This is a genomic window from Curtobacterium sp. PhB191, assembly GCF_004346515.1.
Classification (GTDB): Bacteria; Actinomycetota; Actinomycetes; order Actinomycetales; family Microbacteriaceae; genus Curtobacterium.
The window spans coordinates 57,672-115,342 of the sequence record NZ_SMBV01000005.1; the positions used below are offsets into that span (position 1 = coordinate 57,672).

At 70.7% G+C, this 57,671-nt stretch carries 51 protein-coding genes (1 of these 51 only partly in view); 5 read left to right on the plus strand and 46 right to left on the minus strand.

Going from position 1 to position 57,671, the window contains the following annotated elements; translation table 11 throughout:
• Positions 1–42: 42 nt before the first annotated feature.
• The 5 genes from ruvX to EDF48_RS09665 all read right to left on the minus strand — a co-directional run bounded on the left by ruvX (position 43) and on the right by EDF48_RS09665 (position 5,753).
• Positions 43–486 carry a Holliday junction resolvase RuvX gene (gene ruvX, locus EDF48_RS09645; RefSeq protein WP_173168791.1) on the minus strand — a complete coding sequence of 148 codons (444 nt, stop codon included), beginning with the start codon at positions 484–486 and terminating at the stop codon, positions 43–45.
• Between the two features lie 8 nt (positions 487–494).
• Positions 495–3,152 (minus strand): alanine--tRNA ligase, encoded by a 2,658-nt coding sequence (alaS, locus tag EDF48_RS09650; RefSeq protein ID WP_123294307.1) that lies wholly within the window; start codon positions 3,150–3,152, stop codon positions 495–497.
• Positions 3,153–3,232: 80 nt separating this feature from the next.
• Complete coding sequence (locus tag EDF48_RS09655; protein WP_111083901.1) at positions 3,233–3,415, minus strand: hypothetical protein; 183 nt, start codon at positions 3,413–3,415, stop codon at positions 3,233–3,235.
• A 132-nt stretch (positions 3,416–3,547) separates the two neighbouring features.
• A complete protein-coding gene (gene rpsD, locus EDF48_RS09660; RefSeq protein ID WP_111083900.1) occupies positions 3,548–4,177 on the minus strand; it encodes a 30S ribosomal protein S4 in 630 nt (209 codons plus the stop codon).
• A 223-nt stretch (positions 4,178–4,400) separates the two neighbouring features.
• Entirely contained in the window at positions 4,401–5,753 is a 1,353-nt protein-coding gene (locus EDF48_RS09665; protein ID WP_111084157.1) for a replication-associated recombination protein A, read from the minus strand.
• Between the two features lie 129 nt (positions 5,754–5,882).
• On the opposite strand from EDF48_RS09665, the gene EDF48_RS09670 reads away from it, so the two are divergent.
• Complete coding sequence (locus EDF48_RS09670; RefSeq protein ID WP_131879644.1) at positions 5,883–6,695, plus strand: peptidylprolyl isomerase; 813 nt, start codon at positions 5,883–5,885, stop codon at positions 6,693–6,695.
• 113 nt (positions 6,696–6,808) lie between these two features.
• Positions 6,809–8,041 (plus strand): DUF349 domain-containing protein, encoded by a 1,233-nt coding sequence (locus EDF48_RS09675; RefSeq protein WP_173168634.1) that lies wholly within the window; start codon positions 6,809–6,811, stop codon positions 8,039–8,041.
• 102 nt (positions 8,042–8,143) lie between these two features.
• On the opposite strand, the gene EDF48_RS09680 is transcribed toward EDF48_RS09675, so the two are convergent.
• From EDF48_RS09680 to EDF48_RS09700, 5 genes are read right to left on the minus strand one after another with little or no spacing between them, the layout of a single operon-like run.
• Complete coding sequence (locus tag EDF48_RS09680; RefSeq protein ID WP_123937788.1) at positions 8,144–9,106, minus strand: bifunctional riboflavin kinase/FAD synthetase; 963 nt, start codon at positions 9,104–9,106, stop codon at positions 8,144–8,146.
• Positions 9,107–9,114: 8 nt separating this feature from the next.
• Complete coding sequence (locus tag EDF48_RS09685; protein ID WP_123339724.1) at positions 9,115–9,561, minus strand: hypothetical protein; 447 nt, start codon at positions 9,559–9,561, stop codon at positions 9,115–9,117.
• Between the two features lie 45 nt (positions 9,562–9,606).
• Entirely contained in the window at positions 9,607–9,972 is a 366-nt protein-coding gene (locus tag EDF48_RS09690; protein ID WP_123937787.1) for a hypothetical protein, read from the minus strand.
• On the minus strand, positions 9,969–10,928 hold the full coding sequence (truB, locus tag EDF48_RS09695; protein WP_131879646.1) for a tRNA pseudouridine(55) synthase TruB: 960 nt from the start codon (positions 10,926–10,928) through the stop codon (positions 9,969–9,971). The genes EDF48_RS09690 and truB overlap by 4 nt, the downstream gene beginning before the upstream one ends.
• 22 nt (positions 10,929–10,950) lie before the next feature.
• Positions 10,951–11,397, minus strand: coding sequence for a hypothetical protein (locus tag EDF48_RS09700; RefSeq protein ID WP_131879648.1), 447 nt, complete (start codon positions 11,395–11,397; stop codon positions 10,951–10,953).
• 88 nt (positions 11,398–11,485) lie between these two features.
• Between EDF48_RS09700 and EDF48_RS09705 the strand changes: the two genes are divergently transcribed.
• Positions 11,486–12,340 carry an A/G-specific adenine glycosylase gene (locus EDF48_RS09705; protein ID WP_194672624.1) on the plus strand — a complete coding sequence of 285 codons (855 nt, stop codon included), beginning with the start codon at positions 11,486–11,488 and terminating at the stop codon, positions 12,338–12,340.
• Between the two features lie 72 nt (positions 12,341–12,412).
• Here the strand turns inward: EDF48_RS09705 and rbfA are convergent, their stop codons facing one another.
• The 12 genes from rbfA to EDF48_RS09765 form a co-directional block, all read right to left on the minus strand.
• Positions 12,413–12,877 (minus strand): 30S ribosome-binding factor RbfA, encoded by a 465-nt coding sequence (rbfA, locus tag EDF48_RS09710; RefSeq protein WP_131879650.1) that lies wholly within the window; start codon positions 12,875–12,877, stop codon positions 12,413–12,415.
• 110 nt (positions 12,878–12,987) lie between these two features.
• Positions 12,988–15,840, minus strand: a complete 2,853-nt coding sequence (gene infB, locus EDF48_RS09715) for a translation initiation factor IF-2 (protein WP_123339727.1) — start codon at positions 15,838–15,840, stop codon at positions 12,988–12,990.
• A 73-nt stretch (positions 15,841–15,913) separates the two neighbouring features.
• Positions 15,914–16,225 (minus strand): YlxR family protein, encoded by a 312-nt coding sequence (locus EDF48_RS09720; protein ID WP_111083891.1) that lies wholly within the window; start codon positions 16,223–16,225, stop codon positions 15,914–15,916.
• A 66-nt stretch (positions 16,226–16,291) separates the two neighbouring features.
• Positions 16,292–17,287 (minus strand): transcription termination factor NusA, encoded by a 996-nt coding sequence (gene nusA / locus EDF48_RS09725; protein WP_111083890.1) that lies wholly within the window; start codon positions 17,285–17,287, stop codon positions 16,292–16,294.
• Positions 17,288–17,461: 174 nt separating this feature from the next.
• Positions 17,462–19,213 (minus strand): proline--tRNA ligase, encoded by a 1,752-nt coding sequence (locus tag EDF48_RS09730; protein WP_123937785.1) that lies wholly within the window; start codon positions 19,211–19,213, stop codon positions 17,462–17,464.
• Positions 19,214–19,606: 393 nt separating this feature from the next.
• Complete coding sequence (gene ispG, locus EDF48_RS09735; protein ID WP_111083888.1) at positions 19,607–20,740, minus strand: flavodoxin-dependent (E)-4-hydroxy-3-methylbut-2-enyl-diphosphate synthase; 1,134 nt, start codon at positions 20,738–20,740, stop codon at positions 19,607–19,609.
• Between the two features lie 74 nt (positions 20,741–20,814).
• Positions 20,815–21,387 carry a cysteine hydrolase gene (locus tag EDF48_RS09740; protein ID WP_131879652.1) on the minus strand — a complete coding sequence of 191 codons (573 nt, stop codon included), beginning with the start codon at positions 21,385–21,387 and terminating at the stop codon, positions 20,815–20,817.
• Positions 21,384–22,856, minus strand: a complete 1,473-nt coding sequence (locus EDF48_RS09745; RefSeq protein ID WP_131879654.1) for a cytosine permease — start codon at positions 22,854–22,856, stop codon at positions 21,384–21,386. The genes EDF48_RS09740 and EDF48_RS09745 overlap by 4 nt, the downstream gene beginning before the upstream one ends.
• A gap of 24 nt (positions 22,857–22,880) precedes the next feature.
• Positions 22,881–24,215 carry a site-2 protease family protein gene (locus EDF48_RS09750; RefSeq protein WP_185094179.1) on the minus strand — a complete coding sequence of 445 codons (1,335 nt, stop codon included), beginning with the start codon at positions 24,213–24,215 and terminating at the stop codon, positions 22,881–22,883.
• 174 nt (positions 24,216–24,389) lie between these two features.
• Positions 24,390–25,472 (minus strand): 1-deoxy-D-xylulose-5-phosphate reductoisomerase, encoded by a 1,083-nt coding sequence (gene dxr, locus EDF48_RS09755; protein WP_131879656.1) that lies wholly within the window; start codon positions 25,470–25,472, stop codon positions 24,390–24,392.
• Between the two features lie 2 nt (positions 25,473–25,474).
• A complete protein-coding gene (locus EDF48_RS09760) occupies positions 25,475–26,446 on the minus strand; it encodes an FKBP-type peptidyl-prolyl cis-trans isomerase (protein ID WP_131879658.1) in 972 nt (323 codons plus the stop codon).
• A gap of 6 nt (positions 26,447–26,452) precedes the next feature.
• Complete coding sequence (locus tag EDF48_RS09765) at positions 26,453–26,962, minus strand: OsmC family protein (RefSeq protein ID WP_131879660.1); 510 nt, start codon at positions 26,960–26,962, stop codon at positions 26,453–26,455.
• Between the two features lie 57 nt (positions 26,963–27,019).
• On the opposite strand from EDF48_RS09765, the gene EDF48_RS09770 reads away from it, so the two are divergent.
• Positions 27,020–28,012: an asparaginase gene (locus EDF48_RS09770; protein WP_131879662.1), complete on the plus strand. Its 993-nt coding sequence runs from the start codon at positions 27,020–27,022 to the stop codon at positions 28,010–28,012.
• Between the two features lie 5 nt (positions 28,013–28,017).
• Here the strand turns inward: EDF48_RS09770 and EDF48_RS09775 are convergent, their stop codons facing one another.
• The 22 genes from EDF48_RS09775 to EDF48_RS09875 all read right to left on the minus strand — a co-directional run bounded on the left by EDF48_RS09775 (position 28,018) and on the right by EDF48_RS09875 (position 55,518).
• Positions 28,018–28,686 (minus strand): hypothetical protein, encoded by a 669-nt coding sequence (locus EDF48_RS09775; RefSeq protein WP_131879664.1) that lies wholly within the window; start codon positions 28,684–28,686, stop codon positions 28,018–28,020.
• 70 nt (positions 28,687–28,756) lie between these two features.
• A complete protein-coding gene (locus tag EDF48_RS09780) occupies positions 28,757–30,643 on the minus strand; it encodes an FHA domain-containing protein (RefSeq protein ID WP_131879666.1) in 1,887 nt (628 codons plus the stop codon).
• Positions 30,644–30,666: 23 nt separating this feature from the next.
• Positions 30,667–33,126, minus strand: a complete 2,460-nt coding sequence (locus tag EDF48_RS09785; protein WP_131879667.1) for a transglutaminaseTgpA domain-containing protein — start codon at positions 33,124–33,126, stop codon at positions 30,667–30,669.
• A complete protein-coding gene (locus EDF48_RS09790; protein ID WP_111083878.1) occupies positions 33,123–34,535 on the minus strand; it encodes a DUF58 domain-containing protein in 1,413 nt (470 codons plus the stop codon). Before EDF48_RS09790 ends, EDF48_RS09785 begins: the two co-directional genes overlap by 4 nt.
• Positions 34,532–35,503 (minus strand): MoxR family ATPase, encoded by a 972-nt coding sequence (locus EDF48_RS09795; protein ID WP_123294288.1) that lies wholly within the window; start codon positions 35,501–35,503, stop codon positions 34,532–34,534. The genes EDF48_RS09790 and EDF48_RS09795 overlap by 4 nt, the downstream gene beginning before the upstream one ends.
• A 69-nt stretch (positions 35,504–35,572) precedes the next feature.
• Positions 35,573–41,449, minus strand: a complete 5,877-nt coding sequence (locus EDF48_RS09800) for an Ig-like domain-containing protein (RefSeq protein WP_131879669.1) — start codon at positions 41,447–41,449, stop codon at positions 35,573–35,575.
• Positions 41,446–42,858, minus strand: a complete 1,413-nt coding sequence (locus tag EDF48_RS09805) for a serine/threonine-protein kinase (RefSeq protein WP_131879671.1) — start codon at positions 42,856–42,858, stop codon at positions 41,446–41,448. The genes EDF48_RS09800 and EDF48_RS09805 overlap by 4 nt, the downstream gene beginning before the upstream one ends.
• A 140-nt stretch (positions 42,859–42,998) precedes the next feature.
• The gene (locus EDF48_RS09810; protein ID WP_123294286.1) at positions 42,999–43,820 is read right to left on the minus strand and encodes a protein phosphatase 2C domain-containing protein; all 822 of its coding nucleotides are present in this window, start codon (positions 43,818–43,820) and stop codon (positions 42,999–43,001) included.
• Positions 43,821–43,823: 3 nt separating this feature from the next.
• The gene (locus tag EDF48_RS19420; RefSeq protein ID WP_243698082.1) at positions 43,824–44,597 is read right to left on the minus strand and encodes an FHA domain-containing protein; all 774 of its coding nucleotides are present in this window, start codon (positions 44,595–44,597) and stop codon (positions 43,824–43,826) included.
• A 52-nt stretch (positions 44,598–44,649) separates the two neighbouring features.
• A complete protein-coding gene (locus EDF48_RS19425) occupies positions 44,650–45,228 on the minus strand; it encodes a hypothetical protein (RefSeq protein ID WP_165900971.1) in 579 nt (192 codons plus the stop codon).
• Positions 45,229–45,332: 104 nt separating this feature from the next.
• Positions 45,333–46,103 (minus strand): peroxide stress protein YaaA, encoded by a 771-nt coding sequence (yaaA, locus tag EDF48_RS09820; RefSeq protein ID WP_347812847.1) that lies wholly within the window; start codon positions 46,101–46,103, stop codon positions 45,333–45,335.
• On the minus strand, positions 46,100–46,363 hold the full coding sequence (locus EDF48_RS09825) for a F0F1 ATP synthase subunit epsilon (RefSeq protein WP_017885743.1): 264 nt from the start codon (positions 46,361–46,363) through the stop codon (positions 46,100–46,102). Before EDF48_RS09825 ends, yaaA begins: the two co-directional genes overlap by 4 nt.
• 1 nt (position 46,364) lies before the next feature.
• Entirely contained in the window at positions 46,365–47,819 is a 1,455-nt protein-coding gene (gene atpD / locus EDF48_RS09830; RefSeq protein WP_065959250.1) for a F0F1 ATP synthase subunit beta, read from the minus strand.
• Between the two features lie 47 nt (positions 47,820–47,866).
• Positions 47,867–48,769: a F0F1 ATP synthase subunit gamma gene (locus EDF48_RS09835; RefSeq protein WP_123339744.1), complete on the minus strand. Its 903-nt coding sequence runs from the start codon at positions 48,767–48,769 to the stop codon at positions 47,867–47,869.
• Entirely contained in the window at positions 48,770–50,398 is a 1,629-nt protein-coding gene (gene atpA / locus EDF48_RS09840) for a F0F1 ATP synthase subunit alpha (protein ID WP_123339745.1), read from the minus strand. It lies immediately after the preceding gene.
• A gap of 107 nt (positions 50,399–50,505) precedes the next feature.
• On the minus strand, positions 50,506–51,300 hold the full coding sequence (locus EDF48_RS09845; protein ID WP_123937769.1) for a F0F1 ATP synthase subunit delta: 795 nt from the start codon (positions 51,298–51,300) through the stop codon (positions 50,506–50,508).
• Positions 51,301–51,302: 2 nt separating this feature from the next.
• Entirely contained in the window at positions 51,303–51,857 is a 555-nt protein-coding gene (locus EDF48_RS09850) for a F0F1 ATP synthase subunit B (protein WP_123312395.1), read from the minus strand.
• Between the two features lie 9 nt (positions 51,858–51,866).
• The gene (atpE, locus tag EDF48_RS09855; RefSeq protein WP_027465781.1) at positions 51,867–52,103 is read right to left on the minus strand and encodes an ATP synthase F0 subunit C; all 237 of its coding nucleotides are present in this window, start codon (positions 52,101–52,103) and stop codon (positions 51,867–51,869) included.
• A gap of 61 nt (positions 52,104–52,164) precedes the next feature.
• Positions 52,165–52,977: a F0F1 ATP synthase subunit A gene (gene atpB / locus EDF48_RS09860; protein WP_111084153.1), complete on the minus strand. Its 813-nt coding sequence runs from the start codon at positions 52,975–52,977 to the stop codon at positions 52,165–52,167.
• A 155-nt stretch (positions 52,978–53,132) separates the two neighbouring features.
• The gene (locus EDF48_RS09865; RefSeq protein WP_123294279.1) at positions 53,133–53,624 is read right to left on the minus strand and encodes a hypothetical protein; all 492 of its coding nucleotides are present in this window, start codon (positions 53,622–53,624) and stop codon (positions 53,133–53,135) included.
• Entirely contained in the window at positions 53,621–54,847 is a 1,227-nt protein-coding gene (locus EDF48_RS09870) for an MraY family glycosyltransferase (protein ID WP_111083866.1), read from the minus strand. The genes EDF48_RS09865 and EDF48_RS09870 overlap by 4 nt, the downstream gene beginning before the upstream one ends.
• Positions 54,844–55,518, minus strand: coding sequence for an L-threonylcarbamoyladenylate synthase (locus EDF48_RS09875; protein ID WP_123294277.1), 675 nt, complete (start codon positions 55,516–55,518; stop codon positions 54,844–54,846). Before EDF48_RS09875 ends, EDF48_RS09870 begins: the two co-directional genes overlap by 4 nt.
• Before the next feature lie 37 nt (positions 55,519–55,555).
• Here EDF48_RS09875 and EDF48_RS09880 point away from each other — a divergent pair, with 37 nt between their 5' ends.
• Complete coding sequence (locus EDF48_RS09880; RefSeq protein WP_131879678.1) at positions 55,556–56,206, plus strand: HAD family phosphatase; 651 nt, start codon at positions 55,556–55,558, stop codon at positions 56,204–56,206.
• 126 nt (positions 56,207–56,332) lie between these two features.
• Here EDF48_RS09880 and prmC read toward each other — a convergent pair whose 3' ends face one another.
• Together prmC and prfA are read right to left on the minus strand one after the other, a co-directional pair.
• Entirely contained in the window at positions 56,333–57,169 is an 837-nt protein-coding gene (gene prmC / locus EDF48_RS09885; RefSeq protein ID WP_207913252.1) for a peptide chain release factor N(5)-glutamine methyltransferase, read from the minus strand.
• Between the two features lie 64 nt (positions 57,170–57,233).
• Positions 57,234–57,671: the final stretch of a peptide chain release factor 1 gene (gene prfA / locus EDF48_RS09890; protein WP_123294274.1), read on the minus strand. It continues 645 nt past the right edge of the window; 438 of the gene's 1,083 nt are visible here — the last part of the coding sequence; its start codon lies beyond the right edge, outside the window; the stop codon is at positions 57,234–57,236.

Consider the following 57,671-nt stretch of genomic DNA (forward strand, 5'->3'; position numbering starts at 1 on the left):
TCGGGTGACGGAAGGGCAGCCGGGTCGCGGTGGGTTGCCCTGTCAGGGAAGCGTGGTGCCCGGAGGGGCACCGGCACTGCGTTCGTGGTCGAGCGCGTGTTGCAGAATGATAACAGCGGCCGCTTGGTCGATCACGGACCGCGACTTCTTCGTGTTCTTGCCGGCCTGGTGGAGTCCGCGTTGCGCGGTCACCGTGGACAGTCGTTCGTCGACCAGCCGGACCGGGCGGCGCTCGGCGATCCGGGCAGCGAACGCCCGCGCGTCGTCCGTCGACGGGGTGTCGCCGCCGGACATCGACAGGGGCAGTCCGACGACGAGCTCGAGCACGTCGTACTCGTCCGCGATCTCGAGGATCCGACGCAGGTCGGTCGAGTCGTCGCGACGCACGGTCTCGACCGGCGTCGCCAGCAACCCGTCGCGGTCGCACACGGCGATCCCGATCCGGGCGCGGCCTACGTCCACGCCGAGCCGCCGCCCGGACCGGATCGCCACGATCAGCCCGCGATCCGAGCGGTCACGGCGCGGAGCGCAGCCGGGAGCGCAGCCGGGTCGGTGCCGCCGCCCTGGGCCAGGTCCGGCTTGCCGCCGCCGCCGCCACCGAGCACACCGGCGGCCTCCTTGGCGAGCGGACCCGCCTGGACGCCCGCGGAACGCGCCGCGTCGTTCGTCGCGACGATCACGATCGGCTTCCCGCTCACCACGGCACCGAGCACGACGACGGCAGCGCCGTCACCGAGCTGCGCGCGCACCCCGGTCGCCAGCGAGCGCAGGTCGTCGCCGGACTGCAGGCCGTCGACGGTCTCGGCCACGACGGTGGTCGTGCCGACGGTCGTCGCGGTCCGGGCGATCGACGGGACCCGCTGCTGCAGGTTCGCCGACTCGAACTCGGCGATCCGCTTCTGCGCGGTGCGGAGGTCCTCCATGAGCGACTGCACACGCGTGGGCAGGTCGGCACGCGGGGCCTTCAGCGCGCTGGAGAGCTGCGAGACGATGGTCCGCTCGACCGCGAGGTCACGGAAGCCCTCGAGCCCGACGAGCGCTTCGACACGACGGTTCGTCGACCCGACGCTCGACTCCCCCACCAGGTTGACGAGTCCGATCTGGGCACTCGACGCGACGTGCGTCCCACCGCAGAGCTCGCGCGACCACGGACCACCGATGTCGACCATGCGGACCTCGGCGCCGTACTTCTCACCGAAGAGCGCCTGCGCACCGAGCGCCTTGGCCTCGTCGATGGGCATGATGCGGGTCGAGACCTCGAGGTCGGTGCGGATCGCGGTGTTGACGACCTCCTCGATCTCGGAACGGGTCGCGAGCGAGATCGGCTGCGACCACGAGAAGTCCAGGCGCATGTAGCCGGACTTGTTGTACGAACCCGCCTGCAGCGCCTCGGGGCCGAGGATGTCGCGGAGCGCGGCGTTCACCAGGTGCGTCGCGGAGTGCGCCTGCGTGGCGCCGCGACGGTACTCGGCGTCGACCACGGTGCTCGCCGCGTCGCCCACGCCGACCTCGCCCGAACGGACCTGGACGGTGTGGCTCCAGAGGCCGGCGACGGGACGCTGGACGTCGAGGACCTCGAGGTCGAAGCCGTTGCCGACGATCGATCCCTGGTCGGCGTCCTGGCCACCCGACTCGGCGTACAGCGACGTCTCGCCGAGGACGACCTCGGCGATGTCGCCCGCCACGGCCCGGTCGACGCTGACGCCGCCGACGATGATGCCGAGCACGTTCGTCTCGGCCTCGAGCGCGTCGTAGCCGAGGAAGACCGTCTCGCCCTTCGCCCGGAACGCGCTGTACACGCTCAGGTCGGCGATCGCGGTCTTCTTGCTCTTCGCGTCGGCCTTCGCCCGGGCACGCTGCTCGGACATCAGGGTCTCGAACGCGGTCCGGTCGACGTGGACCCCGGCCTCTTCGGCCATCTCCATCGTCAGGTCGATCGGGAACCCGAAGGTGTCGTGCAGCAGGAACGCGGTGTCCCCGCCGATGGACGGAGCACCGTCCTGCTTCGCGCGCTCGACGGCGACGTCGAGGATCGTCGTGCCCTGCGCGAGCGTGCGGAGGAACGTCTCCTCTTCCGCGTAGGCGATCCGCGCGATGCGGTCGTAGTCGGACGCGACCTCGGGGTAGGCGTCGCGCATCGCGTCGCGGGACGCCGGGAACAGCTCCGGGAACGTCGCGGTCTCGACCCCGAGCAGGCGCATCGCACGGACCGTGCGGCGCAGCAGACGACGCAGGATGTACCCGCGGCCCTCGTTCGACGGGCTCACGCCGTCGGCGATGAGCATGAGCGCGGAGCGCACGTGGTCCGCGATGACCCGCATGCGGACGTCGTCCTCGTGCACGGCGCCGTAGCGGCGGCCGGAGATCTCGGACGCGCGGTCGAGGACCGGGCGGACCTGGTCGATCTCGTACATGTTGTCGACGCCCTGCTTGATGAAGGCGACGCGCTCGAGCCCCATGCCGGTGTCGATGTTCTTGTTCGGCAGCTCGCCGGTGATCTCGAAGTCGTACTTCGAGCGGACGTCCGCGATCTGGTACTGCATGAACACGAGGTTCCAGATCTCGACGTACCGGTCGTCGTCGGTGGCCGGGCCGCCGTCGATGCCGTACTCGGGCCCGCGGTCGAAGAAGATCTCGGAGCAGGGACCGGCGGGTCCGGGCTGGCCGGTGGACCAGTAGTTCGTGTCCTTGCCGAGTCGCTGGATGCGCTCCTCGGGCAGGGAGGAGTGCTGCTTCCAGAACGCGATCGCCTCGTCGTCGTCCTCGTAGACCGTCACCCAGAGGTCGTCGGGCGAGAAGCCGAGCCCGCCGTCGGACTCCGGGTTCGTCAGGAACTCCCAGGCGAACTGGATCGCCTGCTCCTTGAAGTAGTCGCCGAACGAGAAGTTGCCGTTCATCTGGAAGAACGTGCCGTGGCGAGGGGTCTTGCCGACCTCTTCGATGTCGTTCGTGCGGATGCACTTCTGCACGCTCGTGGCACGGGGGTACGGCGCGGGGACGAGCCCGGTCAGGTACGGGATGAACGGCACCATGCCCGCGACCGTGAAGAGGAGCGACGGGTCGTCGGAGACGAGGGACGCGGACGGGACGACGGTGTGGCCGCGGTCACCGAAGTACTGGAGCCAACGGCGGCGGATCTCTGCGGTCTGCATGGTGCTTCCTGGGTTCAGGTCGGGGGTGGGAGGTGGAGGCGGGACGACGGTGCGGCCGGACCGCGGTGGAGCTCGACGACTCAGACGTCGGTGCGGAGCTCGGCCCCGCGGGACCGGTACCCGTCGGCGACCGCGCCCGTGAAGGCCTTCGTGCTCGCGTCGACGACGGCGAAGAGCCGTGCGCCTCCGGGGGTCCTGGCGACCTGGTGCGCCACGGCGAACCCGATGACGACGCCGACCGCGACGAAGAACAGCTGCTTCACGGTGCCTCTCCCTCTGTGCACCCTGGCGGTGCATGCCCGGACAAGCTTAGCCGCCGGGCACTTCGGGGCCGGAACGCCGAACGGCGGGCCGTCCTCGAGAGGACGACCCGCCGTTCGGGTGTGATCAGTGGATCAGCGAGCTGCGTAGTACTCGACGACGAGCTGCACTTCACAGGTCACGGGGACCTCGGCGCGCTTCGGGCGACGCACGAGGCGGGCCTGGAGCTTGTCGATCTCGACCTCGAGGTAACCCGGGACCTTCGGCAGGACTTCCTGGTGGCCACCGGCAGCGGCGACCTGGAAGGGCTCCATCGACTCGGACTTCGGCTTGACGTGGATCAGCTGGCCCTCCTTGACGCGGAAGGAGGGGCGGTCCACGAGCTTGCCGTCGACCAGCAGGTGACGGTGCACGATCAGCTGACGGGCCTGCGCGGTGGTGCGGGCGAAGCCGGCACGGACCACGAGGGCGTCGAGGCGCTGCTCGAGGAGCTCGACCAGGTTCTCACCGGTCAGGCCCTTCGTCTTGCGGGCCTCTTCGAAGACGATGCGGAGCTGCTTCTCGCGGATGCCGTACTGGGCGCGCAGACGCTGCTTCTCACGGAGGCGGACGGCGTAGTCGCTGTCCGCACGACGGCGCGTACGGCCGTGCTCACCGGGGCCGTAGGGGCGCTTCTCGAGGTAACGGGCCGCCTTCGGCGTCAGCGGGATGCCGAGTGCGCGCGACAGGCGGGTCTTGCTGCGGGTACGTGACTTGGTAGACACAGGGTCCTTTTCTCTGTTCGAACTGAATACTCACCGGAGGCCGGGCACGCGAGTGCCCGTGGCCCCGACGACGGGATCCAGAGGGATGAGCCTGTGGGATCGGACGGCTACAGTCCGAACCTCTGCCCCCGTACCACCGGAGTGGCACTCTGTCCTCAACGCAGCCGTGCTCGAGGACCAGGACGTAGGCCCGGCAATGCTAGCAGGAAGTCGACGTGCCGTCCTACTGCCCGCGGGTGATCTTCCGGAGTCGTTCGAGCCGCGGACCGACCTCGCGCTCGTAGCCGTTCGCCGTCGGGGTGTAGTACTCGGTGCCCTCGAGCGCATCGGGCAGGTACTGCTGCTCGGCGACCCCGTGCTCGGCATCGTGCGAGTAGACGTAGCCCTTGCCGTGGCCGAGTCGCTTCGCCCCGGCGTAGTGCGCGTCGCGCAGGTGCATCGGCACGGTGCCCATCCGGCCGGCCTTGACGTCCGCCATCGCCGCGTTCACACCGTTGTAGGCGGCGTTCGACTTCGGCGCGGTCGCCAGGTACACGACGGCCTCGGCCAGGGGGATGCGGCCCTCGGGCATGCCGATGAGCTGCACGGCCTGGGCCGCCGCGACGGCGATGGGCAGCGCCTGCGGGTCCGCCATGCCGATGTCCTCGGACGCCGAGATGATGATCCGGCGCGCGATGAACCGGGAGTCCTCGCCCGCTTCGATCATCCGCGCGAGGTAGTGCAGCGCGGCGTCGACGTCGCTCCCCCGCACCGACTTGATGAACGCGCTGATGACGTCGTAGTGCTCGTCGCCCTGCCGGTCGTACCGCAGGAGTGCACGGTCGACGGCCGCGGCGACGGTGTCCGCGTCGACCACCGGCACGGTGTCGTCGTCGTCGTCCTGGGCCGCGGTGGCCGAGGCCGCAGCGGCCTCGAGCGCCGTGAGGGCGCGTCGGGCGTCACCCGAGGCCAACCGGACGATGGCCCCGCGTGCCTCGTCACCGAGGACGACCGCGCCACCGAGGCCGCGGGGGTCCTCCACCGCACGGTCGACGAGCATGCCGAGGTCGGCGTCGGTGAGCGGCTTGAGCGTCAGGAGCAGGGACCGGGACAGCAGCGGGGAGATGACCGAGAACGACGGGTTCTCGGTGGTGGCCGCGATGAGGATCACCCACCCGTTCTCGACCCCGGGCAGCAGGGCGTCCTGCTGGGCCTTGCTGAACCGGTGGATCTCGTCGAGGAACAGCACGGTCGTGGACCCGTAGAGGTCGCGGTGGGTGAGGGCCTTCTCCATGACCTCGCGCACGTCCTTGACGCCGGCGGTGACCGCGGAGAGCTCGACGAACTCGCGCCCGGACTGCCGCGCGATGGCCTGTGCCAACGTGGTCTTGCCGGTGCCGGGAGGACCCCAGAGGATGACCGACACACCGCCCGGGTTGTCGCGGGTACCGGTGGCGAGCTGCACGAGCGGCGACCCGCGGCCGAGCAGGTGCTGCTGGCCGGCGACCTCGTCGAGGCTGGTCGGGCGCATCCGGACCGCGAGCGGGACGGAACCCTGCGCGAGACCGGCGCGACCGCCCGTCGTGGGCGCACGCATGCTCGAACGGTCCGCTGCCATGCACCAATCGTAGGCCGACCCACTGACAGCCCCGCGCCTCCCAGGCCGTTGATGGTGACGACTCGGATACGCTCGTTCCACACTGCGACGAGAGGGCAGAACAGCACCGTGGCACCGAAGAACCCAGCGCGCGACAACCGCGAGGCGCGCGAGCGTCTCCGTCTCTACCAGGCCCGCCAGGGACTCCACGACCGGCAGCGCCGCCGGCGGGTGCGCGACAACCTGGTCGGCGCCGGTGTCCTCGTGCTGGTCGCCGCCCTGGCCACCGGGTCACAGCTCGCCTTCGCGGGCTCGCAGGGCAACGGGTCGGCGGACGCCAGCGCGAGCGCCACCGCCACACCGACGCCCTCGGCGAGTGCCACGGCGGCGAACACGGGCGACGTGCCGAGCAAGGAGATCGCGAAGGGCGCGACCTGGACGGGCTCGCTGACGCTCAACAAGTCGATCGACCTCGGCATCGAACTGGACGGCGCGAAGGCTCCGCAGGCCGCGAGCGTCGAGATCTCGTTGATCAAGGAGCAGTTCTACAACGGCACCACCTGCCACCGGCTGGCCGACAGCGACGGGTTGAAGTTCCTGCAGTGCGGTTCGGCGAACGGCGACGGCACGGGCGACGCCGGGTTCGAGTACGGCCCGCTCGAGAACGTCCCGAGCGACGGCGTCTACGACGAGGGCACCATCGCGATCGCGCGGTCGACGTCGCCGTACTCGCAGTCGACCCAGTTCTTCATCGTCTACGGCGACACCACGCTCGACGGCTCCACGGGTGGCTACACGGTCGTCGGGAAGGTCACGAGCGGCCTGTCCGAACTCGAGTCGAAGATCGCCGCGAAGGGCATCTCGTCGCCCGGCCAGGACGGCACCGGTGAGCCGAAGGTGGCGACGACGATCACCTCCGCGACCATCGCCCAGGAGAAGTAGTCCACAAGCCGTTGCGTCCGGCGGGCCGCGGAGCCCGTCCGTGCAATAGGCTGACGACCTGACCGTGCCGACGGTGACGTCGGCGATGCACGACCACGATCGAGGCGAGACCTGTGGGATCTGACGAAGCAACGACCTGGGGGCGGGTCGACGAGAACGGGACCGTGTACGTCCGGTACGAAGAGACCGAACGTGCTGTCGGTGAGTACCCGGACGCCACCCCCGAAGAAGCCCTCGCCTACTTCGCGCGGAAGTACGCCGACCTCGAGGGGCAGGTGAAGATCGCCGAGCAGCGCGTCCAGCGTGGTGCGTCGGCGAACGACGTCGCCCGGACGGTCGAGCACCTGACGACCCTGGTGGCCGAAGCCCGCGTGGTCGGTGACATCAAGTCGCTCGAGACCCGCGTGGGTGCGCTCACCGAGCAGCTCGGCTCGCTCACCAAGGAGCAGGCGGAGCAGGCGCAGCAGGCCCTGAACGACGCCCTGGCGCACCGTGCGGCCCTGGTCGAAGAGGCCGAGGCACTCGCGGCGGTCGACCCGGCACGCGCGCAGTGGAAGCAGATCACCGCGCAGCTCGACGACGTGTTCGCCCGCTGGCAGCAGCACCAGCACGACGGCCCGCGCATCCCCAAGAACGAGGCCAACGAACTCTGGAAGCGGTTCCGCGCAGCGCGGTCCACCGTCGACCAGCACCGTCGCGCGTTCTACTCCGAGCTCGACGCGCAGCACCGCGACGCCCGCACCCGCAAGCAGGAACTCGTCACCCAGGCCGAGGCACTCGCCTCGCGCGGGTCCGACGCGATCCCGGACTACCGCCAGCTGCTCGACGACTGGAAGAACGCCGGGCGCGCCGGCAAGCGCCACGACGATGCCCTCTGGGCACGGTTCAAGGCCGCCGGTGACGTGCTGTTCGAGCAGCGCCACGCCGAGAGTGCAGCAGAGGACGAGGAGTTCTCGGGCAATCTCGAGGCCAAGCAAGCACTCCTGACCGAGGCCGAGCCGCTGCTCAAAGCGACCGATCGGGTGGCGGCGCGCAAGACCCTGACCGGCATCCAGCGCCGCTGGGACGAGGTCGGCAAGGTCCCCCGCGCGGACGTCCGCCGCATCGAGGACCGCCTGCGTGCGATCGAGGACCACGTGCGCGGGCTCGAGGACGCGCACTGGAAGGAGTCCAACCCGGAGCGCAAGGCCCGGCAGACCGGACTCGCCAGCCAGCTCGAGGACGCCATCGGCAAGCTCGAGTCCGAGCTCGCCGACGCGCAGGCCTCCGGCGACGCCCGCAAGATCAAGGACGCCCAGGAAGCGCTCGACGCCCGCAAGATCTGGCTCGACGCCCTCGGCAGCTAGTCACCGCACACGACGACGCCCCCGTGACCGATCGGTCGCGGGGGCGTCGTCGTGTGGTGCCGTGTGGGCACTGTCTGCTGGCGTCCGGTGTGGCGCCGCCGTTCAGACCGGCGTGGGCAGGCCCAGCAGCAACCGGATGTCGAGGTCGTCCTGCCGCATCTGCGTGGCGAGCTCGTCCATCGAGTCGAACTTCACCATGCCGCGGACGTACGAGACGAACAGCACCGAGATGCGGTCGCCGTACAGGTCGAGGTCGACGTCGAGCAGGTGCGCCTCGATCTGCTTGGCGGGCACGCCCTCGAACGTCGGGTTGTTGCCGACCGAGACGGCCGCCGGGTACACCGTGCCGTCGTGCAGCACCCGCGCGGCGTAGACGCCGTCGGCCGGTGCGAACCCCTCGAACGCCGGGTCGAGGTTCGCCGTCGGGTACCCCATGGCGCGCCCGCGCTGGTTGCCGTGCACGACCGTGCTGCGGACCGCGTGCTCCCGCCCGAGCAGCCGAGCGGCCTCGGCCACCCGCCCGTCGCCGAGGAGTTCACGGATCCAGGTCGACGAGACGCGTCGCTCGCCGTCGGGGCGGACGTCGTCCACCAGGTCGACGTCGTCGATGAGCTCGACCGTGAAGCCGTGCTGCTCCCCCAGGGTGCGGAGCAGGGCGACGTCGCCGGCACCCTTCGCCCCGAAGCGGAAGTCGCTGCCGACGAAGACGAGCCGGGCGTGCAGGGTGTCGACGAGGATCTCGGACACGAACGCCTCGGGCGACTTCGACTGCAGTTCCTCGTCGAAGCGGAGCAGCAGGGTGGCGTCGACCCCGGCGTCGTCGAGGAGCTCGCGCCGCTGCGCCGTGCTCGTGAGGGCCGGCGGGACGTGCTGCGGGTCGATGACGTTGAGGGGGTGCCGGTCGAACGTCACCACGGTGGCGACCAGGCCCTGCTCGTGGGCGGCACGCTCCAGGTGCGCGATCACCGCGCGGTGTCCGACGTGCACACCGTCGAACTTGCCGATCGTGACGGCGCTCGGACCGAAGCCCTCGGCCACGTCGGCGATGTCGTCGTAGAACTGCACGGCTGCTCCTACTCGCCCACGGGGGCGGTGGTCGATGCGGGCACCGGTTCGACCGTCGCGGTGCGGTGGTGCTTGCGGAGCCACCAGAGTCCAGCGATCGGCAGCACCAGCGGCGCGAAGGCGTACCCCATGCCGTAGTACGACCAGATCGTGTCGTCGGGGAAGAGCTGCCGGTCGAACAGCGAGAGCGTGCCGATGACGAGCACACCGGTCATCTCGAACACGATCGTGACGCACGCGACGCGGTACCAGAAGCGTCCGGGCACGATCAGGGCGATCATCGCCACGATGTACACGACGGCGGCGATGGCGCTCACCGTGTACGCGAACGGCGCGAAGGAGAACTTCTCGATGATCTGCACGACGCTCCGGCCCGTCGCCGCCAGGGCGAGGATGCCGTACACGGCGATGAGGACGCGGCCGATGCCGGTCGCGAGTGAGGATCTGGTCGCCATTGCACCGATTCTACCGACGTGCGCGGACCACCATGACGCTCGGCGTCAGTTCAGGGCGAACCAGATCTGGTACATCCGGTAGATCATGACCGCGACGGTGAAGGCGCCGGCGCCGAGGACGACGGTGCTCCACTTCGTGCGGTCCACGAGCGCCCAGACGATGGTCGCCGGCGGCACCAGGAGCACCGACACGGCGTAGACCCCGAACTCGAGGGCGTTGCCGTCCGGTGGGCTGCCCGTCGCGGGCAGCACGATGGAGATGACGCCCTGCACCAGGAGCAGGACCTCGATGAGCGCGAGGGACCCCACGGTGTAGTCGTTCGGCTTCCAGCCGATGAAACCGACCACGACGGCGAACAGCCCGGCCAGGACCGCGACGACGAGCTGGACCCACATGAACCACTCGATCACGCGTGCGCCCCGTTCTGCGACGCCGGAGCAGCCGGCGCCGGGAAGTTCGTGATGACCCGGAGCAGTCCGCGCCGGACCGAGACCAGTCCGACGAGGCGATCGTCGTCGACGGCCACCGCGGCCACCGGCTCGTCCGAGTCGGGGTGGTCGGCTGCGACGCGCTTGCCGTCGGTCAGGTCCTTCGCCGCGGCCGCGTCGAGCGACACCGACGAGAACAACCGGCGTGCCACGTCGGCCGGACGGGCGAGCGCCGCGCGGACGTCGACGGCGTCGTCCTCGAGGTCGATCGCGTCGGCCACGTCGAACGGACCGACCTGGGTGCGGCGGAGCGCGGTGAGGTGCGCGCCGGTGCCGAGGGTGGCGCCGACGTCGCGTGCGAGAGCCCGGACGTACGTGCCGGACGAGCAGGTCACGACGACGTCGAGGTCGACGACCGCCACCTCGGCACCGTCGACCGTGACGGTGCGGTCGTTCCGGCCGGTGACGTCGAACCGCGAGACGGTGACCGTGCGGGACTTCAGCTCGACGGTCTCGCCCTTGCGCGCCAGGTCGTACGCGCGGCGCCCGTCGACCTTGATCGCGCTGACGGTGGACGGGACCTGGTCGATCGTGCCGCGCTGCAGGGCGACGGCACGTTCGACGGACTCGTCCGAGACGTCCGCTGCGGCGACGCCGGTCGCGGCGGACGGGGTGCCGTCGGCGTCGTCGGAGTCCGTGGACACGCCGAGCCGGATGGTGGCGGTGTAGGTCTTGCCGAGGCCCACCAGGTGGGTGAGCAACCGGGTGGAGTGCCCGATCCCCAGGAGCAGCAGCCCGGTCGCCATCGGGTCGAGGGTCCCCGCGTGGCCGACCTTCTTCAGACCGAGGCGGCGGCGGGCGATCGACACGACGCGGTGGCTGGAGATCCCCTGCGGTTTGTCGACGAGGAGGATGCCGTCCGGCACGGTTTCGAGCACCAGAGGAGATTACCAGCGCCGGTCAGCAGGCGTCGTTCCACTCGCGACGAGGGTGCTCGGGATCGGTGACGTCGAGGACGGCGGAGGCGGCGATCTTGACGTCCGCCCGACGTTCGAGCCGGCCGACTTCCTGCTCGACCCACAGCGACCAGCGCCAGAGCCCGCGGACCCCCGGGGCCAGCAGCCCGTGCCCGTGCACGACCAACACGCCGTCACCGGCGCCGGTGGTGCGGAACGGGGCGACCACTTCGTCGCGCAGCGTGTCGGGATCGGTGGACGGCGACGTCGCGGCCATCGCGGACACCCCGTGCTGCTCGAAGCCGGCCACCAGCGTGGCGGCGACGTGTTCGAGATCGGTGCCGTCCTGCCCGTCGATGCCGATCACGGTCCGGTTCGTGCCGACCTGCGCGATCACCTCAGCAGCGATCGCGGCCATCGTGTCGGTCTCTTCGGGTGCCCAGCGTGCCATGCGTCCACCGTAGGCTGTCGTGGTGAACGCGAGCAGTGCCTCCCAGCCGGATGTGGAGAACGCGAGCGTCCCCGACATCGCGACCCCGTTGACCACCTGGTTCCGACAGGAGGCCCGCGACCTGCCGTGGCGTCGCCCCGGCTTCCCCGCGTGGGGCACCCTGGTCAGCGAGATCATGCTGCAGCAGACGCAGGTCTCGCGCGTGATCCCCCGACTGGAGGCGTGGCTCACCCGGTGGCCGACGCCTGCGGACCTGGCGGCGTCGCCCCCGGCGGACGCGGTGCGTGCCTGGGACCGGCTCGGCTACCCGAGACGCGCGCTCGCGCTGCACGCGGCGGCCACGGTGATCGCCACCGAGCACGGCAACGTCGTCCCACGGGACGTCGAGGCGCTGCTCGCGCTGCCGGGGATCGGCGACTACACGGCACGGGCCGTCGCCGTGTTCGCGTACGGCGACCGGCACCCGGTCGTCGACGTCAACGTGCGGCGGGTCCTGAAGCGCGCGCTCCTCGGCCAGGGCGAGCCCGGGCCGGCGAAGGCCAAGGACGACCTGCCCCTGATGGAGTCCGTGCTGCCGGCCGACCGCGACGACGCCGCTGCGACGAACGCGGCGGTGATGGAACTCGGAGCGCTCGTGTGCGTCGCCCGCTCCCCCGCGTGCGATGCGTGCCCGATCGCGGACCGCTGCGCCTGGCGTGCGGCCGGGTACCCCGAACACGACGGGCCACGCGCCCCGAAGCAGGCGAAGTTCGCCGGCAGCGACCGGCAGGTGCGCGGGCTGATCATGGCCGAGCTGCGTGCGAGCGACGTGCCGGTCGCCCGCTCGGAGATCGAACCGGTCTGGCCGGACGCCGAGCAGCGGGACCGAGCGCTCGCGTCGCTGCTGCGCGACGGGCTCGCCGTCGGCGACGACACCACCGGGTACCGGCTGCCGGACGCCTGACGTCTCCGCCATGCACGACGCACGAGCGCCCCGCCGCACACGGTGCAGCGGGGCGCTCGGACGCTCGTCGGGCTACGCCCGCGCCACGTCCTGCTCGTCGTCGGACTCGTCGTCCTCGTCCTCGTCGTGCTTGTACGGGTCGGCGTCGCCGGCGAACATCGCACCGACCGACGCAGCTCGCACCTGCTCGTCACGCACCTGGGCCTGCACGAGCAGGTCCTCCATGTGCGCCGAGGTCTCCGGCAGTGCGTCGGCGATGAACTCGAGCGACGGGGTGAGCCGCGCCGTGATGTTCTTGCCGACCTCGGAGCGGAGCATGCCGGTCGCGGCCTTGAGTGCCGCGGCGGAGTCGGCGCGCTCCTCGTCGGTGCCGTACACGGTGTAGAAGACCGATGCGTGCTGCAGGTCTCCGGTCACGCGGACGTCGGTGATCGTCACGAACCCGAGACGCGGGTCGCGCAGACCCTTGTCGAGACGGCGTGCGACGACTTCCTTGATGCGGTCCGCCATCTTGCGTGCGCGCTGCGGATCGGCCATGGGTGCCTCCTGAGGCAGTGGCGGGACGTTCCCGCCGGTGGTTCTGCGTGGAAAGGGGTCGGGCCCCGACCTCCCGCGAAGGGAGGCCGGGGCCCAGGGTAGTCACACGATCAGTCGCGCGGCTTCTCGACGAGCTCGGTGGTCTCGATCTCGTCACCGATCTGGAGATCGTTGAACTTGCCGAGACCGATACCGGCCTCGAAGTCCGTACGGACCTCGGTGACGTCGTCCTTGAAGCGACGGAGCGACTCGATCGCCAGTCCGTCGGCCAGGACCACACCGTCACGGATGACGCGCGCCTTGGCGTTGCGCGTGATCGTGCCGGAGCGGACGATGACACCCGCGATGTTGCCGAACTTCGAGGAGCTGAAGACCTCGCGGATCTCGGCGACACCGGACTGGACCTCTTCGTACTCGGGCTTGAGCATGCCCTTGAGGGACTGCTCGATGTCGTCGAGTGCGTTGTAGATGACCGAGTAGAAGCGCACGTCGATGCCTTCGCGCGCCGCACGCTCGCGGGCCTTGACGTCCGGACGGACGTTGAAGCCGACCACGATGGCGTTGTCGATCGTGGCGAGGTCGATGTCCGACTCCGTGATCGCACCGACACCGCGGTGGAGGATGCGGAGCTGGACGCTGTCGTCGACCTCGATGTCCAGGAGCGACTGCTCGAGTGCCTCGACGGCACCGGAGACGTCACCCTTGATGATGAGGTTGAGCGAGTCGACCTTGCCCTCTTCGAGTGCACGGGTGAAGTCCTCGAGCGAGATGCGCTTGCGGGCCTTGGCCAGCTGGGCGTTGCGCTCGGCGGCTTCACGCTTCTCGGCGATCTGACGTGCCGTGCGGTCCTCTTCGGTGACGAGGAACGTGTCACCGGCGCGGGGCACCGAGGACAGACCCTGCACCTGGACCGGGCGGCTCGGCGTGGCGGCCTTGACCGCGACACCGTTCTCGTCGGTCATCGCACGGACGCGGCCGTAGGCCGTGCCCGCCACGATGGCGTCGCCGACGTGCAGCGTCCCGGACTGGATGAGGACGGTCGCCACCGCACCACGGCCCTTGTCGAGCCGTGCTTCGATCGCGACGCCGCGGGCGTCCTTGTCGGGGTTCGCACGCAGGTCGAGCCCGGCGTCAGCGGTGAGCAGCACGGCGTCCAGGAGGTCCTGGATGCCGATGTTCTGCCGAGCCGAGACGTCGACGAACATGACGTCTCCGCCGTACTCCTCCGCCACCAGGTTGTACTCGGTGAGCTGCTGGCGGACCTTGGCCGGGTTCGCGCCTTCCTTGTCGATCTTGTTCACCGCGACCACGATCGGCACGTTGGCCGACTGCGCGTGGTTCAGCGCCTCGATCGTCTGGGGCATGATGCCGTCGTCCGCCGCGACCACGAGGATCGCGATGTCGGTGACCTGCGCACCACGAGCACGCATGGCCGTGAAGGCCTCGTGACCCGGGGTGTCGATGAACGTGATCGGACGCTCGATGCCCTCGTGCTCGGTGACGATCTGGTACGCACCGATGTGCTGGGTGATGCCACCGGCTTCACCCTCGACGACCTTCGAGTTCCGGATCGCGTCGAGCAGTCGCGTCTTACCGTGGTCGACGTGACCCATGACGGTCACGACGGGGGGACGGACCTGCAGGACGGAGTCGTCCTCGTCGGCGTACTCGGCATCGATGTCGATGTCGAAGCCCTCGAGGAGCTCCTTGTCCTCGTCCTCGGGCGAGACGATCTGGATCTTGTAGCCCAGCTCGTCACCGAGGACCTCGAACGTGGCCTCGTCCAGCGACTCGGTCGCGGTCGCCATCTCACCGAGGTGGAACAGCACCGTGACCAGGTTGCCGGGCATGGCGTCGATCTTGTCCGCGAAGTCCGAGATGCTCGCACCGCGACGGAGTCGGACGACCGTGTTGCCGTCGCCACGAGGGACCTGCACACCGCCGAGCGACGGGGCCTGACGCATCTCGTACTCGGCGCGCTTCGTCCGCTTCGACTTGCGGGCACGGCTCTTGCCGCCACCACGACCGAACGCACCGGCGGTACCACCACCGGGGCCACGACCACGGCCACCGCCACCGGCGGGACGCGGGCCGCTGAAGGCCGGACGCGGGAAGCCGCCACCGGCACCGCCGCCGGCACCCGGACGGGCGCCACCGGGGCCGCCACGACCGCCACCCTGGCCCGGGCGCTGCCCGAAGCCGTTGGGACGGTTCGCCTGACCGGGTCCACCCGGACGCGGTGCACCCGGACGCGGGACGCCGGGACGCGGGGGCTGCGGACGCGGGATGCCCGCTCCACCGGCACCAGCGGCGGGGCGCTGGCCCATGCCCTGGTTCGAAGCGAAGGGGTTGTTGCCGGGGCGCGGCGGGCGCGAGCCCATGCCCTGGTTCGACGCGTAGGGGTTGTTGCCCGGACGTGCGCCGGGCTTCGGGCCACCGGGCTTCGGGCCGGCAGCGGCGGGCTTGGCACTCGAGCCAGGCTTCACCGCGTCGGTCTTCGGCTCGTCACCGGTCGAGTCGGCCGGCTGCGTGGCAGCCTGCTGCTCGGCGGCGGCCTTCTCGGCACGGGCCTTCTGTGCGGCCTCGGCCTCAGCCTGTCGCTGGGCGACGGACTTCGGTGCGGCCGGGGCCGGGACGTCCTCGGCAGCAGGTGCTGCCTGGACCTCGGGCTCCGGTGCGGGTGCCGGACGGACCGGGCCGGGGCGCGGGCCACCGGGCTTCGGCGCGCCGGACGCAGGCGTGCTGCTCTTGGCCGGCGTGCTCGGCGCGGGGGCCGAGGCTGCGGGCTTGGATGCCGGGACACCGTCCGCCTGCAGGGCGGCACGGAGCTTCCGGGCTACGGGGGGCTCGATGCTCGAGCTGGCACCCCGGACGAACTCGCCGAGCTCCTTGAGCTTTTCGAGTGCGGTCTTGCTGTCGACGCCGAGTTCGCTTGCGATCTCGTGTACGCGTGGTTTAGCCACTGTTCTCCTTCACGGGTCCCACCCCGTAAAGGGCAGGACTCAATGGATGACGGGTCTCATTTCGAGCCGCTCATCAGTTGTCCATAAGCCGTTCAGCCTGTTCTGTCATGTCCGGGCGCTCGGTCGACGCTCGTGAGAGGCCGACGATGTGGTCGAGCACCGCGGACGTGTCGGGATCGCGATCCAACCGGAGCGCACGGCGGAAAGCCCTGCGCTTGACGGCCAGATCGTAGGCATCGACGGTCGGTGTGAGCCATGCTCCCCGGCCCGGCATGACTGCCTTCGGATCCGCCACGACGCGGCCATCGCTCAGGGCGACGACTCGGAGGAGTGAGGATCGGGAAGCGCGACGACGACTGCCGATGCACGTTCTGACGGGAACCACTCTACTCCTTGCCTCGGACGTCCGCGATCCGGCGCGCCCTTCTGGGCACGCCGGCGGCGAAATCGCCTAGTCGTCGCCGTCCAGGATGGAGTCCGGCTGGATGTCGATCCGGGCCCCGGTGAGCTTGGCGGCCAGGCGGGCGTTCTGCCCTTCCTTGCCGATCGCGAGCGACAGCTGGTAGTCCGGCACGAGTGCGCGGACGGCCTTGGTCGACGCGTCGAGCACGAAGGCGCTGGTCACCTTGGCCGGCGACAGGGCACTCGCGACGAACGCCGACAGGTCCGGGGACCAGTCCACGATGTCGACCTTCTCGGCACCGAGCTCGTTGGTGACGGCACGGACGCGCGCGCCCAGCTCGCCGATGCAGGCACCCTTCGCGTTGACGCCGGGCTCGTTCGCCTTGACCGCGATCTTCGTGCGGTGACCGGCTTCGCGCGCGAGCGACGTGATCTCCACGACGCCCGAGGCGATCTCCGGCACCTCGAGGGCGAAGAGCTTCCGGACCAGGCCCGGGTGGGTGCGCGACACCGTGATCTGCGGGCCCTTGTTGCCGCGGGCGACGCTCGTCACGTACACGCGGATGCGCGAACCGTGCGCGTAGGACTCGCCCGGCACCTGCTCTTCGGGCGGCAGGATCGCCTCGACCGTGCCGAGGTCGACCATCACCATGCGCGGGTTCGGGCCCTGCTGGACCACACCGGCGACGATGTCGCCTTCCTTGCCGCGGAACTCGCCGAGGATCTTGTCATCACCGATGTCGCGCAGGCGCTGGTTGATGACCTGCTTCGCCGCGAAGGCCGCGATGCGACCGAAGTCGCTCGGCTGGTCGACGGCTTCACCGATGACGGTGCCCTCGTCGTCGAGCTCGGGGACGTAGACACTGACCTCGCCGGACTTGCGGTCGAGCTCGACACGCGACTGCGCGTGGGCCGGCTCGCCGTTCTCTTCGGCGTGCTTCTGGTAGGCGGTCAGGATGGCAGATTCGATGATCTGGACCAGTTCGTCGAACGGGATCTCCCGCTCGCGCTCCATGAGTCGCAGGACTGCGAGATCGATCTTCACCGAGGTGCCTCCGTATTCAGATGAGTCGCTCCTGCGGATGGAACCGTCGCAGAAGTCGGCCACAAGCGTACCGCACTGCGGCTCGCGGACCCGAGTCGAGACGGACGGGAGGCCCGTGGCGGCGTCGCCACGGGCCTCCCGTCCGTTGGGTGGTCGCGTCCAGGACGCGACCCGCTAGATCGCGCGGACCGCGTCGAGCAGCTCGGCGACCGGCACGTCGCGGCGTTCGCCGCTGGCACGGTTCCACAGCTCGACGACGCCGTCGGCGGCGCCGCGGCCGGCGACGACCACGATCGGCATGCCGAGCAGCTCGGCGTCGCGGAGCTTGACGCCGGGCGACACCTTCGGACGGTCGTCGTAGAGCACGTCGAACCGCTCACCCTCGAGCTCGGCGACGATCGACGTCGCCAGCTCGTAGGCGACCTGGTCACGGCCGGTGGCGACGATGTGCACGTCGAACGGTGCGACGTTCTTCGGCCAGGCCAGGCCCTTGTCGTCGTTGTGCGCCTCGGCCAGGATCGCCAGGATGCGCGTCACGCCGATGCCGTACGAGCCCATCGTGACGGTCGCGAGCTTGCCGTTCTCGTCCTGCACCTTGAGGCCCAGGGCCTCGGCGTACTTGCGGCCGAGCTGGAAGACGTGCCCGATCTCCATGCCGCGGGCGGTCTCGAGCGGACCCGAGCCGTCGGGCGACGGGTCCCCCGCGCGGACGTCCGAGACCTCGGCGACACCGTCGGCCACGAAGTCACGGCCGGCGACCAGGCCGGAGACGTGCACGCCGCGCTCGTTGGCGCCGGTGACCCAGGCGGTGCCGTCGACCACGCGCGGGTCGACGAAGTACCGGATGCCCGTGGCGCTCTCTGCGCCGAGGACCTGCGGACCGATGTAGCCCTTGACCAGGCCCTTGTGCTTCTTGAAGTCGTCGTCGCCTGCGGCTTCGACCTCGGCCGGGGCGAACGCCACCTCGGCGCGCTTCAGGTCGACGTCGCGGTCACCGGGGAGCCCGACGACCACGACCTCGCGCGTGCCGTCCAGGTGCGTGAGGGCGAGGACGACGTTCTTCAGCGTGTCCGCGGCGGTCCACGGCGCGCCGTCGCGCGGGGCGACCTCGTTCGCGTGGGCGACGAGCGTGTCGATCGTCGGGGTGTCCGACGACGGCAGGAGCACCGCGTCGGGCTGCCCCTCGATCGGCAGCGACGCGGGCACGGGCGTGACGTAGGCCTCGACGTTCGCCGCGTAGCCGTTGGCGCTGCGGACGAAGGTGTCCTCGCCCACGGCGATCGGGTGCAGGAACTCCTCCGACTTGGAGCCGCCCATCGCGCCGGCGTCCGCCTTGACGATGACGTACTCGAGGCCGAGGCGGGCGAAGATCTTCTCGTACGCGTCGCGCATGACCTGGTAGCTGCGCTCGAGGCCCTCGTCGGTGAGGTCGAACGAGTAGGCGTCCTTCATGGTGAACTCGCGACCGCGCAGCAGACCCGCGCGCGGGCGTGCTTCGTCGCGGTACTTGTCCTGGATCTGGAACAGCGTGACGGGGAGGTCCTTGTACGACGAGTACAGGTCCTTCACCAGCAGCGCGAACATCTCTTCGTGCGTGGGGGCGAGCAGGTAGTCGGAGCCCTTGCGGTCCTGCAGGCGGAACATGCCGTCGCCGTACTCGGTCCAGCGGTTCGTCGCCTCGTACGGCTCGCGCGGCAGCAGCGCCGGCAGCAGCACTTCCTGCGCACCGGCAGCGACCATCTCGTCGCGGATGATCCCCTCGATCTTGGCGCGCACCCGGAGACCGAGCGGCAGCCAGGCGAAGATCCCCGGGGACTGGCGACGGACGTACCCGGCGCGGACGAGCAGCTTGTGGCTCGTCACCTCGGCGTCGGAGGGGTCGTCGCGGAGCGTACGGAGGAACAGATGCGAAAGCCGTGTGACCACGGGGCCAGCCTAGCGGCGTGCGCCGACGGCGCGGCACGGGAGGGGGCGCACCGTGCGAGGTTCGCCGCACGGTGCGAGGTCCGGGCGGGCGCGCACCGTGCGCGGTTCGCCGCACGGTGCGGCGCAAGCCGCATCGTGCGGTGTCACAAGCGCGCACCGGACTGCTTTCCCGTCACGGGTTCGCGAAGTCCGCACGGTGCGGACGGGACGCCCGGTGCCAGGCCGCCACGGGCCTCCCGTCCGGCACGCCGCGACGCTCGTCGTGCGCGGACGCGCACCGTGCGAGGTTCGCCGACCGGTGCGGCCTCAGCCGCACCGTGCCGCCCGCTGACCCCGCACCGAGCCGTCAACCCGGCACACAGTGGCGGAATCCGCACCGTGCCGGAGCGCGCGCTACGGGGTGGTGATGACCTCGGGGCTGCCGAGCGCGGCCTCCGGCCCCATCTCGTCGGCGATGCGGTTCGCCTCGGCGATGAGGGTCTGCACGATCTCGTGCTCCGGCACCGTCTTGACGACCTTGCCCTTGACGAAGATCTGGCCCTTGCCGTTGCCCGATGCGACGCCGAGATCGGCCTCGCGCGCCTCGCCCGGGCCGTTCACGACGCAGCCCATGACGGCGACCCGCAGGGGGACGGACATGCCCTCGAGGCCCTTGGTGACGTCGTTCGCCAGCTGGTAGACGTCGACCTGGGCCCGGCCGCAGCTCGGGCACGAGACGATCTCGAGCTTGCGTTCGCGCAGGTTGAGCGACTGCAGGATCTGCAGGCCGACCTTCACCTCTTGCGCGGGCGGCGCGGACAGGGACACGCGGATGGTGTCGCCGATCCCCTCGGCCAGCAGGATGCCGAACGCGGTGGCGCTCTTGATGGTGCCCTGGAACTCGGGGCCGGCCTCGGTCACACCGAGGTGCAACGGCCAGTCGCCGGCGGCGGCGAGCTGGCGGTAGGCCTTGACCATGACGATCGGGTCGTTGTGCTTGACCGAGATCTTGAAGTCGTGGAAGTCGTGCTCCTCGAACAGGCTGGCTTCCCACACGGCGGACTCGACGAGCGCCTCGGGCGTGGCCTTGCCGTACTTCTGCAGCAGGCTCGGTTCGAGCGACCCGGCGTTGACGCCGATGCGGAGCGACACGCCTGCGGCCTTCGCCGCGGCGGCGATGGCACCGACCTGGTCGTCGAACTTGCGGATGTTGCCCGGGTTGACGCGGACCGCGGCGCAGCCGGCGTCGATCGCCTGGAACACGTATTTCGGCTGGAAGTGGATGTCGGCGATGACCGGGATCTGCGACTTCTTCGCGATGATCGGCAGCGCGTCGGCGTCTTCCTGCGTCGGCACGGCGACCCGGACGATGTCGCAGCCCGAGGCCGTGAGCTCGGCGATCTGCTGCAGCGTCGCGTTGATGTTCGTCGTCGGGGTCGTGGTCATCGACTGGACGGACACCGGAGCATCGCCGCCCACGAGCACCTTGCCGACCCGGATCTGGCGCGACTTGCGTCGGGGGGCGAGGGTTTCGGGCGACTTGGGCATACCGAGGTTCACAGCGGGCACGTGAGCACTCTACGCGCTCGCTCCGACCGTCCCGGCCCGGTCACACCGGACGTTCAGAGCCGAGCGGCGCTGTCCACCACGGTGATGAGCGGCGCGTACAGCCGCATCGCGTCGAGCGCCCGCTCGTGGTCCGCGTCGCTCGCCCCGGCGCAGGCGTCCGCGACGACCGTCACGGTCGCTCCGGCGTCCGCCGCCGCCAGGGCGGTCGACAGCACGCAGCAGTCGGTCGACACCCCCGTGAGCACCAGGTGCGGGTGGTCACCGACGACTGCCTGGAGGCCCGTCCCCCACTTGCCGAACGTCGGCTCGGTCACGACGGGGTCGTTCCGGTCCCCTGCCGCACTCGCGAAGGGCTCGGTCAGCGCGTACAGCGGGGCGGCGTCCGGCACGAGGGCGAAGGGCCACTCGCGGTAGTACGGCACCCAGGCGCCCTGCGGGCGCTGGGGCGCGACGAACCGGGTGAACACCGTGCGTCCGGTGAACCGGGGCAGCAGACGCTCGATGCCGACTCCGGCGTGGTCGTACCGCGGCGCCGCCCACGGGGACTCCCCCGTGAAGACCTGCTGCATGTCGATGACGACGAGCCAGGCGTCGTCGGGGACGCCCGTGCTCCCCGACGTGCTCACCGCTGTGCTTCCTGGCGCCGGACGGAGCCCCGGGCGAACAGCAGGGTGCCGAGGAACCCGACGACGAGCGCGACGAGCACACCGAGGTTCGCGTAGGCCCAGGCGCCGTCGCGTCCGCCGAGGCCGAACGGCCCGAGCAGGTAGCCCTGCCACGACAGCCACGCCGGTGACGCCAGCGTGACGAGACCCCACCCGAGTGCCGTGCCGACCGCGACCAGGGCGATCGCGCCCCACCGGACGTCGCCGTAGCGGCCGCGACGGTCGTCGAGCTCGCCTTCGGCGTAGGCCGTGCGCCGCAGCAGGACGTCGGCGACGAAGATGCCGGCCCAGGCGGCGATCGGGACGCCGAGGGTGATGAGGAACGCCTGGAACGGGCCGACGAAGTCCGTCGCGAAGAACGCGATGTAGATCGCACCCGCCACCATGAACACGCCGTCCACCCCGGCGGCGACCGGCCGTGGGATCTTCACGCCGACGCTCAGCAGCGCGAGGCCCGACGAGTAGATGTCGAGCACCGCGCCGCCGACGAGCCCGAGGATCGCGACGAGGGCGAACGGGATGAGGAACCACACCGGCAGGATCGTGGTGAGCGCGCCGATCGGGTCGGCACCGATCGCCGCGCTCAGGTCCGGCGATGACCCGGCGAGTAGGACACCGAAGACCACGAGGATCGCCGGTGCGAGGGCACCGCCGAAGGTCGTCCACCCGACGACTCCCCCGGTCGACGCCGAGCGCGGCAGGTACCGCGAGTAGTCGGCAGCGGCGTTCACCCAGCCCAGCCCGAAGCCGGTCATCACGAGCACGAGCGCACCGATGAACTGCTGGGCACTGCCCGTCGGCATCGCGGCGATCGCGGCGAAGTCTATGGACGGCACCGCGAGCACGACGTAGACGACCGTGAGCACAGCGGTGATGACCGTGATCCAGGTCTGCAGGCGCATGATCACGTCGAAGCCCGCGACGCCGGCCCCGACCACGAGCGCGGCGACCACGACGAGGGCGACGACCTTCGTCAGCACCCCGCCGTCCCAGCCGAGCTCGGTGAACACCGTCGAGGTCGCGAGGACCGCCAGTGCGGCGAGGGCGGTCTCCCACCCGACGGTGAGGATCCAGCTGAGGAACGAGGGCACCCGGTTGCCGCGGACCCCGAAGGCCGCACGGCTCAGCACCATCGTCGGCGCCGACCCGCGTTTGCCGGCGATCGCGACGATGCCGCACAGCAGGAACGAGAACACCACCCCGATGACCGAGACGACGGTGGCCTGCCAGAACGAGATGCCGAACCCGACCACGAACGACCCGTAGGCGATGCCGAGGACGGAGATGTTCGCCGCGAACCACGGCCAGAAGAGTCCCCGCGGGGTGCCCTTGCGGTCGGACTCGGCGATGACGTCGAGGCCCTGCCGTTCAACGGTGCGGACCTCGGGCGCGGCGGTGGTGAGCCCGGAGTTCGTGGGCGCTGTGCTCATCCGCTGAGCGTAGCGCCGCAGCGACTACCCGAACAGGTTCACGGGCCGCACGATGTCGGCGTAGATCAGCAGCGCGCTCATCCCCGCCAGCAGCACCACGACGACCATGGTGAGCGGCATCGTCTTCGCCAGGTCGATGGGGCCCGGGTCCGCCTTGCCGACGAGCTTGAAGGACCGTCGCTTGATCGCTTCCCACAGGGCGCCGGCGATGTGCCCGCCGTCGAGCGGCAGCAGCGGCACCATGTTCAGCACGAACAGGCCGATGTTCAGCGAGGCCAGCAGCCCGAGGATCGTGTACGCCTTGTCGACCACCGGCACGCCGCTCATCGACGAGACCTCGCCGATCGCGCGGCCGACGCCGACGACCGACACGGGGCTGTCCTGCGACCGCTCCTGCGCGCCGAACGCCGCGTTCCAGACGGCGACCAGGCGCTGCGGCAGGTCGATGATGAGGTGCGCCGACGCGGCGATCTGCGCACCCGTCGCGGGCAGGACCTCGGCCGGCGACTGCCGCACGAGCGACTGCCCGATGCTGACGCCGACGACACCGACCCGCTGGGTCTTCGTCGTGCCGTCGTCGTTCGTGACGACCTTGCCCTCGGCGTCGTAGACGTCGCGGGTGGCGGTCGTCGGGGTGATCTCGAGCGTCTTCCGGGCACCGTCACGCTCGACGACGACCGTCACCTGCTCGCCGGCCGACTTCTGGAAGACCTCGGAGACGCGCGCGATGGTCGGGTCCTGCTCACCGTTCACCGAGAGCACGACGTCGCCCGACGCGATGCCGGCCTGCTTCGCCGGCGACTCCGCGTCGCCCGAGGTGCACTCGGTCGTCTGGCTGGTCGGCAGGACACAGTCGACGCTCGAGGTGAACGTCGTGGTCGGCGACCCGAAGCCGCACAGCAGCACGCCGAACAGCACGATCCCGATCACCAGGTTCATCGCGGGGCCGGCGACCATCACGATGATGCGCTTCCACGGGGTGAGTCGGTAGAAGGCGCGGGAGTCGTCGCCGCCGGAGTCCGCGATCTGCTCCGCGCTGGCCTGGCGGGCGTCCTGCACGAACGCGCCGTACATGCCGGTGTTCGTGATCGCACTCGGGCGGCCGGAGGCACGCGGCTTGAGCATGCCGACCATCGAGATGTATCCGCCGAGCAGGATCGGGCGGATACCGTACTCGGTCTCACCCCGCTTGAACGACCACATGGCCTTGCCGAAGCCCAGCGAGTACTGCGTCACCTTGACGTTGAACAGCTTCGCGAAGGACAGGTGCCCCAGCTCGTGGAGTCCGATCGAGACCAGCAGGCCGATGATGAAGACGACCACGCCGAGGACGAAGAGCAGGACGGTTTCGACGGTCACCGGGAAAGGGTACGGGACGCTTGCCATGACGGAGCCGAGCGCCGTCTGAGAGGTGATCTGAGCCTCTCCCCACCGGCACGGCCGTCCCGCCGCTGGCGCGTCGCGCCGGAACCGGCGGTGTGGGCCCAGTCCGTCACGTGGTGACCATGCGACCGACGGGAGGCGCGGATCGCGTCAGCGGGTCAGCGCGCGGTCCGCGGCGGCGCGGGCCCAGTGCTCCGCAGCGAGCACGCCGTCGAGTGACGGCTCCCCCGCGGTGTGCTCCTCGACGACGCGCTCGACCGTGTCGACGATGTCGAGGAAGCCGATGGCGCCCGCGTGGAACGCGGCCACGGCCTGCTCGTTCGCCGCGTTGAACACGGCCGGGAAGGTCCCGCCGAGTTCACCGACACGCTTCGCGAGGGCGACGGCGCCGAACGCGTCGGCGTCGAGCGGCTCGAAGGTCCAGGTGCTCGCCGTCGTCCAGTCGAGCGGCACACCGACCCCGGGCACGCGGTCCGGCCACGCCAGGCCGAGCGCGATCGGCAGACGCATGTCCGGCGGCGAGGCCTGCGCGATGGTGGAGCCGTCGACGAACTCGACCATCGAGTGCACGATCGACTGCGCGTGCACCGTGACCTCGATGCGGTCGTACGGCACGCCGAAGAGCAGGTGGGCCTCGATGACCTCGAGCCCCTTGTTGACGAGCGTGGCGGAGTTCGTCGTGACGACGAGTCCCATGTCCCACGTGGGGTGCGCCAGCGCCTGCGTCGGGGTGACGTCGCGGAGCTGCTCGCGGGTGCGGCCGCGGAACGGACCGCCGCTCGCTGTCAGGACGAGCCGCTGCACCTCGGTGTCGGCACCGGAGCGGAGCGCCTGCGCGATCGCCGAGTGCTCACTGTCCACGGGGACGATCTGGCCCGGCGCTGCAGCCTGCTGCACCAGGGAACCGCCCACGATGAGGCTCTCCTTGTTGGCGAGCGCCAGGGTCGCACCGGTCTCGAGCACCGCGAGCGTCGGCCCGAGGCCGACCGACCCCGTGATGCCGTTCAGGACGACGTCGGCCTCGACGCTGCGGACGAGCCGCTCGGAGTCCTCCGCCCCGAACGCCGTGTCGCGCACGCCGAACCGCTCGGCCTGCTCGGCGACCAGGGTGCGGTTGCTGCCGGCGGTCAGACCGACGACCTCGAACCGGTCGGGGTTGCGGGCGACGACGTCGAGCGCCTGCGTGCCGATCGAGCCGGTGCTGCCGAGGACGACGATGCGACGCCGGGCCACGGTCAGCCCTTCGCGAGGATGTCGACCACGAAGACGAGGGTGGCGTTCTTCGGGATGCCCGAGCCCTCCTGCGGGTTCGCGCCGTAGGCGTCCTCCGGCGTGGCGACGATCAGCACCTGCGAGCCGACCTTCTGCCCGACGAGGCCCGTGACGAAGCCCTTGATGAGTGCGCTCTCGGAGACCGTGAAGGTCGTCGGGGCGCCCTTCGACCACGAGGAGTCGAACTCCTTGCCGGTGCTGTAGACGACGCCCTTGTACTGCACGAGGGCGGTGTCGCCGTCGGCGATGGACGCGCCGTCGCCCTGCTTGAGGACTTCGACGGTTGTCTTGGTCGGGGCCTTCACGCCGTCGGGGATCGTGATCTCCGGCTCGCCGGATGCCTTGTCCTCGACCGTCGGCAGGCCGGGGTCCTGGTCCTGCGGGGTGCCGCTCGCCTTGGTGGGGGTCTGCGCGACGACGTCCGCGACCACGACGATCTCGCCGCCGGTGTTGAAGCCGAGTGCCGCGGACTGACCGACCGCTGCCACCCGGTCGCCGACCTTCGAGCAGGCGAGGAGGGCACCGAAGCCCGAGCCGCCGACGGACAGGACCTGCGGGTTGCCCTCGTCGAAACCGACCGTGCCGAGCTTCTTGGCGTCCTTCGCCTCGTAGACCGTGTACGACACCTGGGCGTAGTCGCCCTCGTCCAACGACGCACCCTTGCCCGTCACGAGCTTGGTGGCCTGCGGGGTCTTGGCCGACAGGCCCGCCGCGAACTTGACGGTCGGGGCCTTCGCGCCCCCGAACGAGCCGGTCGCCCGGATTGAGTCAGAGGCCTTGCCGGGGTCCGGGCAGGACGTGATCGCCGAGGCGGTCGCACTGGCGGTCGGGGTCGGCGAGGCCGTGGACCCGTCCGAACCGGAGCCGGAGCATGCGGCGAGTCCCAGCACGACGGCGGGGACGAGGGCGATCGGGAGCAGGCGCAGACGCTTCACGGGAACCTAGTCTGCCCCACCTGCTGAAGAGTCCCCTGCCAATGTCGCAGTACGGACGACGGTCTGGGCCTCGTGGTGCACCGGGAACGACACCGACCGGGCGATGAAGCAGAGCTGGTTCGCCGTGGCGTGCGCGGCTTCGGCATCGGCCACCCGGTCTGCCTCGAGGATCGTCACGACCGGGTGCAGCGTCGCACCGGTGAGCTCGCCCGAGCCGTCGCGGTTCAGGTTCAGCGACGCAGTGGCCGTGTCGCGGTAGTCGACGACGGTGAAGCCCTGGGTCACCGCGACGTGCAGGTAGCTGAGCATGTGGCACTGGGCCAACGCGGCGACGACGAGTTCCTCCGGGTTCCAGCGGTCGCGGTCACCGCGGAACGTGGGGTCGGCCGAGCCGGCCACGTCGGGCTTGCCGACCGCCGAGACGACGTGGTCGCGCCCGTAGTCGCGGTAGCCGGACGTGCCGGTGCCGCGGTCTCCCGTCCAGCTGACGGAGACCTCGTAAGTGTGGTCCTGCACGGGTGCTGCCCTTCGTCGGCGTCACTGGCGGTCGTCCGCCCTGGCTAGCATGGCGGCATGACGGTGAGCCACGAAGTCCGCACTGATCGCCATCCTCTCACCGCCGACGGGTCGGTCGAACTCGCGGTCCTCGACCGGTCGGGGTTCGACGAGAGCCGGCACATCGGCGCCGGGGTCGTGGTCGACTCCGCGGGCGCCGTGGTCGACTCGGTCGGCGACGTCGCAGCCAGCATCTACCCGCGCTCGACGATGAAGCCGTTCCAGGCCCTCGCCGTCCGCGGCGCCGGTGCCCGGTTCTCCGATGAGGAACTCGTCCTCACCACCGCGAGCCACGCCGGTACCGTCGCACACCAGGCCCTCGCGCTGCACATGCTCGAGTCGTTCGACCACGTCGAGACCGACCTCGGGTGCCCGCCGGACATGCCCTTCGACCGAGCGACCGGCCGGACGATGGACGGCCCCCGGCGCCTGGCGATGAACTGCTCGGGCAAACACGCCGGCATGCTCGCCGCCTGCCGCGTCAACGGGTGGGACGAGGCGACGTACCTGGACATCGAGCACCCGATGCAGCAGCGGGTCCGCTCGGTGGTCGAGGAGTACACGCACGAGACGGTCGACCTGGTCGGCACCGACGGCTGCGGCGCCCCCGTCTTCCCGCTCACGCTGACCGGACTGGCACGCGGGTTCGCCGGCGTCGTCGCCCGGGCCGACGACGACTCCACGGCGCTGACCGACGCCGTCCTGGCGCACCCGTGGGCGATCGACGGGGTCGGTCGGGCCAACACCGTCACGATCGAGCGGCTGCAGGTCCTGGCGAAGCTCGGGGCCGAGGGCGTCATGGTGATGGGGCTGCCCGGTGGGGCCGCGGTCGCGGTGAAGGTGCTGGACGGGTCACAGCGCGCGGGCACCCTCGCAGCGCTCACCCTGCTGCAGCGGAACGGGCTGGTGGGCGCCGACGGCGTGGCCGATGTCCTGGCGGCGACGGGTGAACAGGTGCTCGGCGGTGGTGTGCCGGTCGGCGCGGTCCGGGTCGGCTCCGGCCTGCGCTGAGGCCGTCACCCGACGAGCTCCGGCAGTACCGGGAGCACCGGTCTGAGCGTGACACCACGTCGGTCGGGTGGGCGACGGACGGTGCAGCCGTAGCGGGTGACCTCCACCGCGGCGTCCCACAGCCCTGGCATCGCTCCGAGTCCCGGGACGAGCACGACCGTGCCGCTCGGGCGTCCGGAGCGGTCGAGGCGAGCGAGCACCGCCGTGCCGTCGGGCAGCGTCGTACCGTCGGGCAGCGCCGGGTCGTCGCCAGTTTGGGTTCCGATTCTGCCGGCTGCGCGGAGGTCGTCCCACGGATCGGCGGTGGCGCGGAGCTGTTCGGCGATCGCCCGGAACACCGCGGCGGCGAGTGCCCCGGTGCCGACGACCACGACGTGACCGGTCGTGTCGGTCTCCCACGGCACACCGTCCGAGCCGTGGCCGAGCAGGAGCCGTCCTGGTGCGCTCGGACAGTGGAACTCGATCGCCGCTGCGGAGTAGTCGCCGGACAGCGACTCCGGTTCGCGGCGTCCGCCTGCGCCGGACCGGTGCAGCAGGACGTCGAGCACCGCGCAGCACCCGGCGGCTGCGAACACCACCGCACGGGAAGCGCCGTCGAGGGGCGCGAACACCCCGGCGAGGACGAGCACGACGGCGGTCCCGACCAGGACGCACCGAGCAGCGAACGGGGTCATGCCTCCATCGCAGCAGGACGGCGGCGTCTCCGGGGCGCCGACGACCGATCTGTGGAGAAGTCCGGCAGCGCTACTGCACGAGGAAGAACTGCTCGCCGATGTCCACCCGAGCCCCGCGCTCCACGCGGTACCGACGGCCGGGCTCGCAGCGACGGATCGAACCGTCGATGTGGCGGACGACGGTGCCGTTGCCGGAGAACCGGTCGGACACCCACAGGTCGTCACCGTCGCGGCCGAGCTCGAGGTGGGTCTTCGACACCGACTTGCCCGGGTCGTGCACGGTCAGCAGGTCGTCGTAGCGCTCCCCCGGCTGCGGACGAGGCAGACGACCGAGCAGGCCGGTGCCGTGCACCCCGAACCGCTCGCCCGTGCTGAAGTGCAGCAGGACCGGCGCGCGCGTCGGGGTCTTCGAGACGATGCGGGTCTCGTCGACGTCCTCGTCGAGCTCGTCGGCGTCCGCACTGGCCTCGGGACGGTCCGACGGCGGGAGCGGGAGCTCGGGTGCCGTCGCCCCGGGGACAGGAGGCAGCGGCGCGGCGAGCGGGGCCTGCGCCGGCGGGGCCCAGGACCGTTCGGAGTCCTGCGGTTCTCCGTACGGTGCCGCGTCCCCGGGCTCGGTCGGCTCGGTCACCGGCGCCGCGTGTGCGCCGCGGGGACGCCCACCCGGGCGCGAGGCCTCGCTGTCCGGCAGGGCCGACTCGTCGTCGGCGGTGGTCTCGCCGGCCACGTCCTCGACGGACCCGTTCTCGTCGGACCCGGTCTCGCCGGACCCGGTCTCGTCGCTCGAGGTCTGATCGTCCGCAGGCGCATCGACCGGGATCTCGTCGTCCGGCACGTCGGTCGACGACGACCCGCCGGCTCCGGCCGACTCCACGCCGGAGTGTTCGGTCGCCCAGTCCGGACGCGCCATCGGCAGCGGTACGACCGGTCCGGTGAACGCGGCGGTCACCGCGGGGCGGACTGCTCCGCACTCCCCGCAGAAGATGTCGTCGGGCTCGAGGCGGTTGCCGCAGACGTGGCAGATGGTCGTGGCGTGCATGCCCGGTGTCACGAGCGGCGCGGGCCGCGGCGGTCGGCGGTCGATCAGCGGCTCGACGACGGCGGTGTCCCCCGGCTGCGGCGGCGAGACGACGGGCACGGCTGCGGTCGGTTGTCCGAGCGCACCGTCCTGCACGGGCTCGACGGAGCGGGTGGACGTCGTGTCGTCAGCACCGTCGGTCTCTGCGTGCGCGGCTGCGTCGTCCGTCGCGTGCGGGGACGCCGCGGTGTCGTCGGGCGTGTCGTGGGACGTGTCACGGGGCGTGTCGTCAGCGGCGGCCGGTGCACTCGGGACCGGCGGCACGACGGGAGCCGGATCAGCTCCGGCATCGGTGGTGGCGCCGCGACCGACCCACCAGGACGGGCCGGCCGGCGCCGCGGACGGAGCCGGAGCGACCGGCGGCGCCCACACGGGAGCCGGAGCCTCGTCAGCGGCCGGCGGGGTCACGGGACGGTCCTCGACGGGAGCCAACCGGGTCCGCTCGGGGTCGTCGGCGAGGGCGTCGGCGGGCTCGGAGCGGTAGGCGTCCGGGTCCAGTGGCGGTTCGTCCTGGGCGGGGACGGCGTCGGGCTGCGCGGCCGCGTTCGACCAGTCGCCGAGGCCGGAGCCCGCTCCGTGCACGTGCGACGGTGCCTCGCGCGGGGCGAGGTCGTCGGGGCGTTGGACGGGCACCGCGGTCGGGGGTTCGGTGGTGCGGCGGTCGGCACCGGTCAGCCAGGCGCGGGTGGCGGGGTCGAGGGTCGACTCGGGCAACCACGCGTCGGCCGCAGGGTCGGAGCGACGTCCGTGGGAGTCGGGCTGCTGCAGGGGCGGTGGCGGCGCCTGCTCGACGGGGGTCGGAGCGACCGGCCGGCGGCTCGCTCCGGCGGTCACCGCGCGTCCGCACTCACCGCAGAAGATCGCCCCCTCCGGGAGCATCGATCCACAGTGTTCGCATCTGATCACGGTCTGCCTCTGTCCTCACTCGGCCGTCCACGACGCTCGTCAGGCCTCCGGCCATCGTAGTCACCGCGTCTCGCCGAGCCCTGACCGGTGGTGGCGCGCGGCCGTCCGGGTCCACGCAGGGACCGGAGCGACACGGCGGTGCGGAACCGATCACGGCGCGTCCGACCGGCGCGCAGGGTCCCCACCGCATCGTCCGTCGCCGACCACATCCGGTCGGCGGCGGCCTGGTCGACGTCGCTCGGTCCGAACACCGCCCGGTCGGCGAGGGCGGCCAGTCCGGTCCCGCCCTCACCCGGAGCACCGGCCACGGTCTCGCGTCGTGTGGCCGATCCGGCCACGTCGTGGCCACGGTCGAGGAGCGCGTCGCGGTACTCGTCCCAGGCCCCGACGATGCGACCGCGCGGCGTCGGAGCACGACGGCGCCGTCGGCGGCGGACCCGCTTCAGCAGGACGATCACCCCGAACGGCAGGAGCACGAGGGCGATCAGCCCCAGTGCACCGACCACCCACGGCAGCGCTGCGAGCAGGATCTGCAACCACAGCGGCTGCACGGGCGGCGTGTTCCGGTCGCTCTGCGGCGGCGCCTGCTGGTCCTGGTCCTGCTGGTCGACGGGAGGCGGCGGCACGACGGTCTCGGGACGGGTCACCGGCTGCGGCGTCTGCTGCTGCTCGTTCGGGATCTCGCGGACACTCGGGTTGGGGTTGAGCATCACCCACCCCCACTGCGCGGTGTCGACCTCGATGCGCGCGGTGACGTCCGAGCCGCGGAACGTCGTGGTGCCGCCGCTCGCCGACGCCCCGCCGGACCCCGAGTCGCCGCCTGCGGTGAAGCCCATGACCACCCGTGCCGGGAACCCGAGCTCGTCGGCCATCAGCGCTGCTGCGGCGGCGTACTGCTCCTGGTCGCCGATCATCAGCGGCGACGTCAGGAGCTCCTGGATGCGGTCGGCGCCGTGCCCCGAACGGCTCATCCGGTCGTCACCGACGCCGTGGCTGACGTACCCGTTGCGCTTGAGCGCCTGGATCACCGCGACGAGCTTCGCACCAGAAGTCGCATCGGCGTCGGTCGTCGCCTCGACCGTCTCGCGGACGGCGTCCGGCACGTCGCGCGCCGTCGGGACCGCGGCACTGCCAGGGCGGGCGGCCGCGAGCTGCTCGTCCGTCGGCTGGTCGGGGACCACGGCGGTCAGGTCGTAGGAAGTGCCTTCGCGGACACCGCCGACCACGGCGCCCGTCTGCGTCGAGCCGTTGTAGAAGAAGGAACCGCGCTCGTCGTCGGCGTCGGTCCCGGTGAAGTCGACGCGCTCCAGGTCCCCCACCGTCGGCAGCCAGACCCCGCTGTAGCCGTCGACGGTCACCCCGACGCGCACCGTGGTGCCGTCCACGCCACGGACGTCGACCGACGTCGGCACGCGCTCGAACGTGCCCGACGACGAGGAGCCGTCCGCCCCGCCGACGCGGTAGACCACGCCGTCGTAGGTGTCGAGCGTCGCGATGCGCACGAACCCGTTCTCCGGCAGTCCGGTGACCCGGAGCTGTGCGGTGTCCGCCGCGCTCTGTTCCTCGTACGCGCGGAAGCCGCTCAGCGGGCTGACGTAGTCACGCGGGTCGAACGGCTTGACGACGTCCGTGCGGGCGACGGTGCGCTCGTTGGACGGCGGCGCGACCAGCCCGAGACCCGTGGCGACGACGGCTGCCGCGACGATCGTCCCCGTGCCGACGAGCGCCGGTCGCACGACCGACCGGGCGATCGGTACCGACGACCCGATCGTGGTCGCCACGGCGACCGCGCGACGTGCGTGCCGCACCGTCAGCGCCCACACGAGCGCGACGGCGACGAGCACGACGGCCGTCACGATCGACGTGTCCAGCCGGCTCGGTCCGACAACCACCCCGATCGCGAACAGCACCAGTGCCGGGATGCTCGCGAGTTCCTGCCTGGAGGCCCGGGTCGCCACGCTCACGGCCGTCACCGTGGCGACGAGGAGCGTCACGAAGTACGGCACGAGGAGCGCCTCGTACGAGCCGACCGGCAGGCTGATGGTCACCAGCTGCTTCCACCCCAGCGCGACGCCGGCGAACAGCGCGAGCAGGCCCGGGCCCGTCGGCAGGACCCCGTTGGCCTGACCGGGCACGGCGGCGGGTACACCGGCGAGCGTGAACGCCGCCACCGTCGCGATCGCCACCACGACCAGCGGCAGCCGCAGGACCGCGCCGACGAGGGCGACGAGGGTGCCGAACGCGATCGCGGTCACCGCCGCGACGATCATCGAGTCGTCGCGGTAGACCGGCCACCACGACACACTCGCGATCGCGAGCAGGAGCCACACGACGAGGGTCCCGCCGGCCAGACGGAACGGCACGAGCCGCCGGGCATCGCGTCGATCGGAACGCCGGGTCGACCGACGGGCACGCTCCGCGGGCGGCGTCGGCGTGGCCACCGGAGGGGCGCTCACGCGGCGGCCGATCGGTGCAGGGCGTGCCGGAGGTCGTCCAGGTAGCCGATGGTCATCACGGTCAGGCCCGCGACCCGCAGGAACCGTGGCTGCGCTTCGGGCTCGCAGATCACCGCGACGACCTCGACCCCGACGGGGAAGCGCGTCGCCGCGAGCCGGAGCGCCGGCAGCCCGATCGTCGAACCGACGACCAGGAACGCCACCGAGATGCCCTCGGTGTCGCTGCCGACGATCCGGGAGACCTCGGCGATGGGCAGGCAGGCATCGGCGAGTCCGACCGAGGCGAAGTCGTCGAGCAGTCGCGTCGGGGTGACCGTCGGCAGGGTCCGCACCGCGTAGACGGCACGCTTCGCGAACTCCGGGGTGCGTTCCGACACCACGACCGAGACCTCTCGGCCGTCGCGGATCGCACGGGCACCGAGCGAGGCCGCAGCGCTCACCGCGAGCTCGAACTCCTCGTCGTCCCCGAACTCCGACCGGGCGATGCCGAGCGCCACGACCAGGTGCGAGCGGCGCGTGTCCTCGAACTGGCGCACCATCAGCGCGCCCGACTTCGCCGTCGACTTCCAGTGGATGGTGCGGGGGTCGTCACCCGGCATGTACTCGCGGATGGCGTGGAACGCGATGTCGGCCGGCGACAGGTCGGTGGTCGCCTGCCCCTCGAGGTCGCGCACCAGCCCGGTGCTCGTCGACGGGATCGCGATCGTGCGCGGGTGCACGATGACCTGTTCGCGTGCGGTCCAGACGACCTCGCGACGGACGAGACCGACGGGGTCGGCGCGGACACCGGTGACCGGCCCCACGTCGAGCACGCCGCGGCGAACGGTCGGCACGGGCACCAGCTGCTCGAACGTGCCGTGCGCGCCGATCGCCGGGATCGCGACGTCGACGAGACCCGGGCCGACCGGCACCTCGACCGTCGTCGGCACCGAGGGCAGACGCGTCGGGTTCTCCGCCGTGACCACCACACCGGCCTCGTCGCCGACCGCCACACGGTGCTGCGGCAGGCGCATCCGGATCACCAGCCGCGTGCGGCCGATGAGCGCGATCGCGGCGACGACGACGAGCACCGCTCCCGCGAACCCGACGACGACGATCTCGCGCAGGCCGAACCGGTAGCCGGCCACGAACGCGACGAGCGTGAGGGCCGCGACCGTCCACCCGAGCCCGGTGACGACGGACGAGACCTCGCCCCAGGAACGCTTGACGAGCCTCCAGGCCGTTGCCCAGACCCGGACGATCCCGACGACCGCATCAGCGGCGACGCCTTCGCGGTCACCGACGATCCGTGAGCGGACGTTGGTCAGGCCGGCGACCGTCCCCGTGCGCTCGTACGCCGTCGTCCCGCGACGCGACCGCGTCGAGGACGGACGGCGTGAGCGCGTGGAGACGGGCCGGCGGTCCGTCACGTCGTGACTCGGTCGGCCGGCGGCGGCGTCTCCACCAGCAGCTGCGCGATGACGCTCGGCGCGCTGACACCGTCGAACTCCGCCTCGGCGTCGAGCACCAGGCGGTGCGCGAGCACCGGGACAGCGAGGGCCTTGACGTCGTCCGGCGTGACGTAGTGGCGGCCGCTCAGCGCCGCGAGCACGCGTGCCGAACGGATGAGGCCCATCGCGCCGCGGACGCTGACGCCCAGGCGGACCTCACTGGCCGAACGCGTCGCGTCGACCAACCGTGCGACGTAGTCGGCGATGACGGCGTCGACGTGCACCGTGCGGGCCAGCGCGGCCATCTCGGTGATCGTCGCCGCGGGCACGACGCTCGCGAGCGGAACCGATGCCGACGGAGCCGACGAGGTCTCGAGGATCTTCACGGTGGCGGCGTGGTCGGGGTAGCCGATCGAGGTCTTCATGAGGAACCGGTCGAGCTGCGCTTCGGGCAGACGGTACGTGCCGGCCTGCTCGATGGGGTTCTGCGTCGCGATGACCATGAACGGAGCCGCCAGACGGTGGTTCACGCCGTCGACCGTGATCGCCGACTCCTCCATCGCCTCGAGCAGGGCCGACTGCGTCTTCGGGCTCGCACGGTTGATCTCGTCGGCGAGCACGATGTTCGCGAAGACCGGGCCGCGGTGGAAGTCGAACTCCTGCGTGCGCTGATCGTAGACACTGATGCCGGTGATGTCGCCGGGCAGCAGGTCGGGGGTGAACTGGATGCGGTTCGTCGTTCCCTGCACGCTCTGCGCCATCGCCCGCGCCAGGCTCGTCTTGCCCGTGCCGGGGACGTCCTCGAGGAGCAGGTGGCCCTCGCTGAGCATCGCCGTCACCGCGAGGCGGATCACGAACGTCTTCCCGAGGAGCACCTGCTCGACGTTGGTCACGATGCGGCCTGCGACGTCGGCGAACCAGGTGGCCTGCTCCGGGGTCATGCTCATGCGTGGTCGTTCCTCGTTCTCGGGGATGGCGGTGTGTGCAGCGTACGGTCAGCGGGCGGCGGAACCGGGTCAGCCGGGCGCGGGTTCCGGATCGGGCTCACCCGGAACGGGCTGCTCCGGCTCGGGGTCGGGCGCCGGCGCTGCTGCGATCCGTGCGCTCGGCGGGTTCGGGTCCTCGTGCCCGTCGACGATGGCCGCGACGACCACGTAGTTCGCGAGGAGCGAGTCCTCGACCGTCGGCAAGGCGTTCGGCGCGTAGACCTGACCGCCGCCGCAGGGCCGGTCGACCAGGCAGAACGACACGCGGTAGCCCGAGGGCTGGTACCCGCTGTTGCTCGGCGCCGCGTTCACGGTGACCTGGGTGCCGGCGGTCATCGAATCCGGCAGCGTCGCTCGGGTCTGGACCGGTCGGAGCCCATCGACCGTGGTCCCGTTCCCACAGAAGTTCGACGTACTGTCCGCACACGCCACGACGGTGACGCTCACCGCGGAACCGAAGGCGACACCGTCGACCCATGAACCGTTCGCGCCGAACGACACGAGCCCGCCGCCGTTCACCGCGTACGCGTAGTGATCCACGGATCCGTTGGCGCTGGGCTGCGCTCGCGGGTTTCGGATGCGGATGGCGTACGTGCCCGCATCGTCGCTGAACTTCTCGACCGCGATGTCCGCCGACGCAGTTCCCGGTGCCGCGTACCCCTGCACGGACGCGGCACGGCTCGGCGTGCAGAACAGGCCGTTGTCGGCCAGTGCGACGTACTGGAAGTTCCCGTTCGAGCTCAACGTGTCCGTCGCGCTGCTGCCGTCCCACTTCTTGTCCGAGCCCGTCGTCGTGCAGCCGCCGGGGATGTCGACGCCGGGCGGGTAGCGGACGATCGTGAGCGTCCGACCGCTGCCGGCCCAGTCGCTCTCCGTCGCGCTCAGCGAGACCGTGGTCTTCCCCGGGGACTGGTCACGCGTCGCGTTCAGCGTCGGGACCGAGGGCGTCCCGACGGCCGTACCCGTGGCCGATGCCGAGTTCCACTGCACGACGGTGCCGTTGCGGTCCGCGTCGTTCCGGGCCGAGATCGTCACCTTGTACTGCGCGGCGCTCTGCGCTCCGGTGAACGAGGTGCTCGTCGCCGTGCCGGTGTGCCGGGTGCCGGACAGCCCCGGTCCCTCGATGGTGACGATGTAGTCGTCGACCGCGCTGCCACGGTTCGGAGCGGGAACGGCCTTCCACGCGATGTCGAGCTGGTTCGGCGTCGACCCGTTCGGCGTGACGGTGATGCCCTTCGGCGGCGCGGGCACGTAGTCGGCGCTGATCGGCGCCGAGCTGCCCGACGGCTTCGAGTCGCCGATCGCGTTGGTGGCGATGACCTGGAAGCGGTACGACGCCTTCGGGTCGAGGCCGGTCAGGGTGCAGACCGTGGCGGTGCCGCAGTTCTTCGCGACGCCGTTCGTGCCGGTGACGCGGTACCCGGTGATCGGCGAGTTGTTGCCCTGCGGGGTCGACCAGGTCAGCGTGGCCTGGCCACCGTCGTAGGACCCGGTCCGGGTGGGCGTACCGGGGGCGTCGGGGACGTCCTGCACCGAGATCGTCACGTCGCCCCAGACGTAGCGGTCCGGGTCGTTCGTGGCGTCGGCGACCTGGTACTGCAGGTGGGCGTCCACCGGCTTGGCGCTGTCGGAGACGCGGACCTGCAGACGGGTGCGGTCGCCGCTCGGGGTCACGGAGACGCCGCTCGGCAGCCCGCCGGACAGACCACGGATGTTCACGACGCGCAGCCGCTGTCCGGGGAACGGGTTCGTCGGCTGGTCGTTCGTCAGGACGTCGATGGTGGTCGTCGCACCGCGCTTGGTGATCGACCGGTCGGCGCCGGGTTGCACGAGCGGACGCGTCGAGGCCACGACCCCGACGGTCACGGTGCCGGCACGACCGGCGTTCGCGTCGTCCTGCACCCCGATGCCGATCGACGCCGTGGTGTTCTTCTTCGCGGTGTCGGCGACCGTGATGGTCAGCTGCTGCTTGGAGATCGTGGCGGTGGTGCCGGCCGCCGGACGACCGACGACGGAGTAGCGCAGCTCCGGCAGGTCCTTCGGGTACGGGTAGTCGGTGAGCTTCGTCAGGTCGACGGTGCGCGTCTCGCCCGGCTGCATCTCGACCGCCGAGCCGGTGAACGCCGGCGGCTGGTTCGACCGCGGCGTCACGGTGACCGGGAGCACGAGCGTCGCGACCCGGCCCTTCCCGCCGTTGGCCGCGGAGCCGTCCGTGACCTCGAACGAGATGGACGCGTTGCCGTAGTACAGCTTCGACGAGGTGAACTGCAGGGTCGACGAGTCCACGACCAGGCTCTGGCCGTTCGCGTGCGTCGCCTTCACCGTGCCGCGGTCCGTGATCTTCGCCGTCTGGCCGTTCGCGGTCACGACGTAGTCCTCGAGCGGGATCCGGACCGTCGCCTCGCTCTTCACGGTGACGGCACCGGCCGAGCGGTTGATCTGCGGCAGGGCGTCGTCGAACCCGGGGACGTTGATGAAGCCGTAGGACACGATGTCGGGGTGGTCGACCCGTGCGACCGAGAACGGGATGACCTGGGACTCGTCGGTGAGCCGGACCGTGATCCGTCCGTCGTCGGTGAGCCGTGCGGTGTCGCCGTAGCCGTCGACGATCCCGACCTGCAGGTCGGCAGCGGTGCCCTCGGCGAAGAAGACGTTCTCGAGCACGTCGACGGTCACGCTCTCGCGCCGCAGGATGTCCTGCAGGTCCAGGGTGGTGTCGTCGACCTCGGGGCGGAGGGGCTGCGCGTCCGGGTCGACCGTGACGGTGAGGAACGCGGTGCTCGATCCCCCGCTGGCGTTCGCCACCGTGTAGAGCACGGCGTAGTCGCCCGACTTCGCGGTCTTCGGGGGTGTGACCCGGATCTGCTGCTTCCGCAGGATCTTCGCCGACACGTCGTCGGCGGTGGGCTCGGCCGCCGACACGGTGAGCTGGCCGCCCTCGGGGTCGGAGTCGTTCTGCAGCACACGCACGGTCACCGACCCGCCGGGGCGGATGGTCACGTGGTCGGCCTCGGCGACGGGGTTCGACGCCTGTTCGGCCCGGGGGGCGATGCCCACGCGGACGGTACCGGTGGCACGTGCGCCGAGGGCGTCGACCACCGTGTAGGTGAACTCGTCGGTGCCGGCCGAGTAGTCCCCCGCCTCGTAGGTCAGCGCGTCGGACGCGACGTCGGTGACGGAGCCCTTGTCCGGGTTCGACCCGACGCCGACGAGCTGCACCGAGTCGCCGTCCGGGTCGATCCCGTTCAGCGGCACCGAGATCCGCACCGACGAACCCGCCACGACCCGCGCGGTCACGGTCTGCGGGACCGGCGGGTTGTTCGTCGCCGCGTCCCGTTCGCGCACCGAGATCGAGACGGCGGCGTCGGCGTACTGGCCGTCCGGACCGGCGACCCGGTAGACGGCGGTGTAGTTGCCGGGGGTCTTCGGCGCGAGGTAGCGCAGGTGGTCGCCCGAGGCGAACAGCAGACCGCCGTCGCCGGGCACGTTCTGCACGAGCTCGGGCTCGAGGGTCAGGGGCTCGCCCTCGGGCTGGGTGTCGTTGTCGAGCACGTCGATGTTCGCGACGTCGCCGACCCGGACGGTCGCGCTGTCGGGCTGGGCAACGGGCGGCTGGATCCGGTCGGGCTTGGGGATCTCGACGACGGTGATCGTGCCGGTGGACGACGCCAGGCCGTTCGTCTCGGTGTAGCCGAACGACACCGGCCCGTCGAGCGGTGCGGTCAGCGTGACGCGCACGGTGTGCTGGTCGAGGATGCTCGCCTGGACCCCGCTGCCCCGCACCGGTCCGTCGAGGGCGGTGACGAGCAGCACCCCGCCCGCCGGGTCGATGTCGGTCGCGGTGACGTCGGTGTCCTTGCTCGACAGCGTGTTGACGAAGACCGTCTTCGGGGTCGTGATGGGCGCGGTCGAGGCGTCCGGCGGCGCGAGGATCGTGACCCGGACGATGCCGCTCGACGTCTTCACACCGTCGGTCACGGTGTACTCGAGCTGGTGGTCGCCGGCACTCGCACCCTGCACCCGGAACGTGCCCGCGTCGTAGCTCGGGGTGACCGTCAGCCCCGCCGACGACGACACACTCGTGAGGGTCACGGTGCCGTTGCCGCCGCGGACGTGGTCGAGCGGCTCCACCGTGAAGGCCTTGCCGGCGTAGCCCTGCACCGGGAACGGGTCGGCACGCAGCGGCACACTCCCCTGCTTCGCCACGCGCACCGTCACCGAGCCACGGCCGTCCGCGCGTCCGTCGCTCACGACGAGCTGCACGGCACGGTCGCCCGTCCGGCCGCTGTCCGCACGGAAGTCGAGCAGGCCGTCCGGGGTGGTCGACACCCGGTCGCCGTCCGAGGCGGTCGCGGACTTCAGGTACACCGGGTCGCCGTCGGGGTCGACCCAGTCGCCGAGCACGCTGCTGACGACGTGTCCGTTCTGCACCACGTCCGCCGAGGTGTCACGCACCTGTCGCGGGGCCTCGTTCTGCGACTCCGGCCGCACCGTGACGCGGACGGTCGCAGTGTCCGACCCGCCGTTGCCGTCGGTGATCGTGTACGGGAAGGTCACGGTGCCGGTCGCGCGCGACGACAGCGTGACCTGCAGCCGTTGGCCGTCGGCGACGATGGCGACGCGGCCGGCGGACTCCGAGATGGACCCGACCTCGCTCACGATGATCGGGTCACCGTTCGGGTCGTAGTCGTTGAGCAGGACCGGGAGGCTCGTGGTGCGTCCCGGACGAGCGCCCAGGTCGTCGTCCACCGCCACCGGCGGCTTCTGGTCCTTGTCGACCTCGGGGTCGTCGTCGGAGACCTGCTCCTGCTGCTGCTCGTCGTCCTGCTTGATGAGGTCGGCCCAGTTGTCGATGAGCTGGCCACTACGGTCGATCGCCCAGGAACGACCGCTCGACGGGTCGTTGGCGACGACGGTCTGCCCGTTGTGCAGGATCTGCATCGTGCTGGTCCCGCCGGTGCTCGCGAGCCGCTGGAGGGCGTTGCCGTCGCAGGTGTCGATCGCCTGGCCACCGGCCCACGCCGCGTAGGTGCAGGACCCGTCGACGTAGGGGCGCGCCGCACGCCCGGACACCTGGAGCGCGGTGGCGTCGACGGCCCCCGAGGCGCTGACCCGGACGAGTCCGGCGGTGCCCGCGACGGTGACGTCGGACGAGGTGTCCGACGATCGCTGGAGCGCGGGTGACGCGCCGACCCGGTCGCCGAGCTCCACGGTGCGGCCGTCGATCGACAGGGCGCCGCTGGTGCGGTCGAGCACCGCCAGGTGGCCGTCGAAGGTCGCGACCTGGAAGTCGTCGGTGCGGTCCATGTCGACCTTCCACCGCTGGTCGACGGACAATGTCGACCCGACGTCGACGAGCGATGCCGTGCCGGTCTTCGCCGAGTACACCGCGACGTGTCCGTCCGAGGCGTCGAAGACGGTGTCCGCCCCGAGCGTCAGGTCGGCCTTGGTCGAGGCGTCGAACTCGGCGAGGTCGGCCGCGGGCGTCGCCCACAGCTCGCCGGTGTCCTGGTTGCCGATCACCGCGGTGTCCCCCGCGAAGAAGACCTGGGGTGTCCCCGCGGGCAGGGTCACGGCGTCGCCGACGGTGGCGTCGGCGACGTCGACCTTGGCCACGGTCCCCTTGGTCTGGTCGACGCTGTAGACCATGGACCCGCGCTGCAGCACCGCCAGGTCGTCGCTCGCGGTCTCGACGGCGGTGTTCAGCTGGAGGACCCCGGTGTTGGCCCGGCCGACCGCTCCGTACTCGGCGGAGGGCACCCAGACGGTGCCGTCCCCGAGGTCGACTCGTTGCGTGTGGTACCCGGTCGAGACGATCGCGGTCGTCGCGACGACCGCGGCGACGAGGACTGAGACCCCGGTGGTGACGGCGGCGGATCGGTGCTTCGCGAGGAGCGCGCGGATCACCCGGTGCTCCCGACGGTCGCGCACTTCTGCGCGCTCGCTGCACCGGTCTTGCCGTCGCGGTTGACGGCGACCGCGATGCACTCCTCGTCGCCGCGCTGCCCGGAGACGACGAACGTGGTGCCGGTCTGCTGGCTGGACGCGCCGTTCGACGAGATGACGTAGGTGTCGCCGCTCTTGAGACCCGGGTCCGCCCACGAGAACGACACCGACTGCGCCGACGGCTGTGCGCGGACGTCGGCCACCACGGGGATCGCCCCGGCGCCGAGCCGCCCGACGACGACCACGGTCGCGATGGCGAGGGCGGCGACCACGACGACGGCGAGGGACGTCGCCCAGACGAGTGTCGACCGGGTGCGTCGACGAGCACGTGTGACCGATCCGGTGCGGTGGACGGTGCCGACGCTCTGCGAACCGCCGGCGACGACGCCGCCCTGGACCGCGCGACGGGTGCGGCGACGGGCGCCGACCCGGGACGGCGGCTGGAGCTCGCGGATCATGGTCCGGTCGCCCTCCGGGGTCGGGGTCGCGATTGCCCACGCCTCGACCGCGACGTCGGCAGCGGTCTGCGGGATCCCGAGCTCGGCCTCGACCTGCTGGAACCCGCGCACGAGTTCGAGCACGGTCGTCGGGCGCGACGGCACCTTGCGGGACAGCGCGGTGGCGAGCAGGCGCTCGAGCGACGGTGGGACGTCGGTCCGACCGGTGGGCTTGACGCCCCCCTTGTCGATCCGGCTCATGAGGTCGCTCGCACCGTTCTTGCCGCCCCGGACCTCGAACGGGCTGCGACCGGCGAGCAGGGAGTACACGGTGGCGGCGAGCGAGTACACCTCGGACTGGATCGTGCCCCGGGACTCGTCGATCAGGACCTCGGGCGCCGACCACGGGATCGACATGCCGATGGGCTCGTCCGGGTCGGTCCCGCCGATGGTGGCCGCGATGCCGAAGTCGGACAGCACGGGGTTGCCGTACGCCGTGAGCAGGATGTTCGACGGCTTGATGTCCCGGTGGAGCACGCCTTCGCGGTGCGCGGTCTCGAGGGCGGACCCGATCCGGACACCGATCGAGAGCACCTCGGACACCGGGATCGGCTCACGCCGGTACCGCTCGCTGAGCGACGAGGAGCACAGCTCCATCACGAGGTACGGACGTCCATCGGCCGCGACGCTCGCCTGGAACACCGTCAGGATCGACGGGTGGGTGCTGAGCCGCGCCATCAGGTTGGCCTCGGCCTGGAACATCTGCCGTACGCGGTCGTCGACGACCTCGTCGAGCAGGACCTTCACCGCAACCTGACGACGCGGCATGTCTTGTTCGTAGAGGAAGACGTCGGCGAAGCCACCGGAACCGAGGACGTGCACGGGGTTGAAGCCGCCGATCACGGGCGGGTTGGACGGCAGGCGACGCGCCATCGACATCTCCTCCCCGGCCGAGCGGCCAACTCTCTCGTCGTGGCACAGTCATTGTACGAAGCGCCGGTGACCGTCGATCCGCACACCGACCACCTGTGGACGGGCGCACTCCCCCAGTTCGGGGGGTCATGTGCCGACGGTCAGTGCCGCGGCAGGGTGTCCTCGAGGTCGCCGTCGTCCGGGGCGGCGTCGACCTGGAGCACCACGACGGTGACGTTGTCGCGGCCCCCGGCGACGACCGCGTCGCCGACGAGCCGTTCGGCGAGTCCCTGCGCACCGGCTTCCCGCGCCGCGATGCGGGCGATGCCGGCGTCACCGAGCTCCTTCGTCAGGCCGTCGGAGCAGACGATGTACCGGTCGCCCGCGCGGAGCGGCAGGGTCCACCAGTCGGGCGCCGGCGGTTCGCCGAACCCGACCGCGCGGGTGATGACGTTGCTGTCCGGGTGCTGTTCGGCGTCCTCGGCCCGCAGCAGCCCGGCGTCGACCATCTCCTGCACCACGGAGTGGTCCACGGTGACGCGGCGAAGAACGCCGTCCTCGATCCGGTAGGTCCGCGAGTCGCCGACGTTGAACACGAGGGCCGCCGGCTGCCCGAGCGACGCGACCAGGGCGATGCCGGTCACGGTCGTGCCCGCTCCGATCGCGTTGCCGCCGGCTGCGCGCTCGATGTCGGCCGTGGCGAGGAGCAGCGCGCGCTGGATGCCCTGCCGCGTGGTGAAGGGCTCCTGCGTCACCTGCTCGAGTCGACGCACGACGGCGTCGCTCGCGCGGTCGCCGGCGAGGTGTCCGCCCATGCCGTCGGCGACGACGAAGAACGGCGCCCCGACGATGTAGCTGTCCTCGTTGTGGTCACGGCGACGACCGACGTCGGTCGCGGCTCCCCACGAGAGCGTCAGGGTGGCGCCGTCGGCACCGGGGACGTCGATGGCGTGCGCAGTCGCTGCTCGGCCGAGTTCGGTCACGTTTCAGGATCGCTCTCTGGGGGTTCGGGGCGTGCCGTGTGCTGTCTGGTCGGTGGGCCACGGGGGAACCGGTGGGAACCCGTCCGCCGTCGGTGCGACCCGGAGGTACGGCGAGAGGACCTCGATGGCGTTGCCGTCACCGACCTCGACTACCGTACCCGTCAGCGCGACGATCGACGCACCCGATGCCATGCGGTACACCGGCGCGCCCGCCGGTCGGACGACGGTTCCGTTCGTGGACCGCAGGTCCTGCACCACGACGGCTTCGCCCTCGGCGTGGATGCGGACGTGCGAGGACGACACCTGCCCGTTGGCGGACCGCACCGTCACGAGCTCCGGTTCGGGGCCACTGGTGATCCGCGGCAGCGACGGACGCCGTCCGATGACGACCGGGTGGTCCAGTCGGAAGGTGCGGTCGCCGATGCGGATCGACGGCACGCGCGCCGCGGGCGCGGCAGGGACGGACGGGAGGCCCGTGGCGGCTCCGGCGGGCACGCTCGGTCCGGCGACGGTCCGGACACGGGCGCGGACGACCGTGTCCTCCGGGTCGGCTCCGTCGTCGGCAGGGTCGTCGGCTCCGTCGTCGGCAGGGTCGTCGGCTCCGTCGTCGGCACGGTCACCGACCGGTTCGGACGGCTCCGTGCGCGGCCGGATGACGGTGTCACCGAGCACGTCGTCGAAGCGATCGCCGCCCCCGGCACCGCGGGGTCGCCGGATGACGGTGTCCTCGATGTCGTCGTCGCGCAACCGGAGCCCTTCGGATGTGGTGTCCTCCACCGTAGACGATCCGGTCGACCCGTCGCACCGCACCGACGGCCGCCCACGCCGGTCACGATCGGTGCCGGTCGCGACGGGGCCCGGCCCACGTCGGCGCGCTGCCGGCCAGGACCGACCGCAGGACCAGCCCGGCGAGCGGGTCGTCGGCACGGGTCTCGAGGGCGTAGCGCGCCCGTGTCTCGGCGCGGGCCGACGACCCGAGCGCCCACGCGCACCAGGCCCCGAGTGCGAGCGCACCGGCAGCTCCGGCCGTACAGTCCACCTGACCACCCTCGGCGCGCCAGACCCGCCAGGCCTCGGCGCACCGGTCGCCGGCCGTGCGCAGACGAGCGCGGTCCGGTTCCGGTCCGAGGCCGTGCAACGCCGGCGGCGTCGGGTCGTCGAACGGGTCGAACCCCCGGATGGCCCGCGGATCCGGCTGGTCTCGGGCGGCCAGGAACGGGATGAGCGCCATGCGGGTCGACAGCGCACCGCAGGCGGTGACGATCGCGATCGCGCCGACGCGGGAGCCAGCGCCGACGCCCGACGTGACCAGCGCTGCCGCCGCTGCCGGGAGGGTGACCGCCGCCGCGATCTCGCGAGGGAACCGGACTGCGGTGTGGTCGGGGGTGTGTGCCGTCAAGGGGATCATGCACGCCATCGAAGCGTGATCCGGGCCTCCAGTCAGGCACGAACCGACCACCTGTGGACAGCAGCGCCCCGGCCCGACCTGTGGAGGACGGACCGGGGCGATGATCAGACGGTGACGGGTTCCAGGCTCTCGGCGACCAGGTCCCAGCCGGAGTCGCTGCGTTCGACCACGGCGCCGTTCGCGGCGGCCCAGTCGACCAGGTCGTCCATGGTCGCGACGACCGCTCCGGTGCGCGCGAGCAGCGCGACGAGTCGGCCCTTCGCCGTCTTGTTCCAGTGGTTCAACGCCCGCCGCCGACCGGAGCCGTCGATGCTCACGACGCGCGGGGCGACCGCCTCCGGGACGGGACCGAGCTGGCGGTAGCCCTCGGACCGGAGGTCGAGCACCAGGCCGTCCGCCCGCTCGGCCAGGACCCGGGACGAGGCCGCGGGCCAGTGCGACGCCAATCGGATCGTCCCGAGCCGGGAGTCGTGCGACAGGCGGTACGCCGGGATCGGGTCACCAGCACCGATCGGTCCGAACATGGCCGACTGCACGACCACGTGGTCGTGCCACCACGCCCGCGTCGACGCGTCGGCGGTCTGCGCGCCGAGGGGGTCGTAGAGCACCCCCGTGTAGCGCTCGATCGCCGGCATCGTGCCCGACGTGTCGAGTTCGAGGTTGCGGAACCGTTCGGCGATCGACTTCGGGCCGAGCTTCAGAGCCGTCCTGGCCGAGGACTCCTCGGAACTGACAGAGCGGGCCGCGGTGATCACCGCGGCCCGCTCTTCGGCCAGTTCCGGGAACGAGAGTGCACGCAGATCGAGCGTGCGGCTCGTGTCCCCACCCTCCCGCTTCGTCTCCGAAGGCGGGAGGAGGACGGTCAGTCCGGTCAGGACGCCAGCGCGGCCTGCCGCGCGACGATCGTCACCGTGTCGTGCTCCACCGACAGGAAGCCGTCTTCGGCGTCGACCGCGACGGTCGACCCATCGGCCCGCGTGATGCGGACCTGACCCTGCGCGAGGATCGCGAGCATCGGCTCGTGTCCCGCGAGGATGCCGATCTGGCCCTCTGTCGTGCGTGCGACGACCATGGTGGTGTCGCCCGACCAGACCTCACGGTCGGCCGAGACGACGCTCACGTTGAGACCCGCCATGTCAGCGGTTCTCCTTCTGGATCTGTGCCCACTTCTCTTCCACGTCGTTGATGCCACCGACGTTGAAGAACGCCTGCGTCGCAACGTGGTCGAACTCGCCGTCGGCGATGGCGCGGAAGGACTCGATGGTGTCCTTGAGCGGCACCGTGGAGCCCTCGACGCCCGTGAACTTCTTCGCCATGTACGTGTTCTGCGAGAGGAACTGCTGGATACGACGAGCGCGCTCGACCGTGATCTTGTCCTCTTCGGAGAGCTCGTCGACACCGAGGATGGCGATGATCTCCTGCAGTTCCTTGTTCTTCTGGAGGATCTGCTTGACGCGCGTGGCCGTCTCGTAGTGGTCGGCGCCCAGGTACCGCGGGTCCATGATCCGCGACGTCGAGGTCAGCGGGTCGATCGCGGGGTACAGACCCTGCGACGCGATCTCACGCGAGAGCTCGGTGGTCGCGTCGAGGTGCGCGAACGTGGTGGCCGGAGCCGGGTCGGTGTAGTCGTCAGCCGGCACGTAGATCGCCTGCAGCGAGGTGATCGAGTGACCACGCGTCGAGGTGATGCGCTCCTGGAGCACACCCATCTCGTCGGCGAGGTTGGGCTGGTAGCCCACGGCGGACGGCATGCGACCGAGCAGCGTCGAGACCTCGGAGCCGGCCTGCGTGAAGCGGAAGATGTTGTCGATGAAGAGGAGCACGTCCTGCTTCTGGACATCGCGGAAGTACTCCGCCATCGTCAGCGCCGACAGGGCCACGCGGAGACGCGTTCCCGGCGGCTCGTCCATCTGGCCGAACACGAGGGCCGTCTTGTCGAAGACCCCCGCCTCTTCCATCTCACCGATGAGGTCGTTGCCCTCACGGGTGCGCTCACCGACACCGGCGAACACCGACACACCGCCGTGGTCCTGCGCAACGCGCTGGATCATCTCCTGGATGAGGACCGTCTTGCCGACGCCCGCACCACCGAAGAGGCCGATCTTGCCACCCTGCACGTACGGGGTGAGGAGGTCGATGGACTTGATGCCGGTCTCGAACATCGAGGTCTTCGACTCGAGCTGGTCGAAGGCCGGGGCCTTGCGGTGGATCGGCCAGCGCTCGGTGATCTCGAGCTTCTCGTCCGTGTTGAGCACGTTCCCGAGGACGTCGAAGACCTTGCCCTTGGTGACGTCGCCGACGGGGACCGAGATCGGAGCGCCCGAGTCACGGACCTCCTGGCCACGGACCAGGCCGTCGGTCGGCTTCAGGGAGATGGCACGGACCAGGTCGTCGCCCAGGTGCTGGGCGACCTCGAGGCCGATCTCCTGCGACGAGTCACCGATGGTGATGGTCGTGAACAGGAGGTTGTACATCTCCGGGATTGCGTCGTGGGGGAACTCGATGTCGACGACGGGACCCGTGACACGGGCGATCCGGCCGACACCGGGCGCCGACGACGTCTCGACCGCGGTGGTTGCGGTGTCGGTCATGGCTGGTGCCTTCCTGAGGGTGGGTATCTGTCCGCGAACGACGCGGACTACTTCTTCTTCGACGAGAGGGCGTCGGCGCCGCCGACGATCTCGGAGATCTGCTGCGTGATCTCCGCCTGACGCGCGTTGTTCGCGAGTCGGGTGAAGTCACGGATCAGCGAGTCCGCGTTGTCGCTGGCCGCCTTCATCGCCTTCTGACGCGCGGCGTGCTCGGAAGCAGCCGACTGCAGCATGGCGTTGAAGATGCGGCTCTCGATGTAGACCGGGAGCAGCGAGTCGAGCACCGCATCGGCGTCCGGCTCGAACTCGTAGAGCGGCAGGGGCTCGTTGCCCTCGGGCTCCTCGACCCCTTCGACGACCTCGAGGGGCAGCAAGCGAACGACCTGCGGCTCCTGCGTCGCCATGCTGAGGAACCGGTTGAACACGATGTGGATCTCGTCCACGCCGCCCTCTGCGGTGTCCTGGAGGAACTTCGCCACGACGGCGTCGCCGATCTCCTTGGCCGTCGAGAACTCGGGCTGGTCGGTGTTGCCGACCCACTGCTGCTCCGACGCGCGCTCACGGAACGCGAAGTACCCGACGGACTTGCGGCCGACCAGGTAGTAGACGACGTCCTTGCCCTCGCTGCGGAGCAGGGAGGCGAGCTCCTCGCCCTGCTTGAGGACGTTCGTGCTGAACGCGCCGTTCAGGCCGCGGTCCGAGGTGAAGAGCACCACGGCCGCACGGGTCGAGGACTCCGGCTCGGTGGTCAGCACGTGGTCGACGTTCGAGAACGTCGCCACGGCCGACACCGCACGCGTCACGGCTCGCGAGTACGGGCCGGACGCAGCCATTCGGGCCTGCGCCTTCTGGATCCGCGACGCCGAGATCAGTTCCATCGCGCGAGTGACCTTCTTCGTGGTCTTCGCGGACTTGATTCGCTGTCGGTAGACCCGGACCTGCGCTGCCATCTAGCGACGACCCTTGACGATCTGCTCCTGGTCGACGTCCTCGGAGTCTGCCGCGTCGAACTGCTCGGAGCCGAGGGTCTTGCCGTCGCTCGTCTGGAAGCTCTTCGTGAACTCGTCGATCTGCTTCGACATCTCGGCGACGGTCTCGTCGCTGAGCTGGTTCGTCTCGCGCAGGGTCGTGAGGACCTCGGAGTTGCGACGCAGGTGGTCGAGCAGTTCGGACTCGAAGCGCAGCACGTCCGGCACCGGGACGGTGTCGAGCTTGCCGTTGGTGCCGGCCCAGATCGAGACGACCTGCTCCTCGACCGGGTACGGCGAGTACTGCGGCTGCTTGAGGAGCTCGGTCAGACGGGCACCACGGTCCAGCTGACGACGCGACGCCTGGTCGAGGTCGGACGCGAACATCGCGAACGCCTCGAGGGAGCGGTACTGCGCCAGCTCCAGCTTCAGCGTGCCGGAGACCTTCTTGATCGACTTCACCTGGGCGTCACCACCGACGCGGGACACCGAGATGCCCACGTCGACGGCCGGACGCTGGTTCGCGTTGAAGAGGTCCGACTGCAGGAAGATCTGGCCGTCGGTGATGGAGATGACGTTGGTCGGGATGTACGCCGAGACGTCGTTCGCCTTGGTCTCGATGATCGGGAGACCCGTCATCGAACCGGCGCCGAGCTCGTCGGACAGCTTCGCGCAACGCTCCAGCAGACGGGAGTGCAGGTAGAAGACGTCACCCGGGTACGCCTCGCGCCCCGGCGGACGACGCAGGAGGAGCGACACGGCGCGGTAGGCCTCAGCCTGCTTCGACAGGTCGTCGAAGATGATGAGGACGTGCTTGCCGGAGTACATCCAGTGCTGGCCGATGGCCGAGCCGGTGTACGGGGCGAGGTACTTGAAGCCGGCCGGGTCGGACGCGGGGGCGGCGACGATGGTGGTGTACTCCATCGCGCCGGCGTCCTCGAGCGCACCCTTGACGGAGGCGATCGTGGAACCCTTCTGACCGATGGCGACGTAGATGCAGCGGACCTGCTTGTCCTCGTCGCCGGACTCCCAGTTGGCCTTCTGGTTGATGATCGTGTCGATCGCGATGGCCGTCTTGCCGGTCTGGCGGTCGCCGATGATCAGCTGACGCTGACCACGGCCGACGGGGATCATCGCGTCGATGGCCTTGATGCCGGTCTGCAGCGGCTGGTGGACCGACTTGCGGGCCATGACGCCGGGAGCCTGGAGCTCGAGGGCGCGACGGCCCTCGGCAGCGATCTCGCCGAGACCGTCGATCGGGGCGCCGAGCGGGTCGACGACGCGACCGAGGAAGGCGTCGCCGACGGGGGCGGAGAGGACCTCACCCGTGCGGGTGACCTCCATGCCCTCTTCGATGCCGGCGAACTCGCCGAGCACGATGGCGCCGATCGAGTCTTCGTCGAGGTTCTGCGCGAGGCCGAGCGTGCCGTCCGCGAAGCGGATGAGCTCGTTGGCCATGACGCCGGGGAGGCCCTCGACGTGCGCGATGCCGTCGCCGGCGTCGGTGACGTGCCCGACCTCGGCCGTGGAGGCCTTCGTCGGCTCGTAGTTCGAGACGAAGTCCTTCAGGGCATCACGGATCTCATCGGGGCTGATGGTGATGTCTGCCATGGGATTTTCCTTGTGGTTTTCCGGGGCCCTTCGGCTCCGAGAGGGTGACGCTGCCGGACTCGGCAGTTCCCGTTGTGGACTTGGGAGGAGCGGCTTCGACCGTACGCCTAGCCGGCGAGCTGGAGCCGGAGCTCCGAGAGCCGCGTGGACACGGTGCCGTCGATGACGTCGCCGCCGATCTGCACCCGGACCCCGCCGACGACCGTGGGGTCGACGACCTGGTTGATGCTGATGTCCTTGCCGTAGCGCTCGGCCAGCCCGCGTGCGACGCGTGCCGACTGGGCGGTCGTGAGTGCCGTGGCGGTGACCACGGTCGCGACGAGCTTGCCGTCCTGCTCGGCCACGATGCGCGAGGCATCGCGGACGAGTTCACCGATGCGGCGGCCGCGAGGCTGCTGCACGAGCGCGGAGACGATGGTCACGGTCTGCTGCGACGCCTTTGGGCCGAGGAGCCGCTCGACGAGCGCGCCCTTCTGCGCCGGGCTGCCGAGCTTCGTGCCGAGTGCCAGCTCGAGCCCGGCGTCCGAACGGACAGCGGTCTCGAAGGCGAACAGCTCGGACTCGATCGGCGAGTCGGTACCCGCGGTGGCGGCGACGGCGCGGATGCCCGCGTCCTCGATGCCGGCGAGCAGGTCCTGGTGCGAGGACCAGCGCGAGCCGGCCACCGCGGTCAGGACAGCACGAGTCGCGTGCGACTGACCGGCGAAGACGCGGTCGATGAGGACCTTCTTGCCGGCCGGGTCGGCCGTCGGGTCGGACAGCAGCCCGAGCAGCTGCGGCGCACCGGCGATCGCACGCCCGGAGGCGAGGATCTCGGCACCCACGGCCAGGTCGGCGCTCGAACCGAGGTCCGAGAGCACCGCCCTGGTGGACGCGAGTGCTTCTCTGGTAGCGCTGCGCATGCTCAGTGCTCCCCCGTCTTCGTGGCCTGCGAGGCCTCGAGGTCGGCGAGGAAGCGGTCGACGACTGCCGACGACTTGGCGTCGTCCTTGAGCGATTCGCCGATCACACCGGACGCGAGGTCGAGGGCAAGGGTGCCCACCTCGGACCGGAGCGACTGGACGGCGCTCTGACGCTCGGCTTCGATCTGCGCCTGGGCGTTGGCCGTGATGCGTGCTGCATCGGCCGCTGCCTGCTCGCGGACCTCGTTACCGATCGCCGTGGCGTCGGCGCGGGCCTGCTCACGGATGCGGGACGCCTCGGAGCGGGCGTCGGCGAGCTGCTTGTTGTACTCGTCGAGCGCAGCAGCGGCCTGCTCCTGAGCAGCCTCTGCCTTCTTGATGCCACCCTCGATGGCCTCAGTGCGCTCATCGAGCATCTTCGTGATGCGCGGCGTGACGACACGCCACATCACCACGAGGATGATGAGGAAGGCCACCGCGGACCACACGATGTCGTACACCGGCGGAATGAGGGGGTTGTGCGTTTCCTCCGCCGCGATGATGAGTGCGTTGTGCATCGAGGAACCTTAGTTGGTGAAGATGAAGTACGTGGCGATGCCGATGAAGGCCAGGGCCTCGGTGAAGGCGATACCGATGTACATGAGGGTCGTCAGGCGGCCCTGGAGCTCGGGCTGGCGGGCGACGGACTCGATCGTCTTGCCGACGACGATGCCGACACCGATGGCCGGGCCGATCGCAGCGAGGCCGTAGCCAACCGTCGCGATGTTGCCGTTGATCTCCGCGAGAACGGTCGTTGCGTCCACGTGTTTTCCTTTCGAGGTGCGGGTCCGACGGTTGCCGGTCCCGTAGGGGGTCAGTGAGGAATCAGTGCTCGTCAGCCAGCGCCAGCTGGATGTAGACGGCGGTGAGGAGCATGAAGACGTAGGCCTGCAGCAGCGCGACGAGGATCTCGAAGAAGCTGAACGCGATGCCGAACGCGAGGGTCCCGACACCGAAGGCCTTGAAGCCGAGCGAAGCGTCGAAGAAGAAGAACTGCGTCGCCGAGAAGAACAGGACGAGCAGCAGGTGCCCGACGACCATGTTCATCAGGAGTCGCAGGGTGAGCGTCACCGGACGGAGCACGAAGGTCGAGACGAGCTCGATCGGCGTCACGATGATGTAGAGGAACCACGGCACCCCGGGCGGGAAGAGCGAGTTCCGGAGGAACGTGCCCGGGTGCTTGCGGAGGCCGGCGTAGATGAACGCGACGTAGGCGACGATCGCGAGGATCATCGGCATCGCGATGCGACTGGTGCCGGCGAGGTTCATGCCCGGGATCAGACCGGTCAGGTTCATGAACAGCACGCCGAAGAAGATCGTCGCCAGGAGCGGCAGGAATCGCTTGCCGTCCTTCTCTCCGAGGTTGTCGAAGGTGTTGCGACGAACGACGTCGAACGCGTACTCGATGAACGCCTGACCGCGGTTCGGGACGAGCTTCAGCGCGCGGGTTCCCACGAAGGCGAACACCAGGAGCACGGCGACGGCGAAGAAGCGGATGAGGACGACCCGATCGATCTCGAACGGCGTCCCTGCGAAGAAGATCGCATCCGGGAAGAACTCGTTGATCGACGGACCATGGAACTCGGCGGCCTTGCTGCTCCCCGCCGCAACGGTGTCAACCGCAGCAGAGAGGGACAGGGGAAGAGCGTGGGATAGCAGCGCTGTCTCCTGTGTCGGCGCGCGCACATCATGGCACGCGATGGTGGACGTTGTGGAGGCTTGCCCGCTCCGAGCGAAAGGCTCCGGTGGCGGACTCCGAGAAGCCTATCAGGTGCGAGAGGCTTCCCGGCTTCTCAGTTGCGGGGGGTCGGGTTCTCAGCGTCCGCGGAGCCACCCGACCCGTCACCGGGCAGCTGCACGCCGATCGGGATGCGGGCCTTCGCCACCGCGACGACGTCGATGACCAGGGACCCGACGACCCCCGCGATGATCACGATCGCGAGCACCGGGAAGTCCACCCAGGTACGGTCCTTCAGTGCCACCAGCAGCACGATGAACACGATGAACTTGAGCAGCCAGGTGCCCATCACGATGCCGAAGAAGGCACCCGAGATCATCTGCCCCTTGGACACCCGTAGCGCGACAAGGACACTGACCGCGGTGAGGCCGAGGAACACCACGCTGAGCACGGCTCCGAGCAGGCCGCCGACGAGCCCGGGAGTGTCGGCGACGAGCAGCCCCACGACTCCCCCGACGATCGCCAGGGCGACCGCGAGCACCGCGCCCCACGTGATGATGCGGCGGAACACCGGCCGGACGTGGTCGAGCGCGTTCGGTGCGGTCACGTGATGTCTCCTGGGATCGTGCGGTCGTTGGCGGCCCGGTCGAGCGGGTCGAGGCTGGCGTCCACCACGGCGGCGGAACGGTTGGCGGTCTGGGCGGCGATCTCGGTGCGCTTCCGGCCGAGCGGCGCGAACGTGGCGACGGCGCACACGGTGAAGCCGACCGCGACGAAGGCGACCACCCAGTACCAGTCCACGAACAGGAACAGCAGGCACCCGACCGCGACGGTGGCGGTCCACGCGTAGAAGATCAGGACGGCGTGGAAGTGCGAGTGCCCCATGTCGAGCAGACGGTGGTGCAGGTGCTTGCGGTCGGCCGAGAACGGTGACTTGCCAGCGCTGAGCCGCCGGGTGACGGCGAGGCCGAAGTCCAGGATCGGCACGATCAGGATCGCGAAGGGCAGCAGGATCGGGATGAAAGCCGGCAGCAGCGCCTGGCGTGTCTGCACCGCTGCGGGATCGATGTTGCCCGTGACCGACACGGCGCTGGTGGCCATCAGGAAGCCGACGAGCAGCGCTCCGGCGTCGCCCATGAACAGCTTCGCCGGGTGCCAGTTGAGGATGAGGAACCCGAAGCAGGAGCCGACGAGCACCGCGGTCAGCAGTGACGGCAGGTTGAAGAAGAACTCGGTCTGCACGACCACGCGGTTGATGAAGAACGTGTAGAGGAAGAACACCCCGCCGGCGATGATCGCGACCCCGGCGACCAGGCCGTCGAGTCCGTCGATGAAGTTCACCGCGTTCATCACGAGCACCACCGCCAGCACCGTGAAGATCAGGCTCATGTACGACGAGCCCACGCCCAGGGTGTTGCCGATCGGCAGCGACACGATCGCGACGCCCTGCCAGGCGAGGATGCCCGCAGCGATGATCTGCCCGGCGAGCTTCGTCATCCAGTCGAGGTCCCAGATGTCGTCCGCGACGCCGAGCACCACGATGATCGTCGCGCCCCCGAGCACCGCCAGCACGCGGCCCGGCTCGGAGAACACCAGCCGGAAGTAGTCGGTCCCCGCGATCGACGGGAACAGGAACCACGCCGCCAACAGCGACACGATGACGCCGATGTACATCGCGATCCCGCCGAGGCGCGGAGTCGGCGTGCGGTGCACGTCGCGCTCGCGGACCTGGGGGTACCACTTGTACTTCAGCCCGAGTTTCCACACCAGCACGCTGACCAGGAAGCTCACGACCGCGGCGATCGCCCCCGCCAGCAGGTAGTACTTCATCCGACGAGGTCGGCTCCGACGACCCGGATGATCTCGTCGTCGGAGATCACCCCGTGTCGGACGATGCGGAGCTTCCCGCCGTCCGACAGCCCCGTCGCGTCGACGATCGTCGAGCCGGTGGAGGCTTCGAAGCCCTCGTGCTCCCCGATCGCGCCGCCGTCCAGGTACACGGCGACGCTGTCGCCGAGCATCCGCTCAGCGGCATCGACGTCCATCGCGGCCGGGTCGCCGGTCGAGTTCGCGGACGAGACCGCGAGCGGACCGACCTCTTGCAGGAGCTCGAGCGCGATCCGCGAGTCCGGCATCCGCAGGGCGACCGTGCCCCGCGTCTCGCCGAGGTCCCAGTCGAGCGACGGCTGCGCGCGCAGGATCACGGTCAGGCCGCCGGGCCAGAACTCGGCGACGAGGTCGCGCACCTGCTGCGGCACGTCGCTCGCGAGCGCGTCGAGCGTCGGCGGGCCGGGGATCAACACCGGCGGCGGCGACTGCCGCGTCCGGCCCTTCGCGTCGAGCAACCGCTGGACGGCGGCCGCGTTGAAGGCGTCCGCGGCGAGGCCGTAGACGGTGTCGGTGGGGACGACGACGAGGTCTCCGCGCCCGAGGGCGGCACGTGCGAGCCGCATCCCGGTCAGGAGCCCGTCGGAGTCGGTGCAGTCGTATCGGGATGCCATGACTCGACGATGATAGTGCGACACAATGGAGGACATCGTGAACGAGACCCCTGCGCCCCACCTCCTGTTCCTCTTCGACATGGACGACGTCCTCGTCCGGTACGACTGGCAGGTGCGGATGGCCGCACTCTCCGAGTTCACCGGACACGAGTTCGAGGAGCTCCGACGCCGCTGGTGGGACTGCGGCCACGAGATGCGTGCCGAGGCCGGCGACTTCGCCGACGGCGACGAGTACCTCGCCGCGTTCGAGCGGGCGATGGAGTGCGACGTCCCCGAGGCCGAGTGGGCGCGCATCCGCGGGTCCGCGATGACCGAGCTGCCGGAGCGCATCGAGGCCGTCCGGATCGCGAGCGAGCACGGGCGTGTCGGCCTGCTCACCAACAACGGGCCGCTCGCGGGTCGGTGGATCCACCAGTGGGCACCGTCACTGCCGGGGCTGTTCGGCGAGCACCTGGACACGTCGAGCAACTTCGGCGCCCGCAAGCCCGAGCCCGAGGTCTTCCTCCGCGCGATGGAGCACCACGGCGTGCCCGCCGAACGCACGTTCTTCGCCGACGACATGCCGGAGAACATCGCGGGTGCCCGGAGCGTCGGCATCCATGCGGTCCTGGTCGAGCGCGACACCGACCTGCGCGAGCACGTCCGCGCCTTCGTCGCGCAGCAGCGCGAGGCCTCCCCCGTCGCCTGACCCTTCCCATCACGTTCGAGATGGCAACAAGCAACGGGCGTACCTGGTCGTTCTGAACGGCCAGGTACGCCCGTTTCCGCTCGGTACGGCACGGCATACCGACCGGGAGGCCCGGGGTGCGTCCGCCTACCGGGTCGCGGTGGTCGTGCGGTCGCGACCCGTCAGGTCGACGTGCGTCTCCGGGGTCCGGAACCCCCGGCGCGCCAGGACCTCGCGGACGCCGGCGCCCTGCGGCTCGGCGTGCTCGATGACGAGCACCCCGCCGGGCACGAGCAACCGCCACGCCGTCTCGGCCAGGGCGCGCACGGCGTCGAGGCCGTCCGGCCCGCCGTACAGCGCCATCGCGGGGTCGTGGTCGCGGACCTCGGGGTCGATCGGGATCGCGTCGTCCGGCACGTACGGCGGGTTCGACACCACCACCGAGACCGTGCCGTCGAGTTCGGGCAGCGCGTCGGCGAGGTCGCCCTCGACGAGTCGCACCGTGCCGCCGTGGGCGTCGGTGTTCCGGCGGGTCCAGAACAGGGCCTCGGGCGATCGTTCGACGGCGTACACGACGGCGTTCGGCACCTCGGTGTCCATGGCGATCGCGATGGCACCGCTCCCGGAGCCGAGGTCGACCGCGATCGGCGCCGGCACCGCGACCGCCCGGAGCGCGTCGATGCCGAACTGCACGACGCCCTCGGTCTCGGGACGGGGCACGAACACGCCGGGTCCGACCGCCAGGGTCAGTGCTCGGAAGTACGCCTGCCCGGTGATGTGCTGCAGCGGCTCGCGGGTGCTCCGTCGGGCGATCGCGTGCCGGAAGCGCTCGACGTGCTCCGGAGCGATCGCGCCGCCGGTCATCGCGCGGGCCTGTACCGCACCGCGCGAGGTGTCGGTCGCCCACGCGAGCAGCAGCTCGGCGTCGACCTGGGGCGTCGGGACGCCGGACGCGACGAGCGCCGCGGCCGCCTGCTCGAGCAGGCGATCCGCGGCGTACGTGAGGGGCGTGTCGGCGGTGATCCGGGCCTCCAGGCTGGGTGTGCGGTTACGCGTCCTGGTCGCCGATGGCGGCCAGACGTGCCTCTTCGTCCGCCTGGATGGCGGACTGGACGACGGGCTCGAGCGCACCGTTCATGACGCGGTCCAGGTCGTACGCCTTGTAGCCGGTGCGGTGGTCCGCGATCCGGTTCTCCGGGAAGTTGTACGTCCGGATGCGCTCCGAACGGTCCATCCCACGGATCTGCGACTTGCGCGCATCCGAGGCGATCGCGTCGAGCTCCTCCTGCTGCCGCGCGAGGATGCGTGCACGGAGCACGCGCATGCCGGCCTCACGGTTCTGGAGCTGCGACTTCTCGTTCTGCATCGCCACCGTGATGCCCGTGGGCAGGTGCGTGATGCGGACCGCGGAGTCCGTCGTGTTGACGGACTGCCCGCCGGGACCGGAGGACCGGTACACGTCGATCTTCAGGTCGTTCTGGTTGAT

What these genes read in the sequence shown, in the direction of transcription:
- alaS (WP_123294307.1), bottom strand. Translation starts at nt 3,152, where the DNA reads ATGCAGACCGCAGAGATCCGCCGCCGTTGGCTCCAGTACTTCGGTGAC.
- EDF48_RS09665 (WP_111084157.1), bottom strand. Translation starts at nt 5,753, where the DNA reads ATGCGTGCGCCCACGACGGGCGGTCGCGCCGGTCTCGCGCAGGGTTCC.
- EDF48_RS09685 (WP_123339724.1), bottom strand. Translation starts at nt 9,561, where the DNA reads ATGGCGACCAGATCCTCACTCGCGACCGGCATCGGCCGCGTCCTCATC.
- EDF48_RS09700 (WP_131879648.1), bottom strand. Translation starts at nt 11,397, where the DNA reads ATGGCACGCTGGGCACCCGAAGAGACCGACACGATGGCCGCGATCGCT.
- rbfA (WP_131879650.1), bottom strand. Translation starts at nt 12,877, where the DNA reads ATGGCCGATCCGCAGCGCGCACGCAAGATGGCGGACCGCATCAAGGAA.
- ispG (WP_111083888.1), bottom strand. Translation starts at nt 20,740, where the DNA reads ATGCCCAAGTCGCCCGAAACCCTCGCCCCCCGACGCAAGTCGCGCCAG.
- EDF48_RS09745 (WP_131879654.1), bottom strand. Translation starts at nt 22,856, where the DNA reads ATGAGCACAGCGCCCACGAACTCCGGGCTCACCACCGCCGCGCCCGAG.
- EDF48_RS09770 (WP_131879662.1), top strand. Translation starts at nt 27,020, where the DNA reads ATGACGGTGAGCCACGAAGTCCGCACTGATCGCCATCCTCTCACCGCC.
- EDF48_RS09775 (WP_131879664.1), bottom strand. Translation starts at nt 28,686, where the DNA reads ATGACCCCGTTCGCTGCTCGGTGCGTCCTGGTCGGGACCGCCGTCGTG.
- EDF48_RS09780 (WP_131879666.1), bottom strand. Translation starts at nt 30,643, where the DNA reads ATGCTCCCGGAGGGGGCGATCTTCTGCGGTGAGTGCGGACGCGCGGTG.
- EDF48_RS09795 (WP_123294288.1), bottom strand. Translation starts at nt 35,503, where the DNA reads ATGAGCATGACCCCGGAGCAGGCCACCTGGTTCGCCGACGTCGCAGGC.
- EDF48_RS09805 (WP_131879671.1), bottom strand. Translation starts at nt 42,858, where the DNA reads ATGGCGCGTCGCCTGCCGTCCAACCCGCCCGTGATCGGCGGCTTCAAC.
- EDF48_RS19425 (WP_165900971.1), bottom strand. Translation starts at nt 45,228, where the DNA reads ATGATCCCCTTGACGGCACACACCCCCGACCACACCGCAGTCCGGTTC.
- EDF48_RS09825 (WP_017885743.1), bottom strand. Translation starts at nt 46,363, where the DNA reads ATGGCGGGTCTCAACGTGAGCGTCGTCTCGGCCGACCGTGAGGTCTGG.
- atpD (WP_065959250.1), bottom strand. Translation starts at nt 47,819, where the DNA reads ATGACCGACACCGCAACCACCGCGGTCGAGACGTCGTCGGCGCCCGGT.
- EDF48_RS09835 (WP_123339744.1), bottom strand. Translation starts at nt 48,769, where the DNA reads ATGGCAGCGCAGGTCCGGGTCTACCGACAGCGAATCAAGTCCGCGAAG.
- atpA (WP_123339745.1), bottom strand. Translation starts at nt 50,398, where the DNA reads ATGGCAGACATCACCATCAGCCCCGATGAGATCCGTGATGCCCTGAAG.
- EDF48_RS09845 (WP_123937769.1), bottom strand. Translation starts at nt 51,300, where the DNA reads ATGCGCAGCGCTACCAGAGAAGCACTCGCGTCCACCAGGGCGGTGCTC.
- EDF48_RS09850 (WP_123312395.1), bottom strand. Translation starts at nt 51,857, where the DNA reads ATGCACAACGCACTCATCATCGCGGCGGAGGAAACGCACAACCCCCTC.
- EDF48_RS09870 (WP_111083866.1), bottom strand. Translation starts at nt 54,847, where the DNA reads ATGAAGTACTACCTGCTGGCGGGGGCGATCGCCGCGGTCGTGAGCTTC.
- EDF48_RS09875 (WP_123294277.1), bottom strand. Translation starts at nt 55,518, where the DNA reads ATGGCATCCCGATACGACTGCACCGACTCCGACGGGCTCCTGACCGGG.